This is a genomic window from Pseudoclavibacter sp. JAI123, from assembly GCF_013409665.1.
Lineage (GTDB): Bacteria > Actinomycetota > Actinomycetes > Actinomycetales > Microbacteriaceae > Pseudoclavibacter.
In genome coordinates, this window is record NZ_JACCCM010000001.1 from 1,481,307 (window position 1) to 1,537,914 (window position 56,608).

Genomic DNA, 56,608 nt, shown 5'->3' on the forward strand with positions numbered 1-56,608 from the left:
AGTGCGGCGATGGTGAGGGCGCGTCCGAGTCCGCGGTTCGCGCCGGTGATCAGCCAGGTCTGCGATGAGGTCATGCCCGCAAGGGTAGGAGACGATCCTCGCCGAGACGTGTGTGCAGCGGGGAGCCCGAGTCCCTACTCGCCGACGCTCCCGTCGATCGCCTGGCGCAGCAGGTCGGCGTGCCCGTTGTGCCGCGAGTACTCCTCGACCATGTGGATGAGGACCCACCGCAGTCGCGGGATGCGGCCGTCCGAGAAGCCGCTCGCCGCGGGGTGCTCGAGGCCGCCGAGCTGGAAGGCGCGCTCGGCGGCGGCTCGTGACCGCGACACGGCCGCCTCCCACGCTGCGAGGAGCTCGGTGGGCTCGCTGTCGCGGGCGGTGTCCCACTCCCAGTCGGGCGTGGCTTTCCAATCAATCGAGGCCCACGGTTCGCGCGGCTCTTCACCGAGGAGGACGACGCCGAACCAGTCGTCCTCGACGTACGTGAGGTGCTTGACGAGGCCCCCGAGGGTCATTGTGCTGGGTGACAGCGTCTTCGCAAGGTCACCCGCGCTGAGCCCTGACACCTTCCAGGCGAGCGTGGCCCGGTGGAAGTCGAGGAAGCCGTTCAACGTCGACCACTCATCCTCGCCGAGCGGCGGCTCCGGGCGATGCTGCTCGTCGAAGATCGTCGTCATGGTCCGATCCTACGGACCCACTCGTGCCAGCGCGGGATTGCGGCCGCTGCGATGCACCGAAGAACTGGTGCCCCTGGAGGGACTCGAACCCCCAACCGTTTGCTTAGGACGCAACTGCTCTTCCATTGAGCTACAGAGGCTGGCGCGACAATGCTACCGGTGCTCGCGGACTTCCGCGCGCACTGCGACCCGCTGCAGCCTGGGAGCGGCCGGAAGTTCATCATGATTTCGCAACGAACGGGTCCGTGGACCGCTCGAAGTGGAAGTGTTGGGTCATGAGCACCTCAGAACAGCGAAGGGCGAGCCTCGCGGGCCCCATCGGCCTCGGCATCGGGCTCATCATCATGGGCACCGCCTACCTCCTCGACCGTCTCGGCATCCTCCCCATCGAGTGGGGCATCCTCTGGCCGATCTTCCCCATGATCGTGGGTGTCGTCGCCCTGATCACGAGCATCCGCAACTGGTGGGGGTGGATCCTCATCGCCGTCGGCGCGTTCTTCTTACTCAACGAGCTCGTGCTCGGCGGGCTCGGCAACATCTGGGAGCTGTGGCCGGCTGCCGTCATCGTCGTCGGCATCGTGTTCATCGTGAACGCCATCCGGGGGCGGAACAGGTCGGAGACGGTCGGCGGGGATGGGGCAGCCGGTCAGGTGCCGCCGTACGGCATCGACCCCGAGTCGCGCGAAAACTAGGCCAAGCTCGGCGCAACCCACGCGCGCCTCCACCCTCCGACCGGCCGAGACACTTACAGTGTCACGCGTGTGGGGTCTGTTTCGTAAACGAGGTTCAGAGCCGGGCGACGCGAAGAGCGACGATCACGGCTCCGGCAAGGGTGCGCCCACAAACAATGAGACGGAGCCGATTCCCGACCTGAGTCCGGTGCGGGAACGCCTCGAGCGCGAGCGCGCCGAGCGTGGTGATGGCGACCGCGATGACCACGACGACGGCCAGTCCCTCGACCTCGGACGCGACCACGAAGACGGTGTGCGCGCACGGAACGCCGACGGTCCGAGTCTCACGCGCGGCCGCTCCTGGGTTGCGGATGCGGTAGCGCACGAACGCAAGACCCACCCAGTGCCATCGGCGGACGAGCAGGAGCTCACCGCGCTGGACCTCGAACGCGCCGAGCAGGCGCGGGCGCTCGAAGCGGCCGTCGACGCAGCCCAGGACGCCTGGCTGCACGAGCTGGCGCAACTCGGCGGACCATCTCCGCTCCTCGACTTCGCCGACGAGCCGGGCACGTACGTCGAACTCACCAGCGCGCACCCAGGCGGAATCGCGCCCTTTGCTGCGGGCAAGACCGTGCTGCTGTCGGCGCTCGTGCGCGAGAACTCGTCGTTCCGTGGCGCTCGGGACGCCGCCGACCTCATCGCGCAGAAGGGCACCGAGCTGCTCGCCGGCCGCGGCATGAGCACGATCCAGCTCGCCACGGGCTTCGCCGAGTGGACGCAGGACGGGAAGCACTTCCGCGCGCCCATCCTCACCCGCACGGTCGACCTGCGCCGTGCAGGTCGCGACTACGAGTTCACGCTGAAGGGCCCGAGTCGCGTGAACGCCTCACTCGTGCGCCACCTCGCGCAGCACTTCGGCGTGCGCCTCCCAGTGGCCGAGCTCCTCGAGCTCGCGAAGTCCAACGACGCCTTCCTGCCGCAGCAGGTCTTCGACCGCACGCGAGCGCTCGGCGCGTCCATCCCGCAGTTCACGGTCTCGGCCCGCGCCGTCATCTCGAGCTTCGGCGAGGTGGCAAGCGCCATGCTCCGCGACACCAACGAGCTCACCCACCCGGTGCTTCGAGCCCTCGCGGGTGACGAGGAAGCACGCCGCCAGGTCGCCGCGCCGCGGCCCGCCGAGCAGCGGCCAAGCCCAGACCGTCGCGACCCGGTCGGGGACCGGTTCCTGCTGGACGCGGACACCGAGCAGGAGCGCGTCGTCGACGCGATCGCGGCCGGCAACTCAGCCGTCATCAACACGATGCCTGGCACCGGCCTCACGCAGACCGTCATCAACGCGCTCGGTCTGCTCGTCGCCGACGGCAAGCGCGTCCTCGTCGTCACGCCACGCTCAGCGAGCATCCGCGCCATCAGGGCACGCCTCAAGAGCGTGGGACTCGAGGGCCTCGCCGTGACGCCACGAACCCTCCGCCGTGACGCGATCGCATCCATCTCGCGCAACGAGAAGGCTCGCAAGCCCGCGATGCACGAGCTCGACGACGCGCTCGTCCGTCTCCGCCACGTGCTCGCCGACTACCGCGACGCACTCGTGCACCCTGACCCCGCGCTCGGCGTCTCCGCGCTCGACGCCCTCGAGGAGCTCTCCCGCCTCGAGCTGCGAGAGCACCCGCCCATCACGACGGCGCGTCTCGACCGCGACGCCATCGAGGCCATCGCCACGGGCCGCGACGCGATCGCGCGTCAGCTCCGCGCCGCCGGCGAGCTCGGCCAGTTCAAGTACGGCCCGGACGACTCGCCCTGGTACGGCGTCTCGTTCGAGTCAACCGACGAAGCCAACCGCGCGCAAGAGGCCGCCGTCGAGCTCGACGCGGGAGTGCTGGTCGAGGTCATCGACAGGGCGCAGGAGCTCGTCGGCCGAACCCGGATGCGCCCCGCGGAGACGTACGGCGAACTGGGCATCTACCTCCGCCTGCTGCTCGACCTGCGCGAGACGCTCGACCGCTTCCGCCCGGCGGTCTTCGACCACTCGCTGACGGACGTCATCCACGCCACGAACCCCAAGCGGGAAGGCAGCGACCTGACGTCGGCGCGCCGCCGCCAGCTGCGGCAGCTCGCGAAGGACTACGTGCGGCCCGGCGTCGTCGTGGACGACCTCCACGAGTCGCTCAAACTCGCCCAGCGTCAGCGCATCCTCTGGCACCGCTACGTCACGGATGGCTCCACCCCGACCGTCCCCACCGGCATCTCGGACGTCAGGAAGTTCCACCGCGAGGTCGCCGAGAAGCTGCGCCTCCTCGACGAGCCGCTCGTCGACGCCGGCGCCGTCTCGCTGAGCGAGCTGCCGCTGGCCGACCTCCCGGCCCGCATCACGGAACTCGCGGCCGACAGCGAGGTGCTGCACAACATCGTCGAGCGCCTCACCATCATCGAGCGCCTCGAGAACCTCGGCCTCACCCCGCTGCTCGAGGACCTCTCCGAGCGTCACGTCGAGGCGGATGCGCTCGGCGACGAGCTCGAGCTCGCGTGGTGGCAGTCGGTGCTGGAGGACCTCCTCGACCGCGACAAGGCCCTTCTCAACGCCAACACCCGGGTCGTGACGCGACTCGAGAGCGACTTCAGGGTCGTCGACCAGGCGCACACCGATCACTCCGCGGCGCAGCTCGCCTGGCAGCTCGCCGAGGCATGGAAGGTCGCGATCGTCGACTACAGCGAGCAGGCGGATGCGCTGCGGCAGCTGCTGCGCCGCCCCGGCGTGCCCTCCACGAAGCTCGCCCTCGAAGCTGGCGACGTCTCGAAGAGCATCGCTCAGTTGTGGCTCACGACTCCGTACGATGTGCCGCTCGTCAGCGAGCGCATCCACTTCGACACCGTCGTCCTGGTGGATGCGGGAACGATGTCGATCGCCGAGAGCATCGGGGCGATCCGTCGCGGCGACCAGGTCGTCGCGTTCGGAGACCCGGTCACCCAGTACCCGACGCCGTTCACGGTCGCCGTGACCCGACCGTCGGCCGACAGCACGGACACGTGGGGTCTCCGGCACACCGACCAGGTCGGCGAGTCCGTGTACTCGCGGCTCGCCGAGTTCCTGCCAGAGCACGCGCTCACGCGCAGCTACCGAGCGGGCGGCGAAGACCTCGCTGAACTCGTCAACCGGCGCTTCTACAAGGGGCGGATCCGCTCCATGCCCTGGGCTGGCACGTTGCTCGGCCACTCGAGCCTCAGCTTCTCGTTCGTGGAGAACGGAACGGGGCTTCCCGACCCGATCACCGGCGGCGTCGAATCGACGGACGCCGAGGTGAGCCGCGTCGTCGAACTCGTCGTCGACCACGCCGTCCACCGCCCACGCGAGTCCCTCATGGTCGTCACCGCGTCTGCCCTGCACGCCCGTCGAGTCGAGCAGGCCGTCTACTCCGCGGCTTCCCGACGGAGCGACATCGCAGAGTTCTTCACCTCAGCCCGCGGCGAGCCGTTCACCGTCACGACGATCGAGCTGGCCACCGCCCAGTCGCGCGACCGCGTGATCTTCTCGATCGGCTTCGGCCGAACGCCGCACGGCCGCGTCCTCGCGAACTTCGGAGTGCTCGGCACCGAGCTGGGCGAGCGTGCGCTTGCCGTCGCCATGACGCGTGCCCGCCGGTCTCTCGTGGTCGTCTCCTGCATCCGGCCCGGCGAGCTCGACCCGTCGCGCATGTCGCGGGGCGTTCTCGGCCTGGCGCAGATCCTCGGTGAAGCCGACCCGGACGCGGCCAAGGCAGGCACGCCCGCTGGCAGCGCCGCACCGTCTGAGCCCACTGCCGGTGACCCCGCGACCGACGAGGAGGGTGACGGCGAGGCACGCGACGTCGAGGCGCCGCCCATGCTACTCGACCTCGCGAACCGACTCGAGTCCTTCGGCATGACCGTCGAGCTGTTCCACCGCGGACGCATCCCGCTGGCCGCCGCCTACCGCGGCCGGGCGATCGCGATCGACACGGACGGGCTCGACCTGCGCATCGCGGGCTCTGCGGATGCGACGCTGCGCGAGACGCTGCGCCTACGCCCAGAACTCCTCAAGCGCCTCGGCTGGTACTACCTCCGCGTGCACTCCTTCGAACTGTTCGCGCACCCGGAGGCCGTCGCGCGTCGCATCGGCAAGGCCCTCAAGGTGCCACTGCCCGCGGAGACGGCCGGGATCGCGGCCGGCTCGATGCAGGGGGAGCTGGGTGAGCTGACCTCCGGTCGGTCGACGACGGATGCGGGGGCCGCGGCAAGCGCGAGCCTCGCGTCGGTCACGCTGCCCGATGGCAACCAGCAGATCGCGATCGCTCGCCCGGGCGAGCCCGGCGGTTCGAGCTGAGCGTGACCCACTCGAACGACCAGAGCGAGCATGCATCGACGCGCATCGGGGGCAAGCCGCGACGCCGCGTGACGACGGCGCCGCCGCCCGGCAGCGACCCAGCGCCGCAGTCGGTGGACGGCAGGCGTGAGCCCGCCGTGCTCGCCGGCGAGGACTCTCCGAGCGCCTGGGGCGACACCGACGTGCGCTACGCCGACGACCGTGCTGAAAGCCCCAGGGGGCCCAACGACGCCCGGCTGCGCGCCGACAAGCCACCGCACTATGGCTGAGCGGGCCATCGAACCGAACGACCCCAACGTGCCGGGTTCGGATCCCGAGCATCCCACCACCGGACAGACCCCCGTCGTCTCGAGCGCGGACGGCCCCAGGCCTCCCATCCCCGCAGAGATCTGGGTGCTGCTCGTCGCCACGTTCTTCATCGCGATCGGCTTCGCGCTCATCGTGCCCGTGCTGCCGCAGTACGCCCTGAGCTTCGGAGTCGGCGCGACGCTGGTCTCGGTGGTCGTGAGCGCGTTCGCGTTCATGAGGCTCGTGTTCGCCCCCGGGGCAGGCGCCCTCATCAACAAGCTGGGGGAGCGGCGCATCTACGTCGCGGGACTCCTCATCGTGGCGGCGTCGACGGCCGCCGTGGCGTTCGCTCAGGACTACTGGCAGCTGCTCGTCTTCCGGGGGCTCGGTGGCGTCGGGTCCGTGATGTTCACGATCTCCGCCGCCGGCATGATCGCGCGCTACTCGCCGCCGCAGATCCGCGGGCGCATCTCGGCCCTCTGGGGCGGCATCTTCCTCGTCGGCAACATCGCCGGACCCGCGGTCGGCGGGGCGCTCGCGCAGTTCGGCATCGGCGTGCCGTTCCTCGTCTACTCGGGCACCCTCGTCATCGCCGCGGCCATCGTCGGGGTCATGATGGGGCGCGCGCACCGCGTCACTGCCAGGAAGGCCGCCGAGGAGGCCGGACTGCACGATGCCGGCGACGACCGAGCCCCCGGCATGAGGAAGCTCGAGCCGAAGTCCCTGCGCGAGGCGCTCCAGGACTCCGCCTATCGTGCCTCGCTCGTGTTCGGCTTCGCGAACGGATGGGCGAACTTCGGCGTGCGGACGGCGATCCTTCCCTTGTTCGTCGCGACAAGCATCAGCCAGGAGCCCTGGGTGATCGGGGTCGTCATCGCCGTCGGCGCGGTCGGCAACGTCGTCTCGCTGCAGTATGCGGGGCGGAAGACGGACCGTGTCGGGCGTCGCCCGTTCATCCTCATCGGCCTCGGCGTCTCGGCGGTGGCGATGTTCGCGACGGCGTTCGCCAGCGATATCGCCACGATGCTCGCGCTGAGCTTCGTGCTGGGACTGGGCTCCGGGCTCGCGGCCCCCGCGGAGCAGGCCGTGATCTCCGACATCATCGGCTACGGACGCAGCGGCGGCCAGGTGCTCTCCACGTACCAGATGACGCAGGACGGTGGGAGCATCCTCGGCCCGATCGTGGCCGGCGTCATCGCCGACCTCTTCGGGTTCACCTGGGCGATCATCGTCTCGTCTCTGATGCTCGCCATCGCGTGTCTCTCCTGGGTGTGGGGCCGCGAGACGTTCCGTTCGTCCTGATCGGCCCGTGGCCTGCCCTTGAGACGGCGCCGAGACGCAAGAACGCCGCCGGGGTGACCGGCGGCGTTCTCGCGCAGCCCTTGGGGCTGCGGCGCTGTAGCGAGTTCGACTAGGCGCGAGTCTCGGGGCCTTCGCCCTGGAGCTTCGCTGGCGACTCCTGCTGGGCCTTGAGGAGGTCGCGGATCTCCTCGAGGATGTCCTTCTCGGTCACGGCGGCCTCGACGGCGGGCTTCGGCTTGCCGTGGATGAGGCGGTAGCTCATGTCGTTGAGCTTGTTGATCGGCACGATGATCGCGAAGTACACGACCGCAGCGATCAGGACGAACTGGATGATCGCCGCGATGACCGCGCCGAAGCCGATCTGCGCCCCGGCGATGTTGACGGTCGCGGCCGCGATGTCGTCAGCCTGGAAGATGGTAGCGATGATCGGGTTGAAGATGCCATCGACGATGGCGGTGACGATGCCGGTGAACGCGGCACCGATGATGACGGCGACGGCAAGCTCGATGACGTTGCCACGCATGATGAATTCGCGGAATCCCTTCACGGGGTCCCCTTTCGTTCTGTACTCGCGTACGGAGAAGTTGTCAGTTCAGGAAGAAGCTGAAGTGCTGCTGCTGGAGGTGCTGGAGGCCGCGGCTGGAGCCGGGTCCTTCTTGGCAGGTGCGGGCTTCGACTCGGAGGTGGCCCCCGAAGAGGAAGCGGAGCCGGAGCCGGAGCCCTTCTTGGCGCTGGCCGCGGAGTCGGTCCGGTAGAAACCGGATCCCTTGAAGGAGACGCCGACGGCACCGAAGACCTTGCGCAGCTTGCCTCCGCACGCGTCGCAGACCGTGAGGCTCGAGTCGGCGAACCCCTGCTGGATGTCGAAGGCGTTGTCACATTCGGTGCAACGGTAGGAATAGGTAGGCATAATCTCGCTTTCGGGACCAGGACAGCATAAACGCGCCGGAGGGCCCGCGGGGTAATGCGTCAGAAACGTGTGATCCCGGACGGCGTGACGACGCCATCCACCCGCTCGTCGTGCATCTCGCGGGGGACAACGCCGACGAGTTCGTCGTCGAAGACCACGGCGAAGACGGGCGGCCTGTCGGCCATCGAGCCGAGCGTCCGGTCGTAGTAGCCGCGCCCCCAGCCCATCCGGTAGCCCTCCAGATCGATGGATGCGGCGGGCACGATGAGGAGGTCCGCGTCGCCGAGCGCTATGGGCCCGAGGAGCTCGCCGATGGCTTCGGGGAAGCCGAGCTCGTGCGGGTGCTCCGATTCGCCGTCGGAGACGACCCAGTCGAGGAGTCCGTCTTCACGTGTGACGGGGAGGAGCACGGTGATGCCAGCGTCGCTCGCCCAGTTGAGGAACGGCCTGGTGCTCGGCTCGAACTCGCCGGAGAGGTAGCAGGAGATGCGTGTCGCGCCGTGGGCGACGACGAGCTCCCGCAGGTGGTGCGCGAGGTGTTCGGCGTGCTCCGAGAGCAGCAGCTCTCCGTGACTGCGTCGTCGCTGTCGGATCTCCGCGCGGAGGGCGCGCTTCTCGGTCTTCGCGTCGGTCGCCATGGCAAGGAGCCTAGCGAAGGGCACGTGCGCGGCTCACGAGCGGCCGACGCGCGAACCCGCAACAGCCTCGGCGCGATGACGCGCGTGGGGCCCTGCGTTTCGCGACGACCTGCGAGGGCCATACGATACGGCCTATGTCCTCGCGCATCACAAAGGCCGTTATTCCTGCTGCGGGTCTCGGGACGAGGTTCCTGCCCGCGACGAAAGCCATACCGAAGGAGATGCTGCCGGTGGTCGACCGGCCAGCGATCCAGTACGTGGTCGAGGAAGCGGTCGAAGCCGGCCTGTCGGACGTGCTCATGATCACCGGACGCAACAAGACGACCCTCGAGAACCACTTCGACCGGGTCGCCGAGATCGAGGCGCTCCTCGAGGCGCGGGGCGAGACGGAGAAGCTCGCGAGGGTGCGGGCGGCGACGAATCTCGCCGACGTGCACTACCTGCGTCAGGGCGACCCGCTCGGCCTCGGGCACGCTGTGCTGCGCGCGCGTCAGCACGTCGGCGACGAGGCGTTCGCCGTGCTGCTCGGTGACGACATCATGGCGGGTGGCGGTTCGCTGCTCTCGCGCATGATCGAGGTGCACGAGGCGACGGGGGCGAGCGTCGTCGCCCTGCAGGAGGTCGACCCGGCCATGATCTCCTCCTACGGGGTCGTTGCCTACGACGCCGCCTCGAGCGTCGCGGAGGGTGTGCCGGGCGCCGGTCCGGACACGATCCAGATCACGGGTCTCGTCGAGAAGCCGTCTGTCGAGGACGCGCCCTCGAACTTCGCGGTCATCGGCCGCTACCTGCTGCGCCCCGAGGTCTTCGCCGTGCTCGAGCAGACGGAGCCGGGCGCCGGGGGAGAGATCCAGCTCACCGACGCCCTCCAGGTGCTGGCCGCGAACCGGGCGGAACTCGGCGGTGTCGTGGGCGTGGTCTACCGTGAGCGTCGCTTCGACACGGGGAACAAGCTCGACTACATCAAGGCGATCGTCGAGCTCGCCGTCGACGACCCCAAGCTGGGTCCGGCGCTCAGCCCGTGGCTGCGGCAGTTCGCGAAGTCGCTCGCAGAGTAGACTCCGCTTCCTATGAGCGCTTCCGTTCCCACGCTGACGCACGGCCCGGTGTCGCTGCGTCCCATCAGGGTCCGGGATGCGCGGGAACTCGAGTCAGTGCTGCTCGCGAACCGCGAGTGGCTGCAGCCGTGGGAGGCGACGAGCCCTGGTGGTGGCGGTCGCTGGGACGTGCGCGGCGGCATCCGATCTCTGCTGTCCCAGGCCTCGGCGCACACGGCCCTGCCGTTCGTGATCACGTACGAGGGTCGATTCGCCGGCCAGCTGACGGTGTCTGGCATCAGCTACGGTGCCCTGTCCTCGGCGACACTCGGCTACTGGGTCGCGCGTGACTTCGCGGGGAAGGGGCTCGCGACTATCGCGACGGCGATGGCCACCGACCACTGCCTGCAGGGGCTCGGTCTGCACCGCATGGAGATCTGCATCAGGCCCGAGAACGCGAAGTCGCTGCGGGTCGTCGAGAAGCTGGGCTTCCGGTACGAGGGCCTGCGTCGTCGGTACATCCACATCGACGGCGACTGGCGCGACCACTTCTGCTTCGCCGTCGTGCGCGAAGAGGTGCCGCAGGGGGTGCTGCGACGGTGGCGCGAGGGCGCCGCCGACGAGCGTGAGGCGCAGGTGCCCGAGGCTGATTGGGAGCGGACGTCGACCCCTCTTCGCTGAGGTTCCTCCTGCGCGTCGCGAGAAGTTCAGGATTGCCGAATCTGACACTCCGCAGCAATCGGCGGCCGCGGGTGCGTCCGCCCTTAATGTTGACGCCATGCAGTTCGGCAGCAGTCTCGTCCTCGCCCTGGCGGTGACGCTCTGGCTCGCCTATTTCGTGCCGACGTGGGTGCGCCGCCGCAACTACCTCGCCACCGAGCAGAACGCCATCCGCATGCAGCAGGCCCTGCACTCGCTCGCGACCACGAGCGATCTCGGTGGGGCTCGCGTGCGGGCCGACGGGCGTGGCGTGAGCGAGCAGGAGCGCCGCATCAAGCGTGCGAGGGCCGAGGCCGAGCGCGCGGAACGTGAACGCGATGAGGCGGCTCGTCGGGCCCTGCCTGCCGTGACCGTGCCCCGCTCTGCGGAAGACCGCCAGCGCGCCGCGCGTGCGACGCGACGCGGTCGTCTCGTCACCTCTCTTGTGACGCTCGTGGGCATCGTCGCGGTCGGAGTGGGCATCGCGCTCGGCGCGACCGCCGGGGTCTGGTGGGTGCTGGTCGCCGGCGTGGTGACGGTGCTCGCCGGCGTTGCGGGCCTGCAGCGGCTCGCCCGCATCGCGAACGCGCAGCGGCTCGCGGCTCGAGTGGCGGTTGGCGCCGAGCGCCGGCCGAAGGCCGAACGACGCGCGGACGCAACGATCGACTTCTCGGTGAGCGACGCGGCCCGCCCCGCAGCTCAGCCAGCCGCCGAGGTCCAGGTCACTGAGCCGCTCGACGGCTGGGTTCCCGTTCCAGTGCCGAAGCCCCTGTATCTCGAGCGTTCGTCTGCGGAGTCGCTGACTGCTCCTGAGGAGGAGTCGGGGACACCCGGGCGACCCGGCCCGGACGGTCCTGGCGGCGGGGTGGAAGTCGAGAAGGTCAACCATCTCGAGCTGCTTCGTGAGGCAGCGCGTCGGTCCGAGCAGAAGATCCGGGATGCGCACGCGCAGCCGGGGATCGCGACGTTCTCGACCCGTGCTTCCGCTGCGATGCAGGGAGTGCCCCTGGCGCAGACCGCAGCCACTCGTGCCGGGCTGGCCCAGTCGTCGCCGCAGCTGAGCGAGGCCGTGCTGAACCCCATCGTGGTGGCTCCGGTCGAGAAGCGGCCGAGCCGCTGGGCGAGCATGGGCATTCTGGACGAGGTCGAGCCCGGCATGGGCGATCTCGACGCCGCGCTTCGGCGTCGCCGCGTCGGCTAGTCGCCGCCAGGCGGTGCAGGCGATCCACTAGTGTGGTCGGATCATGGCAACACCAGTAGACGGCGACCCGTTCGCGAAGACCGACGACTCATCGATCGATGTGCCGAACGGGATCTTCGCGGCCGGCGATGAGACGCTCGACCGCACCGGCGCGACGAACGCTCGTCTTCTCCTCGGTGGTCCCTTCGCGCGCTTCCGTGCCGCTCCGGCTGCCGCCCGGGTGAGCTGGTTCGTGGCCGCCGTCGCACTTGTGGTCGTCGTGGTGGTGATCCCCGTCTCGATCGGCTCGTTCGCCTCGGTCCGCAAGGAGTCGCTCGCAGCGTCCACGGCTGCCCCTGCGCAGCCGGCCGTCGTCGTCCTGAGCCCGGAGACCCTCGCTGTGAGTGCGCAGGTCGACGCGATCGAGCCGGCGTACGTCATGTCGAACGGTCTTGTGACGGACGAGTCGAAGACCAAGATGGGCGACCTGCTCGCGACGGCTCGGGATCAGATCGACGCGAACGACGCCGCCGGCGCCACTTCGACGATGCAATCCGCCGTGCCGTACTTCGTCGCGGAGTACTCGCAGCGGGTTGCGACCGCAGCGGAGACCGAGGTCGAAGAGTACGACCAGTCTGAGTGGGAGACCGATGAGCGGCTGGCTGAGCTCATCGAGATCGTCCGCGCCAACGCGCAGGGTCAGGATCTGACGGCGCTGGTCGCCGCGGTCATCGAGATCCCGCAGGTGGTTGGCGACGCCCGAGCCGAGCACTTCGGCAACCGCCGCACCTACGTTCCGCCTGCTCCCACGACCGCTGCGCCTGCCCCCTCGGCGCCTGCGGCGACGCAGCCGCCAGCGACCGAGGCTCCGCAGATGACGCAGGCGCCTGCGCCGTCGCAGGCTCCGGAGCCGGAAGAGACGAAGCCCCCGGAGCCGAAGCCGGAGCCGCAGCCCAGCGGTGGCCCCAACTTCACATCGGCCCCCAACGGCGACTGACCCGGCCGCCCCTCAGTTCTCTGCCCGGCCGATCTTCCAGTACCCCGAGAAGGTGATCGAACTCGGCGGCAGGTCGCACTGGCGGACGAGGTGTCGGCGGATGACCTTCACCGTCGACGATTCGCCGGCCAGCCACGCGTAGAACGAACCGGAGATCTCCGTCGCGACGGCCCAGGCATCCACGGCCTGGGTGAGCCGCTCGCCGTACGGGTGCTGCCCTCTCACGAGCCACGTGACGACGACGTCCGCGTTGCCGGTGGGGAGGGGAACGCAATCGGCGGCCGAAGGGACTTCGAGGAACACGCTCGCCGCGGTCGTCGTCGGGAGGTGCTGCAGGATGTTGCGCACGGCCGGCAGCCCCGTCTCATCGGCAGCGAGCAGGAGGCGCCGCGCCCCGTGGGGTTGGAAGTCCATGCCGCCGGTCGAATCCTCGGCTCGGACGTCGGGGCCGACGACGATGAGCTCGTCCCCGGGCCTGGCGTTCGCCGCCCACGCGGTGGCGGGGCCGGCCGGCTGGTGGAGGACGAAGTCGATGTCGATCTCCCGGAGCGATGGGCGCGTCGCACTGGGTGTGTAGGTGCGGATGGGGTTCCGCTGCTCGTCTGGCAGCGTGCGCCACTTCGAGTACCAGTCGGTGAGCGCGGGTGCTGGAGAGTCCTTGATACCGAAGTCGCCGTAGCTGCCGTCGGCGTGCTGGAAGACGAGTTTGATGCGGTGATCGTTGCCGTGCGGTGCGAAGTGCTCGAGGCCGTCGGCACCGAGCGTGATCCGCACGTAGCTGGGGGAGACGCGAGCCACCCGCTTGACCTGGGTGACGAACGGCGGGAATGGCGTGTAGTCCTCGGTCATGCAGGCATTGACGTGGGAGACCGCTGCACGAGGGCGGAGTGGGCGAGGGGAACGACGAGCGGCGTGCGCGTCTCAGGGTCCGGCACGATTCGTGCTCGCACGCCGAAGACCTCGGCGACGAGCTCCTCGGTGACGACGCTTGCCGGGGGCCCTTCGGCGATGAGCTCGCCCGCGTTCAATGCGATGAGGTGTGTCGCGTAGCGTGCTGCCTGATTGAGGTCGTGCAGGACGGCGATGAGGGTCTTGCCTTGGCGGTGCAGCTCGGCGCAGAGTTCGAGGACGTCGATCTGGTGCGCGAGATCGAGGTAGGTGGTCGGCTCGTCGAGAAGTACGACGGGGGTGTCCTGTGCCAGCACCATGGCGATCCACACGCGCTGGCGTTGACCGCCGGACAGCTCGTCGACGCTGCGCTCTGCGAGGTCGGTGAGGCCGGTCCGCTCGAGGGCTTCCTCAACCGCGTCGTCGTCGTCGTGAGACCACCGCTGGAGGATGCCCTGGTGCGGGTGCCGGCCACGCGACACGAGGTCGGCGACGGTGATCGTGTCGGGGGCGATCGAGGACTGGGGGAGCAGCCCGATGCGCTTGGCGAGCTCCTTGGCCTTGAGGGTGCGGATGTCCGTGGAGTCGAGGAGCACGCTGCCGCCGGCCGCGGGAAGCAGACGGGCGAGCGAGCGCAAGAGGGTGGATTTGCCGCACGCGTTGGGTCCGACGATGACGGTGAAGGAGTTCGCCGGGATGGTGACGTCGAACCCATCGAGGACGGTCCGCTGGTCGTAGGCGACCGTGAGGGCGGCGGCGCGCAGCTCTCCGCTCACGCGAGGCTGCGCTTGCGAGCGTCGGCGATCGGCGGTGCACTCGCAGGGGTGAGCTCGGTGGTGTCTCGCATGTTGTGGACCTACTTCGTCTGGCGGGCACAGGCTAGGCTTGCCTTGCTCCCGAGTATCCCACGGTTCGGTGGTGTCCGGTGTTGAGAGTCCGGTCCTGCGCCTCCCGGGACGCTCCGCGGTTCAGGCGATGAGGGCGTGCGCGCGGTACTGGCCCGGGGTCATCGCGAGCACTCGCCTGAACGCGTCGATGAACGTGCTGGTCTGCGCGTATCCCAGTGATCGCGCGACGAGCGCAACGCTGTGCCCGTTCGAGAGCTGCTCGAGAGCCGACTGCACGCGGACCAGCTGGCGCCAGCTGTGGAACGAGACGCCCGTCTCGTTCTGGAAGATCCGGGCGAGCGTCTTGCTGCTCACTGCGAGCGATTCGGCCCATTCGTCGAGCGATCGGCGGTCGCCCGGGTCTGCGCTGAGCACGTCTGCGATGGGCAGGATGCGCTGGTCGCGGGGCATGCGGACGCGGAGGTCGTGCGACGTTGGGGCGAGGTTGTCGAAGAGGACCCGCTCGATGTTGCGGCGCTGCACCTGGGTGAGATCGGCGGCCTGGAGGCGGGCCAGCAGTTCCTGCAGCAACGGCGTGACCGTCACTCCGTAGGCGTCTCGGGGGCGGAGGAATGACTCTCGCTCCGAGAAGAACGTCGCTTGGAATTCGCAGTCCGAGGAGACGCGACTGGTGTGGACGATGCCGGCCGGGACCCAGACGGCGAAGTGAGGCGGCACCACCCAGACGCTCCGCTCTACGACGAGCTTCATGATCCCGTGCTGCACGGAGAGGAGCTGGCTCACGGGATGCGAATGCGGCTCCCATTGGACAGCGTGGCCCTGCTCTCGCCTCGGCAGGGTTCTCGCGGCGGGAAGCAGAGCGAGAGGCGGGGAGACGTCCGGCTCGATCACGGAGGTGTTCGAGTCACGTTGCCACGTAGGCGGGAGTCCGGAGGTGCGCATACCTCGAGATGGTACACACTGTAGGACCGTTCCAAACGATCCGTATGAGTAGTCAAGAAGCTCATAGGGATTCCTCCAATGTTGACGTCCGCAATCCAGGATCGTGGAACCTGATGCGGGATGTACGGTGACTTTGATTCGGCGACGGCTCGCGCGGGTCGCGTTGGCAGTCCGTGCTGCCCAGTGGTAATGTTTCCTCCCGTCAGGGCCTATGGCGCAGTTGGTAGCGCGCCTCGTTCGCATCGAGGAGGTCAGGAGTTCGAATCTCCTTAGGTCCACACCACTGAGGGCCCGATCACTCGATCGGGCCCTCTTTTCGTGCGCTACGCGTCGCTGGCTTTCAGCTGAGGTCGCGGTATCGCTTGGCTTCGGCGAGTGCCGCCACCAGCTGGGGTTTCGTCGCTCGGGCGCCGTAGCCCGGGGTGTCGCGCTGGATGCGCCATCCCTCGGCGAGCGGCGTCACCTCGACCGTGTCGAAGCCGAACTGGTCGTAGATTCCGCGGACCACGTCGAGGGCGTCCTGGCTGTCGCTGGCCGCGACCAGAGCGCGTCGTTCGGCGTCTTCCGCGGGGCGAGCGTCCCTGGTGATGTCGGCGGCGCCGATGTGATTGAACGCCTTGACGACCCGCGACTGGGGGAGGTGCTGCTGGAGCAGCTCGGATGTGGTGGTGGTCTCGTCGTCGAGTTCGGCGATGGCACCGTCGCGCTGCGGATAGTAGTTGTTGGTGTCGAGCACGATCTTGCCGGCGAGTGCCTCGACCGGCACGGCGCTGTATGCGTGGAGCGGGATGGTCACGACGGCCACCTCCGCGGCTTCGGCAACTTCTATGGCCGTCGCCGCGCGTGCCGTCGGCCCGAGTTCCGCGACGAGCGACGCGAGCGTCTCCGGCCCGCGGGAGTTGCTGATGACGACGTCGTACCCCGCCTCCACCGCCTTCCGAGCGACCTGGCTGCCGATATTGCCTGCACCGATGATTCCGAGAGTTGTCATGCTCGAACCAACCCCGGATGCGCGCGGAATCTTCCGATGTGACAGCGCGTGACGGCAGGTGACGTCGCTAGAATCTGGACGACACGAGGGAGCTGACATGGCAGGCCATCGCATCTACGGGACCGCGTTCGCGGACGTCTACCCGCACTACGTCACGAAGGCGGAGCGGAAGGGGCGCACGAAGGCCGAGGTCGATGAGATCATCCGCTGGCTCACCGGGTACTCCGAGGAGCAGCTCGACGGGACCATCGAGCGCCGCGTCGACTTCGAGGGCTTCTTCGGCGATGCGCCGCTCATGCAGCCGAACCGCGCCCTCATCAAGGGCGTCGTCTGCGGCATCCGAGTGGAGGAGATCGAGGAGCCTCTCATGCAGGAGATCCGCTACCTCGACAAGCTCGTCGACGAGCTCGCGAAGGGGAAATCGATGGAGAAGATCCTCCGGAGCTGACTCCGCCTCCCCGCGGGGACGTGCGCGTCGGCGCGCCGTGACGGTAGCGTGAATGCGTGAGCGCCCAGAGCATGCCAGGCAAGCCGGCCGCACCCCTCCGAGGTGGTGGGCCTGCCGGCGAGGGCGCTCGGCGCGCGGGACGCATCACGGGCCTCGACCTCGCGCGCTTCCTGGCGCTCATCGGCATGATGGCAACGCACGTGTGGGTCACCAACTCTGACGGATCCACGCCCGCCCTCGCCGCGTTCCTCGGAGGCAAGGCGGCCGCCCTCTTCGCGGTGCTCGCCGGGATCGGCGTCGTGCTCACCACGAGGAAGCAGCGGGACCGCCGCGCCTTCGGGGCGGCTGCCCTCAACGTCTTCGGGCGAGGCCTGGCCCTCATGGTGATCGGAATGACCCTCGGCCTCGTGCCCGGCCCGATCGCCGTGATCCTGGTCTACTACGGACTCGTGTTCTGGCTCGTCGCGCCGCTCCTCCGGCTCTCGAACGTGTCGCTGCTCATGGTCGCGACCGCCTGGGCCGGGCTGTGGCCGTTCCTGTCGATGCTCCTGCGCGCACCCCTCAACGTCGGCTCCGAGCTCGGCACACCCAGCTGGCTCGACCTCGCGCATCCGCTCGAGCTCCTCCGGGGGCTCTTCGTCACGGGCACCTACCCGGTGCTGACCTGGGTGGTCTACGCGATCGTCGGCATGGTGGTCGGGCGGATGCTCCTCGTCGCCCGCGAACGCGGCACGATCCTGCAGTTGAGCCTCGGACTCACGGCCGTGGGATCAGTGCTTGCGCTCCTGGGCGTCGGCATCAGCATGCTGCTCGCCGGGCCGTTCGGCGGTCTGAGCTCGATCAGCGCCTCGACGGGTGCCGGAGATCAGGCGTCCGAGCTCTTCTACTCCGCCGCCTTCGGCACCACCCCGACGGACAGCGGCTGGTTCCTGGCATCGCCCGCCCCTCACTCCGGGACGACGTTCGACCTGGCGATCACGGCGGGCACCTCACTCATCGCCATCGGCCTGTGCCTCGCCGTCTGCCTGCGACTCGGCGACGCGACACTCCGCGTCCTCGGACCGGCTCTCGGTGCGGGGGCGACACCGCTGACGATCTACACCCTGCACGTCATCGTGGCAGGGGTCACCTATACGGCGCTGGTCCACGGCGGTGTGCTCGCGGATGCCCCGGAGCTGTTCTGGCTTGTCTCGAGCGCCCTGATCTGGCTTATCCATGTCGCGTGCGCGCTCGCCGTCGGCGCCGTCTTCTTCTTCTGGTGGCGGCGTCGGGGCCCGCTCGAGGCGGCCGTGACCTGGACAGGGCAGCGATTCGCGTCCCTCATGGATGCGCGTCGCGAGTGAGCGCGCCGAAGGTGCGCAGGCGGAGACGGCGCCCGCCACCGGGACTCGGTGGGCGGGCGCCGTCTGCGTCAGGCTGCGCGCTACTTGCCGGCGAGCGCCGTCTCGATCTGCGGGGCGACCTGGTCGATGGCGTACTGCACGGCGAGCGTCGTGCCGAGTGAGTACGCCGAGGCGACGTCGCCGTCGATGACGACGGCACGCCCGTCCGCGACTGCGGGAATCTGCTGCCACTGCGCGTCATCGGTGATGGCCGACTTCTCGATGAAGATCGGGAACGCGACAATCAGGTCTGCGTCGAGCAGGTCGAGCTGCTCGTTGGAGACGGTCGAGGTGAAGCCAGACTCGGCGACAGGGAGCTCGGCGATCTTCGGGCTCTGCACGAAGCCGAGGTTCTCGAGGAACGCGACACGCTCGCTGCCGTCGATGTACGCGCCCCAGCCCTCGGACGTCTTCGTGGCCGCGGTCGCCGTCTTGCCAGCCCACTCCGGGTTGGCGTCTGCGACAGCAGCGAAGGCCGCGTCCACGTCCGCGAGCAGCTCGTCACCCTTCTCGGGGACGCCGAGCGCGCTCGAGATGAGCTGCATCTGCTGGTCGGTCGACGTCAGGTAGCTGTCGCCTCCCTCCGGCACACCCACCGTGGTGGTGATCGAGGAGAGACGGTCGTAGCGGTCCTGGTCTCCGGAGCTCTTCGTGTCGAGGATGAGATCGGGTTCGAGGGCCGCAATCGCCTCGTAGTCGGGCTCCATGGTCTCGATGATGACCGGGGCCGTGTCGTAGAGACCCTCAGCCCAGGGGCCGACACCTTCACCGCCGAACGCCAGCCAGTCCGACGCGCCGACAGGCTGGACGCCAAGCGCGAGCGCCGTCTCGGCATCACCCCATCCGAGGGCGACGATGCGGGTCGGTGCCTCATCGATCGTGACCTCGCCGAACTTGGTGTCGACGACCGCTGGGAACGTGCCACCGGCTGCCGGGGCGGACGTGTCTCCTGCATCGGTGTCGGCGGTCGCGGAGCATCCCGTCAGCAGGAGAGTGGCTGCGGAAGCGAGGGCGAGGCCCTTGGCGAGGTGTTTCATGGAGACCTTCTGTCTGAGTGAGCGGCAGTCGATGTAGGTTAGCCTAAACTCGGTTGTCGTGACGACAGAAGTGAAAGCCGGGCCACCTGGCGGCGTGGTCCGTTCCGCGGCAGGCTCGACCAAGCGCGTCTCAGCGGCGCGGCGAGGCTCCATGCTCCTGATCTCGACCCTCCTGCTCGCCCTCGCCTGCGCCCTCAGCATCGCGATCGGCTCCCGGGAAGTGCCGCTCGGGCAGGTCTGGGCCGCGGTCACCGGGGGAGACGTCGACCAGGCCACGCGCACGGCGATTCTCGACCTGCGTGTCACGCGCACCATCATCGGCCTGCTCGTCGGCGCCGGCCTGGCAGTCGCTGGTGCCATCATCCAATCCGTCACCCGGAACCCCCTCGCGGACCCCGGCATCCTCGGCGTCACCTCGGGGGCATCCTTCGCCGTCGCGCTCGCCGTGGCCGTGCTCGGCGTGACCAGCCCCAACGGATACGTGTGGTTCGCGTTCCTGGGCGCCGCGGCGACAACCGTGCTCGTCTACTTCCTGGGCAGCGGAAAAGGCGGGCCGAACCCGCTCAGGCTCACACTCGCCGGCATGGCGTTCGGGGCAGTGCTGAGCGGCATCATCGCCGCGATCCGCTTCTCCGACCCGCAGCGGTTCAACGCCCTGCTCGTGTGGGAGTCCGGCTCCTTTCAACTTCGAACGCTCGAGACCACGCTGCCGGTCGCGCCGTTCGTCGTCGCAGGAGTGGTGCTGGCGCTCTCGCTGGGCCGCTCGCTGAATGCGCTGGCGCTTGGCGACGACCTCGCCCACTCGCTCGGCTCCTCGGTCGCGCGCACCAGGGTGCTGTCCATCGTCGCCGTCACGCTGCTCGCGGGAGGCGCCACGGCGATCGCCGGCCCCATCGCGTTCGTCGGCCTCATGGTGCCGCACCTCGCACGGGCCATGGTGGGCCAGGATCAGCGCTGGATCCTCGGACTCAGCGTGCTCCTCGGTCCCTCTCTCATGCTCGTCGCAGACGTCCTCGGCCGGGTCGTGCTCCGGCCAGGCGAGCTCCCCGTCGGCATCGTCACGGCGTTCATCGGCGCCCCGGTGCTCATCGCACTGGCACGCCGGAAGAAGGTGAGCGGCCTGTGACCAGGCAGGACATCACGCCGCGGCGCGATCATCGACCTGGACCGTCGAGGCCCGCAGGTCCTGCGAGGGTGGCGCGCGAGCTCCGACTGCGGCGCACCGTCGTGGTGACGCTCATCCTCAGCGGCATCGCCGTCCTGCTTGCCGTCGTGGCGCTCGGGCTCGGCAAGTACCCGCTCACCCCCATCGAAGTGCTCGAGGCGGTCTTCGTCCCCGACGGCGGCTTCGCAACGACCGTCGTGCTCGAGTGGCGAGCGCCGCGAGTCGTCGCGGCACTCGTGTTCGGGGCGGCCCTCGCCGTCTCCGGCGCGCTCTTCCAGTCGCTGACGAGGAATCCGCTCGGCTCGCCAGACGTCATCGGGTTCTCGACCGGCGCGTACACGGGTGCCGTCATCGTCATCATCGCCGGCGCGGGCACCTTCGTCGGGACGGCACTCGGAGCACTCGCCGGCGGCCTGCTCACGGCCATCCTGGTCTACGCCCTCGCACGTCGGGGAGGTGTCAGCAGCTTCCGCCTCATCGTGGTCGGCATCGGCGTGACGGCCTTCCTGCACGCCCTCAACACCTGGATGCTCCTGCGCGCGCAGACGGAGGTCGCGATGACGGCGTCCATCTGGGGCGCCGGGTCGCTTGCGCTCGCCCAGTGGTCGCAGCTGGTGCCCGCCGCGGTCATCCTGATCCTCCTCGTGCCCGCCGTCGCGCTGCTCGCCGGCCCGCTGCGGCAGCTCGAACTGGGCGACGAGACCGCGAGGAGCCACGGCGTGCGGGTCGAGCCGACACGCTTCGCAGTGCTCATCGTCGGCGTCATGCTGACGGCAGTCGTGACCGCGGCGACGGGCCCCATCGCCTTCGTCGCGCTCTCGGCGCCGCAGCTCGCGCTGCGTCTCGAGCGCGGGCCGGGTGTGCCGATTCTGTCCTCCGCGGTCCTCGGGGGAGTGCTGCTGCTCGCGGCCGACCTCGTCGCGCAGCACGCGCTCGGCGGCGCTGTCCCGGTGGGAGTCGTGACGATCGTCATGGGCGGTGCCTACCTGGTCGTCCTGCTGGCGCTGCAGGCCCGGCGGTAGGGCGAGGCGCGCGTGCTGTGCTTGGATTGCATCATGCTCAGCAAGCACCACGACGACGCGGTCGGGGAGTGACCTCCCGGGCTGACCGGCGGGCGCGCATCGCCGTCGCCGCCATGTTCCTCACCAACGGGGCGCTCTTCGCGAACCTCCTCCCTCGGTATCCTGGGCTCAAAGCAGAGCTCGCGCTCAGCAACGTCGAGTTCGGGCTCGTCGTCGCCGCCTATCCGAGTGGCGCGCTCCTCGCAGGGCTCGCCGCGGCCGCGCTCATCCGCCGCTTCTGGTCGTCGCGCCTCGCGGTGGCCGGCACGGCGATCACCAGCGTCGCCTTGTTCGCGGCGAGCTTCGCGCCGAACGGGCTGCTGCTGGCAGCGGCGTTCGCGCTCGGCGGTGCGGCGGATGCGCTCACCGACGTCGCGCAGAACTCGCACGGACTGCGAGTTCAGCGCCGCTTCGGGCGCTCCATCATCAACGGATTCCATGCGATCTGGTCGATCGGCGCAGTGCTCGGCGGGCTCATGGGAGCGGCGGCCGTGGCGCTGCACGTTCCCCTTCCGCTGCACCTCGGCATCAGCGGCGTGCTCTTCACGATCGTGGCGGTTCTCGCGTACCGGTGGATGATCCCGGGCCCAGAGCACGACGACGTCGAGGTGTCGACTGCCGGAATCAGGGTCGTGCAAGCGGGCACGGCGTCTCGGGGTGGGTCGGCGAAGTACGTCGTGCTCCTCGCGCTTGTCCTCCTGACCGTCGCCGGCTCGGTGGTCGAGGACTCGGGCAGCACCTGGGCGGCCCTCTACCTCGCCGGCTCGCTCGATGCCCCTCAGGCGCTCGCCGCGTTCGGCTTCATCGCGCTCGTGGGCGCGCAGTTCGTCGGGCGGATGCTCGGGGACCGCCTCGTCGACCGGTTCGGGGAGCGCCGAGTCGCGCAGGCGGGTGGTCTCGTGACGGCGCTGGGCATGGGGGTCGCCTTGCTGTTCCCGAGCGTTGGCGGGACCATCGCAGGGTTCGCCGCTGCAGGCTTGGGTATCGCGACGCTCGTGCCTGCCGCGCTGCACACGGCTGATGAGCTGCCCGGGTTCAAGCCGGGCACGGCTATCACGCTCGTCTCCTGGCTCATGCGACTCGGGTTCCTCGCGGCACCGCCACTCGTGGGGCTGCTTGCCGATGCCACCTCGCTGCGGGTGGGTCTCATCGTGGTGCCGGTCGCGGGGATCGTCGCGTTCCTGTGCGCTGGTGTGCTCGCCGGGCGCCACCGCAGGCACGAATAAGCAGACAGGGGAGCTGGGATGCAGGAATCAATGGACCGCGTGTTCGAGATCGTGGCGGTCGTCGTCGAGGTCCTCGGTGCCGCCGCGATCATCATCGGCATCATCGTCGCGATCGTGCTCGCCGGCTTGGCGCTCCTGCGCGGGCAGGGAGGAACGGCCGCTCTTGCGACGCTGCGCACGTCGCTCGGGGCTGGCATCCTCCTGGGGCTCGAGGTGCTCGTCGCCGCCGACCTCGTGCGCACCATCACGTCGAAGCCCTCGCTGGAGGACGCGCTCATCCTCGGACTCATCGTGGTGATCCGGACGGTGCTGAGCATGTCGATCCAGATCGAGATCGAGGGGGTGCTGCCGTGGCGTCGGGCCCTCACCACGAGCGGCGCGCAGGTGCTCGCCGATCAGGTGCGAGCTGCGCGGCGCCCGCCCATCGGCGAGGACGGAGCGGCGGGAGTCCACGGCACCGACCCGCGGTGACGGCTGCGGCCCGCGCCCGTTCCAGGCGCGGGCCGCAGACTGCGGTGCGGGTCAGACGCCCAGGACGGCGCGCAGCATGTGCGCGACGCGCGCGCGGTTGCTCGGCGTGTCCTGCCAGGCGAGCACACGCCCGAGCGAGTCGACGACGTGGAAACCGGCATGGGCGATGCAGCGGGCTTCGGAGGCGGAGAACTGCGGCTTGACCGCGCGCAGCAGCCCAGCCCACTCCTCGATGTGGTCCCGCTGCAGGGCCAGCAGGCGCTCACGCTCTTCGTCGCTGAGGTTCGTCGACTCGGCGATGTAGACCTGCAGCAGCTTGTGGTGCGCGAGCTGTGCTTCGACGTACGCGTCGATCAGGCCATCCAACGCGGCATCGTTGGAATCGACGGCCGCGAACACGTCACGCGTCACCTGACCGAGGTACTCGGCGGCCCGGGAGCAGGCGGCTGCGAGGATCCCGCTCTTGCTCTCGAAGTGCCGGTACACCCCGGAGGCCGTGATGCCGACGGCACCGCCGATCTCCTCGATGCTGACGAGGTTGTATCCCCGCGCGAAGAACAGGTCGATCGAGTGCGCGACGATCTGCTCGCGCTTGGCGGTCGACGGGATCCCCGTGGCGGCAGGAGCGACGTACGCCTCCGTCTCGGGGAGGTCGGCGTCGAGGGCACGCTGCGAGGCAGTGCGCAAGTACTCGGAGGTCGCCGCGGAGATGCTCGTCCGGTGCATGGACACGCTCGCGAGCACAGCGAACGCCGCCCGGCTCTGCAGCGCGCGGTCCTCGCTGCTCAAGCCTGGACGCAGCTCCTTCAGCACGCTCGAAAAGCGTCCGTAGACCTTCGCGAGGCGCTGGTCCACCGAGGCGCGGTCGGCCGGTTCGAGGTAGCGAGACTCCCAGCGGATGATCTCGCCGGTCCCTCGGCACTTGATGAGACTGTCGAGCGTCGCGTGGATGAGCGCAGCAGCCCGCTCCTCGGCGGGGGCACCGGCGGCGACGGTGGTCTCGGTGACGTCATCCGTTGCGCCCTCGACGGCGTCGACGATACCGAAGGCCGTGTGCTTGAACAGGTCGTACTTGTTGGCGAAGTGGCGGTACAGGGCCGGGGCGGAGATGCCGACCGAGGCAGCCACGTCGCTCATGCTCACCTGGTGGTAGCCCCGAAGCGCGAACGCCTGCGTGGCGGCCGACTCGATGCGCTGCTTGCGGTCCTTGGGGCGGATTGTCGGAGTGTGAGGCCACGTGGGGGGAGTGGTCATGGAGGGGGTGTTGCTCCGTTCAAGATCTGGTGCTGGTAGTGAACGAGGTCTTCGGCGCTCGGGGGTTCGCCTCTCGCCTCAGAAGGATACCCGTCCTACCGGTGGTTCTTCTTCGAACACACCCGATCTGCGGAGCGCGAACGGTGTCGTCCGTGAACGACGAATGCCACCCTGTCGAGGACAGGGTGGCATTCGAGAGCTCGCGCGTTAGGGCTGCGAGCGCCTGGTGCGTGCAAGGAGCATTGCACCGGCCACCAGGAGCAAGGCCGCTGCAGCCGCTGCGAACGGTGCCAGAGTCTCGGCTCCGGTCGTCGCGAGGCTGCTCCCCGGAGCAGGCGTGATCGTCGGCGTCACAGGAGGATGCGAGGCACTCGTTGGCGTCGGCGTGAGGGCTGGTGTCGGTGTCGGTGTCTTCGTGGCGGTTGGTGTCGGCATTGGCGTCGGCGTGGTGGTTGGCGTCGGCGTGGCAGTCGGCGTCGGTGTCGGCGTGGCAGTCGGTGTCGGTGTCGGCGTCGTCGGAGGCGTTCCCGTGCCGTTTCCGCCGCCCTGCTGTTTGACCGTCGTGATGTGCTCGACGGTGCTGCCGTCGACGTTCGCGCTGTTGCCGAACTTCTGCCCGAGCACGAGAGGGCCCGTTGCGGTGGTCGTGTACATGAGGCGGTATCGAGCGTCAGACGTGATCGGACCCGCGAACGTGAAGGTGTAGCTCAGCAGGTCATCACTCACCGAGACGGAGTACTCGGACGGGTCGACGTCCGTGAGTTCGCCGTCCCCCGTGGCTGCGGCGAAGGAGAACGACCCGGGATCGATCTCGTGGGGCGCGAATCCTGCGCCAGCATTGAGCGCATCCGTGATCGTCAACGTCTCCTGGCCGGCGAACTGCGAACCGGGCACGTAGATGCGCCACGTCATGCTGCCACTGGCCGTGATCGGGAAGGAGTCCTTGACCAGCGACGTCACCGGCGGCTCACCGGCCGGGACGCCGATACCGCCGCCGGGGAGGGGGACAACCGTCACGACGCCGTCGACCACGAAGTCCAGTCCGTCCTTCTCCGTGACCTCGCTCGCCTCGGCCCAGAACCACAGGTCGCCGGCAACGTCCTGGAGCGCGTCGACGCGGTCGGTGAGGGTGCAGGTCACCACCGGGGCGTCATCGTCGCTGACGGTGCAGTTCGCGACGGTCGTGTCCGGGTCCTCCGGCGCGGAGATCGAGAACGTGCCGGCGCCCGCTATGCCGAATTCCGAGGGGAGCGTGATGCCGAACGTCTCACCCGCCGTCGCCCCAGTTGGGACTGACCATTCTGCGTCGATGCGGAGCCAATCCCACTTCTTCGCTTCCTCCGTCGATGAGCCGCTGTTGGTCGTGATCGTGATCGACGAGGGATCGATCGCGGTCGGATAGGTGAAGTCCGCTTCCGCGGCACCCGCCGTGGTGATGCCGCCGCCGATGGCGAGTGTGCTCGCGGCGAGCGTTGTCGCGAGAGCGAGGCTGGTTCTGCGGTGTTCCGCTCGGTTCGTCTGTGTTGCGCTCAATCTTCCCCCTGAAGTCGGTGTGGTGCGCGCGGCATGGCGCGCGGCCCGAACAGGGTAGGCAGGAGCCTCGTCGAGTGCCCGCATCTCAGGGGAGGGTGGTGCCGGATTTAGTCCGCTTCGATAGCTCACCAACCCGGAGCTGCGTCCGCATACAAACACAGCGAGTGCGACCCGAAGGTCGCACTCGCTGGGCGTGGTCAGCTCGTCGGAGGACGAGGACCGCTGAGAGCCTGTATTTAGAGCGGGCGGATGCTCTCGGCCTGGAGACCCTTGGGTCCCTGGGTCACATCGAACTCCACGCGCTGGTTCTCTTCAAGCGTGCGGAAACCCTGGACGTCGATTGCGGAGTGGTGCGCGAAGACGTCGGGCGTTCCGTCGTCCGGAGCGATGAAGCCGTAGCCCTTGTCTGCGTTGAACCACTTCACGATGCCAGTTGCCATGTTTTTCTTCCTTCATTGTTATGCAGCCCGTACTTCGGGCGATTGATCCGCGTACGGATCTGTGCTTATTAGGCACGGTCTATTTCGCGCAGGACTGCGCTGTCCGAATCTGGAGCGATTCGGGTTGCTGTTCACGACAGCGTGAACGAGCAAAGATCAGGGGTGGATAAGTACTTGGGTCGGTGCTGTCTGGGGGCAGTTCCGATTCGGATGGGGCGCGCGCTCGACCCGTATTCACTGCGGTGCTACTGGACGGCTTCCCGACACTCAGCGCGTAAGCCCAACGCTATCACGCTCTGCGCCCGCTATCGCGGGCGAATTCAGGCGAAAATCGTCACGCGGGGTCATAGGCCGGAAACCCACCGTCTGGTCAGCTCTGGGTGGCGTCGACATTGCCGAGTTTCCGGTACCCGCAGAAGGTGACCGGTGCTTTCGGAACGCGGTCCAGGTGGTGATGTTGGACATGCGGCGCTTCTCAGGGGTTAGGTTGACCTCAGTGATGAACCGGCATCCGACGAGCGTGAGTTGGAATGCTCGACCGAGCGCTCCCTCTGCCTCGGAACGGCCGGGCGGGCGCCACCGCGTCTACGCTGGAGCGTGAATGCGTACCATTGAGAGCCAGCGAAGGAGTGGATCGCATGACGGGTGATGAGGCAATCTCGCCCGTGCGCGCGCTCCGCGCCCTCCACGCGGCACGGCGGTCCGACCGTGCATCCGGGCTCGGAGGACGGCGCGTGGAGCTCGACGGGGGTCCCGTCGAAGTCCTCGAGTGGCTCTCCTCCCAAGGGCGCAAGCACGACAACCTCCTGGTCCTCGATGAGCGACGTTCGGTGACCGCGGGAGCCCTCGCCGAGCTGCTTCCGGACGCGCACGTGCTTGCGCCGTCTCTCGACGACCTCGGCTGGGCCCAGAGGTCAGAGGTTGCTCCGTCGACCAGCATCCCGGCTGTCGTTCAACTGCTCGACCACTTCTCCATCGAGCGCGCAGTGCTTGTCGGAGCTGCGGACGCCGCAGACCTCGCCGTCGCCGTCGCCGGAGCGCATCCAGATCGTGTGGGGGCGCTCGTGCTGGTCAACGGTGGTATCGGGCCGTCTGAGGAGCGCGCCGGCGTGACCGAGGGCACCGGGTCCGGTTCGCGCGACGCCCTGTCAGGGCTGCGGGTGCCCGTTGCCTTCCTGTTCGGTGGGCCCCTGGCCGAGTCCATGGGCTACACACCCGCATCGGTCCGAGCGACCACGTCCTGGCTGCGGCACGTCGACGCGCAGCATGTGGCTGCGGACGAGCATGAGCAGTTCGAGGAGCGGGCGCTCGCTCTCGTCGCCGACATCGTCGAGGCACAGCTCGCCGCGGTGCGTGCGCGGGCGGCGCATCCCGCGACCGGCTCCCACCGCGTGATCACGCCGGTCGACGACGCGAACTGATCGCCGCTCGCCCGCTGTCTGAGCGACTGCGCGCGGCGTCGTCGTATGCTGGACAGTTGCACATACGGGCGCGTCGAGCCCGGAGAAGTATTGGATGGTCTATGAGCGTCGCAGCTAGCGTCGAGCCACGCACGAACACGAACCCGGGCAGCTTCGTCGTCCGAGAAGCCCGAGTGGACGAATTCGAGGCCGTTGGGGCGCTGACGGTTCGCTCCTTCGACGCTGGCTCCCACGGCAGCGCACGGTGGCGCGAGTGGCGCCGACCTGCGGAGCGGGACGTCGTCGCGCGAAGCGAGGCCGGCACGGTGCTCGTGGCGGTCGCCGATGGCAGCGAATCGCAGGCCTCCATGGTGATCGGGACGACGACGGTCCTTCGCGCCGGAACGGACCCCGCACGTCTCGCACGCGGGGACGAGGCCGAGCTGCGTTTCACCGCGGTGGCTCCCGAAGCGCGAGGCGCGGGAGTTGCGGATGCCCTGGTCCACGCCGGCCTCGAGCTCGCCCGCCGGGGTGGCGCGAGGGCGGTCGTCCTCGACGTCGGTGCCGCGAACACGCAGGCCAGACGGCTGGCCGAGCGTGTCGGATTCGCCAGGGTGAAGGGCCGGGACACCGAGGACGAGACCGCCCGCGTGGAGCTGGCCTACCGCTACGACCTGACGCAGACCGAGGGCATCCGCATTCGCCTGGTCAGACACGGTGAGATCGAAGCCATCGGCAGGCTCACCGAGCGTGCCTACAGCAACGACTACGAGGTGACGCCGAGCTACGCGGAGGACCTGCGCGACGCCGCCAGCCGCGCGCGACGCGATGAGGTCTGGGTGGCCGAGGATATCGCTACCGGGCAGATCCTCGGCTCGGTGTGGACGCCGAGGCCTGGGGAGCGGATCTCCCAGCTCGCCCGGCCGGGAGAGCTGGACTTCCGTATGCTCGCGGTCGCTCCTGAAGCCCGAGGCCGAGGCATCGGTCAGGCGCTCGCCGGCCACGTCATCGCGCTCGGCCGTGACCGCGGGGCATCGCGCGTGGTCATGAACAGCGGGCCGGAGATGCTCGGCGCCCACCGCCTCTACGAACGCCTCGGATTCGTGCATCTCACCGACCGTGAGGGCCCGAAGGAAGTGGCCCCCGGCATCGTTGTGCACCTCTACGCCTTCGGCTACGACCTCAGCGCCTCACCGGCAGTGGAGATCTGACGCTTCTAGACTCGGTGCATCCAATCTCTCGTTCAGCGGTGAGGAGCAGACGATGCCCAGATACGAGCGCTTCGACGCAGGGGACCCCTGCTGGGTGGAACTCGCGACATCGGACCCGCGGGGGTCGGCGTCCTTCTATTCCGCGGTTCTCGGCTGGACGCTGGAGGACATGGGTCCGGAAAGCGGGCACTACCACCTGATCGAGGCCGGTCGCCTCCCCGACGGTGGCTCAGCAGTCGTCGGCGGGCTCGGTGCGGCCGAGTCCGGCCAGCGGGCCTCGTGGATCGTGTACTTCGTGGCACCGGATATCGAAGCGGCCCACGCACGCGCCCTCGGTGCGGGCGCGTCATCGCTCGTCGAGCCGAGCGATGTCATGGAGCAGGGGCGGATGGCGCTGCTCGCCGACCGGCAAGGCGCGACGTTCGGACTCTGGCAGCCCGGTGGCCGCCGAGGCTTCGACGCCTGGGGTGAGCCTGGTACCACCGCGTGGTTCGAGCTGCACACGACCGAGCTGGACGAGGCGACCGAGTTCTACGCGGCGGCCACGGGGTTCGACCCGCACCCCATGGCTGGGCCGCCCGAGTTCCGGTACACGCAGTTCGGGCCGAGGCCGGACGGTGAGGATGCACGCTTCGGTGCCTTCGAGGAATCGGCCTGGAGCGGGACCGGCACCAGGGGTGCAGCGCAGCGGCCAGACGCCGAGTGGGTCGTGTACTTCGTGACGCCCTCCGTCGATGAAGCCACGTCCAGAGCTCGCAGCCTCGGGGCAGACGTGCTCGGCGAGCCCGCGGACACCCCCTTCGGAAGGATGGCGAACCTCGTCGATCCGTTCGGCGCGGGCTTCTGCCTGGTCGAGGCGATGGAAGGGGCTGGAGAGTGAGGGCACCCATCGAGTACGGGCCGCATGACCTGACGGGTCGCCGCTACCTGATCACCGGGGCCTCGACGGGGCTCGGCTTCTTCACGGCGAGGAGCCTCGTCGGACGGGGCGCGGACGTGGTCATCACGGGCCGCAGCGCCACGCGCCTCGCCGCGGCTGCAGCCGGGACCGGACGTCCTGACCTCACCACCACGCTGCCGTTCGACATCGCCGAGCTGGGGGAGGTCGAAGTTGCCGCGCAGACGCTGCTCGATGGGCAGAGCGGCGGAGGCGGGTTCGACGGCGTCGTGCTCAACGCCGGTGTCGTTCATCCGCCCGCAGATCGCGAGACGACGAGCGACGGCATCGAGCGGGTCTTCGCGACCAACGTGCTCGGACACTTCGCCCTGCTGAGCCGCCTGACGGCGGGGGAAGCGCTCCGCGAGAGCGCGGCGGTCGTGTGGCTCGGCAGCATCGCGCCCGCCCTGACTCGCGCGCACCTGCAGGACGTGCAGCTGCGCGGCGGTTACACGTCGTGGAACGCGTATGCGCAGTCGAAGCTCGCGACGCAGGTGCTCTCCATCGAGGGCGATCGGCGGGCGCGCGGCGCCGGCGGGCACGTGCGGAGCCTCGTCGCGCATCCGGGATACTCGACGGGTGGGCTCACGCCGACCATAGCGGGCGTGCACGAACCCTCGGTGGGCAAGCGCGCCATCGACGGGCTGCTCGCCTTCGCTGCCCAGGGCAAGGATGATGGCGCCCTGTGCCAGCTCCGGGCCGTGACCGACCCGGAGCTCCGTGGCGGGGAGACCATCGTCCCGGCCCGTCTCACGCGAGGGCGCCCGGTGCTGGGCACCTCGCACTGGCGCAGCTACGACAGCGAGCTGGGCGAGCGCCTCTGGGACTACTGCGCGTCGCTCGCCGGCGCCGCGCCCGACTTCTCGGCGATCTCGGCGCGGACCTGATCCATGTCGACGTTCTCGAGCGCCTCGATGAGCTTCTCCACCCCGGCGAGGGGCATCGCACCGGGCTCGCGGTAGAGCAGCACACCGTCACGGAATGCCATCAGCGTCGGAATAGACGTGATCTGCAGGCCAGCGGACAGCTCCTGGTTGCTCTCGGTGTCGACCTTCGCGAACGTGATGTCGTCGTGGCGCTCCGACGCGGCGGAGTAGATGGGACCGAACTGACGGCACGGGCCGCACCATTCTGCCCAGAAGTCCACGAGCACGATGCCCGAGGAGTCGACCGTGTCCTTGAACGTCTCAGTGGTGATGTCGATGGTTGCCATGCGTCTCCTATCTCGGGGCGTACGGGGAGCACAACGCCCCCAGCAGTCACGCTATTCCGCAAGCTCTGAACGTGGCCTTCGCGAGGGGCGTAGCATCCACCCTCGTGGAAACTGTCTCCCGCCCCTGGCCCGCCCTCTGGGCCCTCGTCATCGGCTTCTTCATGATCCTGGTCGACTCCACGATCGTCTCCATCGCGAACCCCTCGATCCTGCGGGACCTGCAGACCGACATCACCGCGGTCATCTGGGTCACCAGCGCCTACCTGCTCAGCTACGCCGTGCCGCTCCTCATCACCGGCCGGCTCGGCGACCGCTTCGGGCCCAAGCGCATCTACCTCATCGGCCTCGTCGTGTTCACGCTCGCCTCCCTCTGGTGCGGCCTGTCGGGAGACATCGGAACCCTGATCGCCGCCCGCGCGGTCCAGGGCCTCGGCGCCGCGCTCATGACACCGCAGACCATGTCCGTCATCACCCGGATCTTCGCGCCAGACAAGCGCGGCGCCGCGATGGGCCTCTGGGGTGCGGTCGCCGGCGTCGCCACGCTGGTCGGGCCCATCCTCGGAGGGTTCCTGGTCGACGGCCTCGGCTGGGAGTGGATCTTCTTCGTGAACGTGCCGGTCGGCGTCGTGGCGTTCATCCTGGCCTGGCGCCTCGTGCCGAGCCTCGAGACGAAAGCGCATTCCTTCGACTGGCTCGGGGTCGTGCTGAGCGCCGTCGGCCTGTTCCTGCTCGTGTTCGGCATCCAGGAGGGCCAGACCTTCGACTGGGGGCAGATCGCCGGACCCATCTCGGTGTGGAGCCTCATCGTGGCCGGCGGTGTCGTGCTCGCCGGCTTCGTGGTCTGGCAGCGCTTCAATCGAAGGGAGCCCCTCCTGCCGCTCGGTCTCTTCCGGGACCGGAACTTCACGGTCGCCAACCTCGCTATCTCCGTGCTCGGGCTCGCGATCGTCTCCATGCCGCTGCCCATCGCCTTCTACTTCCAGACTGCGCGTGCCCTCGAGCCCACCCAGGCGGCGCTCATGCTCGTGCCCATGGCGGTCGTCTCCGGAGTCATGGCGCCCTTCGTCGGCCGGCTCACCGACCGAACCCAGCCGCGCTGGATCGCGTTTGCCGGCTTCCTCATCGTCGCCGTGTCGCTCGCCTGGCTGTCGCTGCTCATGACGGCGGATCGGCCGCTCTGGCAGCTGCTCATCCCGCCCGCATTCCTGGGTCTCGGACTCTCGGGCCTCTGGGCTCCGCTCGCGACGAGCGCGACGAGGAACCTCCCGCCGGCGCTCGCGGGGGCGGGTTCGGGGGTCTACAACATGACGCGCCAGGTCGGGTCCGTGCTCGGCTCGGCCGCGATCGCGGCGCTCATCAGCTCGCGCCTCGCGGCTGAACTGCCGGGGATGCCGGCGGAGGCTGCCGAGCAGAGCAGCGGCGAGCTGCCCGCCGCAGTCGCCGAGGGTTTCTCGACCGCGATGGGGCAGGCGCTGCTCCTGCCGATCGCTGCGTTCGTCGTTGGGGCGGTCATCGTGCTCTTCTTCGAGAAGCCCCGAGTCGAGGAGACCGCGCGGGCCGAGAGCCGCGCATAGGCGACCGAACCGAGACGAAGCCGGCCGCCGCGAGTGCGGCGACCGGCTTCGTCCGACGAGGTTCGTGCGGTTACGGGACGAACGGACCGAAGACCGGGGTCCACTCGTAGACATCGGTCTGGCGGATGACGCCGACCTGCGCGAACGGATCGGCGGGGATCAGCTCGCGCAGCGACGCTTCGTCGTCGCTCTCCCACAGGAGCAGCGCGCCGGCGTGGGGTGCTGCCCACGGGCCTGAGGCCTTCAGGATGCCCGCATCCTTCTGCTCGCCGAGCCAGGCTCGGTGCGCGGGGCGGTGCTCATCGCGGGTCGCGTCTGAATCGTCGTCGTAGTGATAGATCGTGGCGAAGATAGGCACGGAGGCTCCTAGGTGCGGTCGGTGGTGCTCGGGTCGGTCGTCTCGTCGTTCGGGCGCTGGAAGCCGATCTCTTCCCACTCGTTGACGGTGGGCGCCTCGAACTCGTCATCGTCGGCCGCTGCCTCGGCCGTCGCGATGAGGCGAGTGTCGTCGTCATCGGCGGTGAGCAGCGGTGCCGCCGTCTCGTGGGCGTCGAGGCTGGCTTCAGTGTCGAACGCCGAATCCGAGACGGACTCGGCGAGCAGCGCATCCTCGGCCAGGGTCGCCTCGTCGGTCTCGCCGATGTCGTCGCTGCTTCCCTCGAAGACGACCGGAGCGCTGCCGGGGCGCAGCTCGCTCCCGCCTTCGACGAGGCTCGTCTCAGTGCCGTTCTCGGGCATGCGACCGGGAACCTCGTAGTGCACGTAGAGAGCGTCCTCCTCGGCGGGGCTGAGGTTCTGGTCGACCTCGGTGCTCGGCGCGCTCGTCACGAGCGACTTCGCGTACGGGACGAGGATCCGCTTCTCGTCGAGCTCCGCGAGGTCGAGCGGGATGAAGTACTCCTTGGTGCCGAAGAGGCCCGTCTTGACGGTGACCCAGTTCGGGTCGCGAGTCTGGTCGTCGAGGTACACCTGGCCGACACGGCCGATGCGCTCGTCGCCGGGGCCGAAGACCGTCGCTTGGAAGATGCGGGTGAGCTTGGCCTCGTGCGCCTTCAGCTCTGCGGCGGCGTTGCTCTCCCCGCTGAGAGCGGGGCCGTCCGCCGTCAGGGAGTCGGAGCCCTCGTCGACCTGCTGCGGGGGCGCGATCGGGTCGTCCTCGAGTCCGCCAGCGACCTCGGCGTCGGTCAGGCCCCGCTCGGGGGCCCCGGTGGCGTCGATGCGCGTCGTGTCGTCGTCGCCCGGCTCGAAATCAGGGTCGAACTTGGTGTTCGTGTCGTCGGCAGCCATGCTGTGCTCCTCGGTCAACGTGGATGTGGCGGGTCGCTCGCGCCGGCCTGCGCGCGAGAGACCTGCACAAGACTAGCGATCGCGGCGGTGCGCTCGCCGAGTCGCGGCTAGGACGAGGCTCCGGGCGGCGCCGTCTCCCCGGATGCCGAGGGCCCCGTCGAGGCCTGTGGGCCCGCAGGTGCGTGGTTCGGGCCGCCCGGCGCTGCCGCTCGCCGGGCGGCCCTTTGCCCGGCACCCTTCACGCTGAGCCGCACGATGAGCCATGCCGCGGCGCCAAGGACGGTCAGGAGGACGAGGCCGGGCAACGCGAAGCCGAACGCGGTCCAGAAGGCCGCGAATCCGCGGAACAGGGCAGCCATGCCATCACGCAGTCCCGCCAGGAACCCGGCCGGCTCACCGCCGGGCGATGGTGCGTCGCTCGAGATCGAGATGGACACGGTCGAGTAGGCGATGCTCTCCTCGAGCACTTCGAGCTGTGCGCGCAGGCTCTGCAGCTCGCCGGTGCGCTCGGTGAGCGTCGTCTCGATCGCAAGGAGGTCGTCGACCTCCGTCGCTGAGGAGAGCATTCCCCGCAGGGAGGTGACCGAGGCCTCCAGCGTCGCCACCCGGGAGGACATGTCCGTCTTTTGCAGGGTCACGTCGACCGCCGAGGTCTCGACCGAGACGACATCGCCGACGTCGCGCAGCTCGGTGATGAACGCGTCGTAGTCGTCAGCGGGGACGCGGGCTGTCAGCTGCGCGGAGATGAAGTCCCCACCGGTCTCCGACCGAGCGTCGATGCGCCCGTCGCGTGCCTTGACGAGAGCCTCGACCTGCTCTCGAACGCCCGGCACGTCACCTGTGTGGATCCCCACGTACCCCGTCGTCACGACATCGCGATTCTCCTCGGTGGCGCCCGTCATGGGGGCCTGGCCGGCGTCTTCCTGCGCGACTCCTTGCGGAGCCCCGGCGGACTCGGCCGAGGAGGTGCCATTGCCTGCGCATCCGGCGAGCAGGAGGGCCGACAGGGTGAGGGCGGTCGCGGCTCCGAGCCGCCTCAATGTGGTGCGCATAGCTGTCATGCAAGCACCTGTAGGGGCCGGCCGCGCTCCGAGTTCCCCCAGAGAACGCGCGTCGAGGAGGGCGCCGCGTTCGATCTGCGCCGGGGGAGAGGCGCTCAGAAGAAGAGGTCGGGGTCCTTGCCGGTCCGTTCGCCGGACTCGAGTGCGGCGATCACGGCGAGGTCCTCGGCGTCGAGGGTGAAGTCGAAGACCTCGAGGTTCGAGGCGAGCCGCTCGCGGTGGACGGACTTGGGGATGACGACGTTGCCGAGGTCCAGCTGCCATCGCAGCACCACCTGAGCGACGGTCTTGCCGTGCTTCTCGGCGAGTGCGACGAGCGCGGGCTCCTGGAGCAGCGTGCCTCTGGCGAGCGGGGACCACGCTTCCGTCAGGATGCTGTGGGCGCTGTTGTAGGCGCGCGTCTCGGTCTGCGGCAGCCGGGGGTGCAGCTCGATCTGGTTGACGGCCGGGACGGTGCCGGTCTCCGCGGCCAGGCGGTCGAGGTGATGCCCCTTGAAGTTCGAGACGCCGATCGAGCGGGCACGGCCCTCGTCGCGCAGCCGTTCGAGGGCTCGCCACGTCTCGACGTATCGGTCCTGCGCGGGGGCTGGCCAGTGGATGAGGTAGAGGTCCACGTAGTCCAGCCCGAGCCGCTCGAGGCTCTCGTCGAACGAGGCGAGCGTCTCGTCGAAGCCGTGCCGGTCGTGCCAGACCTTCGTCGCGACGAACAGGCCATCGCGAGACGCGCCGCTCTCGCGGATGCCGCGCCCCACGCCCACCTCGTTGTCGTAGAACGCGGCGGTGTCGATGTGGCGGTAGCCGAGGTCGATGGCGTCGACGACGACTCGCGTCGCCTCCTCGTCAGGCACCTTGTAGACCCCGAGCCCCAGCTGCGGGATCTCGATGCCGTCGTTCATGGTCAGGCTGGGGGAGAGCGGCGAGGTCATGGAGGCCTTTCGTTCGGCGTGCGGCTGAGCGAGGGTCGATCAGGAGGGCGCGTTCAGGATGTTCATCGGCTCGGTGTCGGGGCGCGGAGCGATGTCGGTGCCGCGGAGGTCCGGGATGCTCCGACGCCAGACGAGCGCGACGGCCGCGCCGAGGAGCGCGAAGGCCGCGCTGACGAGGAAGCCGCCGAGAGAGCCGGCGAGGTCGTTGGCGATGCCGGCGAGCGCGGAGCCTGCGGCGGCGCCGATGAGCTGGCCGGTCGCCATCCATCCGTACGACTCTGCGCTCTCGCTGAACCTGACGCTCGAGGACACGGCCGAGAAGCTGCCGGAGAAGACCGGCGCGATGCCGAGGCCGCTCACGAAGAACGCCGCACCGAGCCAGATCGGGTTCGTCGAGATGAGTGCGAGACCGATGCCGAGGAACACGATGCCCATGCGGCGCGCTAAGGACGCTGGGGCCAGCGGGAGGTGTCCGAACGCGAGGCCTCCGACAAGGGAGCCCACGGCGAACACCGCCAGCAGTATCCCGGTCTCGGCTCGCTCGTGCCCGAACTCGGCGACGACGGCTGCCTCGATGGCGGAGCAGGCGCCGACGAGCAGCGCGCCGATGATCGACATGAGAACGACCACGGGATTGCGGAGCACCGCCCCGGCCCTCCTCCTCGACTTCGGGATGCGGACCTTCCCCACCTCGGGCGCTGCCACGAACCAGAGGCCGCCGAGGAGCAGGATGCCGGCCGCGACGAGGATGCCGGCGGCGGGGGAGATCGCGAACGCGACGGCCGTGGTGGCGACCGGGCCGATGACCCAGATGACCTCCTGGAGGGAGGCGTCGAGGGAGAAGAGCCGAGAGAGGAGGGCCGCGTTGACCACCTTGGGGTAGATGGTCCGTACGGCAGGGGAGACGGGAGGGATGGTGAGGCCGGCGAGGACGGCGATGATCGCGGCCTGCCAGAGCACCGGCGGCCAGAGGGCGAGGGCCGTGAGCGACACGGAGCACGCGACCATCGTCGCGATGAGAACGGGGCGCATGCCCCAGAACGTCATGAGGCGACCCGCCACCGGTCCGGAGACCGCCTGGCCGATGCTCAACGCGGCAAGGACGACACCGGCCGAGGTGAAGTTGGAGTACGTGTCCTCGATGTGCATGAGGATCGCGAGCGAGAGCATGCCGGCGGGGAACCTGGCGACGAGCTGCGAGAGCAGGAGTCGTGCCAGGCCAGGGGTTCTGAGTACAGTCGCGTAGTTCGTCACAGCGCCGACAATCGTACGCCTCAGACACAGAATGTCGGTGGTTGGGGACAGACTGTGCACAACCGCCGAAAACCGGTGGAGAAACGCCGGAAACAGGGGCATTTTCTGTGGAGGACTTGTGGAGAACTACACGGTTGTAACACCGCATCTAGTGGTGGTAGCCTCATCGAGCACAAGATGTAGTGGCCGCGGGAAACTGCGACACAACGGGGGTTCATCCACCTGGCACCGCGTGAGACTGCTCCGGCAGGGCCGCGGAAGACCGGGCGAGACGCGTTCACCGCACTGCACGAATAGCACTCCCAAGCACTTAGGAACCAGGAGAAAACCCATGGCAATCGCCGTCTACAGCAAGCCGTCATGCGTGCAGTGCACCGCCACCTACCGTGCCCTCGACAAGCAGGGCATCGAGTACGAGATCTTCGACGTATCGGCCGACGAGAAGGCACTCCAGACCGTCAAGGAGCTCGGCTACATGCAGGCTCCCGTCGTCATCGCCGGTGACGACCACTGGTCGGGCTTCCGTCCCGACAAGATCAGCCAGCTGGCTGCTCTCGCCACGGCCTAGCCGTCGCACCGCGCTGCTCTCGCCGCTGCTGAAGAAGGGACTGCACCCATGACCGGGCTCATCTACTTCTCGAGCGTCTCAGAGAACACGCGTCGCTTCGTCGAGAAGCTCGAGCGGCCAGCGAGCCGCATCCCGCTCTTCCCGAGCGAACCCCAGCTTGTCGCGGACGAGCCCTACGTGCTCATCCTCCCCACCTACGGTGGGGGAGATGGGCGCGGGGCCGTCCCCAAGCAGGTCATCAGGTTCCTCAACGAGCCGCGCAATCGCGAGCTCCTCCGCGGCGTCATCGCCGGCGGCAACACGAACTTCGGTAAGGGCTACGGCCTGGCAGCCGACATCATCTCCGCGAAGTGCGGCGTACCCACGCTCTACCGCTTCGAACTCTTCGGCACGCCAGACGACGTCGCCGCAGTCAACTCTGGATTGGACAGGTTTTGGCAGCAACAACCGCTCTCGACGACGCAAGTGTCATCACGATGAACGCACCAACGGCGGCGAACACGCTCGACTACCACTCGCTGAACGCGATGCTCAACCTGTACGACGAGAACGGCCAGATCCAGTTCGACAAGGACCGCGAAGCCGCTCACCAGTACTTCATCCAGCACGTCAACCAGAACACGGTCTTCTTCCACGACCTCGAAGAGCGCCTCGAGTACCTCGTCGAGAACGAGTACTACGAGCCCGAGACGCTCGCGATGTACTCCCACTCGTTCATCGAGCAGCTCCGCAACCGCCTCTACGCGAAGAAGTTCCGCTTCCCCACGTTCCTCGGCGCGTTCAAGTTCTACACCTCGTATGCCCTGAAGACGTTCGATGGCAAGCGCTACCTCGAGCGCTTCGAGGACCGCGTGCTCATGGTCGCGCTCGGCCTCGCGCAGGGTGAAGAGGCGCTCGCAACCTCGCTCGCCGACGAGATGATCGCCGGTCGCTTCCAGCCGGCAACCCCCACGTTCCTCAACACGGGCAAGAAGCAGCGCGGCGAGCTCGTCTCCTGCTTCCTCCTCCGCATCGAGGACAACATGGAGTCCATCGGCCGCTCCATCAACTCCGCGCTGCAGCTCTCCAAGCGCGGCGGTGGCGTCGCCTTCAACCTCTCCAACATCCGCGAGTCCGGCGCTCCGATCAAGCAGATCCAGAACCAGTCCTCTGGCATCATCCCGATCATGAAGCTGCTGGAGGACTCCTTCTCCTACGCGAACCAGCTCGGCGCGCGGCAGGGTGCCGGAGCCGTGTACCTCAACGTGCACCACCCGGACATCATGCGGTTCCTCGACACGAAGCGCGAGAACGCCGACGAGAAGATCCGCATCAAGACGCTCTCGCTCGGCGTCGTGGTTCCCGACATCACGTTCGAGCTCGCCAAGCGGGGTGAGGACATGTACCTCTTCTCCCCGTACGACGTCGAGCGCGTCTACGGCAAGCCGTTCGGCGACATCTCCGTCACGGAGAAGTACTACGAGATGGTCGACGACGCGCGCATCCAGAAGACGAAGATCAGCGCACGCACGCTGTTCCAGACGCTCGCCGAGATCCAGTTCGAGTCCGGCTACCCGTACATCATGTACGAGGACACGGTGAACCGTGCGAACCCCATCGAGGGCCGCATCAACATGTCGAACCTCTGCTCGGAGATCCTCCAGGTCAACTCGCCGACGACCTACACCGACGACCTCGGCTACGAGACCATCGGCAACGACATCTCCTGCAACCTGGGTTCGATGAACATCGCGGCGGCCATGGACTCCCGCGACCTGGCGACGGCCGTCGAGACGGCCATCCGCGGTCTCACCGCTGTGAGCGACATGAGCCACATAGCCTCGGTGCCGTCCATCGCGAGGGGCAACGACGAGTCGCACGCCATCGGCCTGGGCCAGATGAACCTGCACGGATTCCTGGGACGCGAGCGCATCTTCTACGGTTCGGAAGAGGCTCTCGACTTCACGAACATGTACTTCTACACGGTCGTGTTCCACGCGATCCGTGCCTCGAACCTCATCGCGACCGAGCGCGGCCGCTCCTTCGCCGGCTTCGAGCGCTCCACCTACGCGACGGGCGAGTTCTTCGACAAGTACGTCGACGTCGAGTGGGCTCCCAAGACGGAACGCGTCCGCGAGCTCTTCGAGGGCATGCACATCCCGACCCAGGCCGACTGGGCTGAGCTGCGCGAGCTCGTGCAGAAGCACGGCATGTACAACCGAAACCTCCAGGCTGTGCCGCCGACCGGGTCGATCAGCTACATCAACCACTCGACCTCGTCGATCCACCCGATCGCGTCGAAGATCGAGATCCGCAAGGAAGGCAAGCTCGGCCGCGTCTACTACCCGGCGCCGTACCTCTCGAACGACAACCTCGAGTACTTCGAGGATGCCTACGAGATCGGCTACGAGAAGATCATCGACACGTACGCGGAGGCGACGCAGCACGTCGACCAGGGCCTGTCGCTGACGCTGTTCTTCAAGGACACGGCGACGACCCGCGACATCAACCGCGCGCAGATCTACGCGTGGAAGAAGGGCATCAAGACGATCTACTACATCCGTCTTCGTCAGCTCGCGCTCGAGGGCACCGAGGTCGACGGCTGCGTCAGCTGCATGCTGTAACAGCACTCCTCGGCCAGGCCGGCCTCCGGGCGAATGCCCGACTATTCCCGCACGAACGCGACAGAAAAGAACTCACGCAGATGAACCCGCAGGTCGAGACGAGCCACCTCCTCCAAAAAGTCGAGGCGATCAACTGGAACCGCATCCCGGATGAGAAGGATGTCGAGGTCTGGAACCGACTCGTCAACAACTTCTGGCTTCCGGAGAAGGTGCCGCTGTCGAACGACGTGCAGTCGTGGAACACGCTCACGCCGGCCGAGCAGACGCTCACGATGCGCGTCTTCACGGGGCTCACGCTGCTCGACACGATCCAGGGAACCGTTGGCGCTGTCAGCCTCATCCCTGACTCGCTGACGCCGCACGAGGAGGCCGTCTACACGAACATCGCGTTCATGGAGTCGGTGCACGCCAAGAGCTACTCGTCGATCTTCTCGACGCTCTCGAGCACGCCGCAGATCGACGACGCGTTCCGCTGGTCCACGGAGAACGAGAATCTGCAGCGCAAGGCGCAGATCGTCATGAACTACTACCACGGCAACGACCCGCTCAAGCGGAAGATCGCGTCGACGCTGCTGGAGTCGTTCCTGTTCTACTCGGGCTTCTACCTGCCCATGTACTGGTCGAGCCACGCGAAGCTCACCAACACGGCCGACCTCATCCGCCTCATCATCCGTGACGAGGCAGTGCACGGCTACTACATCGGGTACAAGTTCCAGAAGGGCCTCGAGCTCGTCGACGAGGCCAAGCGCCAGGAGCTGAAGGACTACACCTTCGAGCTGCTCTTCGAGCTGTACGAGAACGAGGTGCAGTACACGCACGACCTCTACGACGAAGTCGGCCTGGCCGAGGACGTCAAGAAGTTCCTGCACTACAACGCCAACAAGGCGCTCATGAACCTCGGCTACGAGCCCATGTTCCCCTCCAGCGTCACCGACGTGAACCCGGCGATCCTGTCGGCGCTCTCGCCGAACGCCGACGAGAACCACGACTTCTTCTCCGGGTCCGGCTCCTCCTACGTCATCGGCAAGGCCGTCAACACCGAGGACGAGGACTGGGACTTCTAACCCCAGGCCCCCGCAGCGCCACCCGCGAGGCGGCACCGACCAGGAACCTGGCCGGTGCCGCCTCGCGGTGTCTCTCCCGACAACACGCCCTGACTTTCTTCCCGCAGCCCACACCCCGGGGCTCGTTGCGTCGAGCTCTGTGTGGCTTTGGGGAGTCCGACTTCTGGTCCGATCCAGGCCGCGCGCGCTACGCTCTGGGCAGCGGCACCCCGCCGCCGGAGGGCGAGCACGGTCCCCCCGAGCACGATCGAAGGAGATCCCATGGGACACGACAAGAACGAGGAACTTCGCGAGGAGCACGAGCACCAGGAGGAGCACCGCCAGGAGCGCCGCGACGAGACCTTCGAAGCGGGCGGCGGCGCCGTCGATGACGAGGGCTCGCAGGACCGCCGACGCCAGGACGGCGTCAGCGACCTCTCCTGACCGGCGAGTCCGGCGCGCCCCCGACCCTCGGCTCGGGGAGCGCCGGACCACCAGCACAACGAGATACCCGGCACCTCCAGGAACGCAGGAGAAGTCATGGTCGACAACGAGGTCACCACCACGCCTGACGACGGGCGCGACGAGACTCCGAACGAGCGCTACGACCGCAACTGGAACGAGCTCATGCAGGAGTTCCGCGTCCTGCAGACGGGCACGCAGATCATGGCCGGGTTCCTCCTGACACTGCCGTTCCAGCAGCGCTTCACCGAACTCGGGACGTTCGACCACGTGCTCTACCTGTGCCTCGTCATCTTCGCCGTCGTCGTCACCCTGCTGGCCCTGGCGCCGGTCATGCTGCACCGAGTGCTGTTCCAGGAGCGCGCGAAAGCCCAGCTCGTGCACGCGGGGAGCGTGATCCTCCTCGTCTGCCTCGTCGCAGCCACGCTCCTCTTCGTCGGCATCGTGCTCTTCGTCTTCGACTTCGTCGTCTCACCCACCGCCGGCCTATGGGCCGGCGGCGGGATCGCCGTGCTCGCCGTCTTGCTGTGGACCTTCGGCCCCAAGCTCCTCCGGGCCGCACGTGACCGCGCCGTTGATGACTATCCCAGCGGGAACGCGTCGAAGAGCTGAGCGGGGGCGTCCGGGGTGCGCGAGTCGACCACGTAGCTCGAGACCTTCGCACCCGCATCCGCTGACACGGTCAGGACGCTGAAGACACTCAGCTCGGGGTCGGCGATGTACGGGAGCGGCTGGTCTTCGGGTCCCAACCGGGGGCGGATGTTCGGCACGATGGGGGTGAGGCCGCCCGGGTCGCCCTGAGCGAGGGCGTCGTGGGCGTTCCAGAGGCGAGGCGGGCGGGCGCGGTGCCGTCCGCCGCCACCCTCGAACGCGCCGTGGGTGCTGCCCGCGTGCGAGGTCTCGAGGTAGTGCACGCCCGCTGGCGACGTGAACCTCGACCAGAGGTGGGAGTGCCCGCCGATCACGAGCTCGACGCGTGCCGCTTCCAGCAGCGGCGCGACGTCGCGAAGCAGGATGTTCTCGCTCGACGGGTAGTCGTAGCGCACCCCGGTCACCTGCCCAGTCGCATCCCGCTCCTCGAGGCGAACGGGATGCGCGAAGTGCGGCATCGCGTTCACGCCGATGCTGTGCGGGCTCTCGTGCATGACGACGATCCGCAACCTCGCCTCGGCGAACTCCGGACTCCGCAGTTCGCGTCGCAGCCAGTTGTACTGCGGGCTCCCTGCGCTCAGGTCGTCGATGATGTGCGAACCGTAGCGTTGGGCGAGCGGGTCGTCGAGCACGTCGCGCGACTCCTGGTACCTGCTCGAGGCGACACGGTCCTCGGGGTGCTCCTCCGCGCGCTCGGAACGCCAGACACGCGCCGCGCTGAGCGCGATGATGCGCACGCCGCCGAAGGTGATGGCGAAGAAGCGCGACCCTGACGGGGACGGGAACAGCATCTCGTAGTTCGAGAGGCTCAGGCCGTCCGGGCTGACGGCGAGCGGCAGCGCGCTCTCGAACGATTCCGCGAGCGTGGCCCCGGCCTCTCGCGTCCCTTGGACTTCATGGTTGCCGACAACCGAGAGCATCGGCGTGTTGGGCAGGATGCCTCGCATCGAGGGGAAGAACGCCGAGCCGCGGGCGTCATCGAACCACTCTGACGCGCGGTCGGGGACATTCACGAAGTCGCCCGCGTAGAGCACGGCGTCGAAGCGCCCGGTTGCGGCGATCGCCTGCTTCATCGTGGCGGGCACCGTCGCTCCGAGCTGATGGTCGCTGGTCAGCAGCAGCCTGAGCATGGGTGCACCGGCCGGGGGAGCGGCTGACAGGCGGGCGACGTCGGATGCGACCCCGGAGCTGGCAACTCGGTACGCGTACGCCCGCCCGGGTTCGAGGCCCGTCGCTCTCGCGGCGATCCGCCACACCTCGCGTGGCACGGTCACGCCGCTTGTCTCGCCGCTCTCCAAGGCGAGACGAAGGTCGACCAGCCGCGCCGGGAGCACGCTCTCTCGGTCTTCGGCCATCGCGGACAGGCGCGTGCTGGCGGCCTGCACCCAGACAGCGGCGGGAAGCTCGCCGCCGATCGACGCATCCAGCAGCTCGTCCGGGCTCAGCTGCTCGAGGCGGTCGGCAAGCTCCCACGGCGCGAAGACCAGGCGGCTCGCGCGCGGCCTCCGATCGGTCACCCAGGCGACCTCGACACCTGTCTCGTCCGGCAGCAGCAGGTACGGCTCGCACAGCAGTCCGATCTCGTCGCTCACACGCCCCATTCCGTCATCTGAGCCGCTCCGACTCTTGCGGGTCTTCCCACCAGTGGCAAGAGTATGCACATGGACACCCCTGTGACGCCTCCCGCCAGCGAGAACCCCCTGACGATCTTCAGCAGCGCCGATGAGCTCGCGCCGCTTCCGAGGCTAGAGCTGCCCGAGCACGGGACGAGGAGCGAGGTCGCGTACCAGCTCGTGCGTGACGACGCGATGCTCGACGGCAATGCCAGGCAGAACCTCGCCACGTTCGTGAGCACGTACATGGACGAGCACGCCGACCGCCTCTACTCGGAGACGTTCGACAAGAACATCGTCGACAAGGACGAGTACCGACGGACTGCCGAGATCGAGCAGCGGTGCTGGAAGATGATCGCGAACCTGTGGCACGTGCCCGACGTCGCGAAGGCGATCGGTACGAGCACGGTCGGCTCCTCGGAGGCCGCCATGCTCGCGGGCCTTGCCCTCAAGAAGCGCTGGGCCGCTGCGCGCAAGGCCAAGGGGCAGTCGGCGGATGCACCCAACATCGTGATGTCGAGCGCCGTGCAGGTGTGCTGGGAGAAGTTCTGCGTCTACTGGGACGTGGAGGCCCGCTTCGTGCCCATCGACGACGCGCATCCGACGCTGACGGGCGATCAGCTCGACGCCGTCGTCGACGAGAACACCATCGGCGTCGTCGCCATCATGGGCGTCACCTACACGGGCGCGTACGAGCCGGTGAAGGAGATCTCGGCGGCGCTCGACCGGATCCAGGCCGCGCGCGGACTGGACATCCCCGTTCACGTCGACGGCGCGTCCGGCGGCATGATCGCGCCGTTCCTCAACCGGGACCTCGAGTGGGACTTCCGCGTCGACCGGGTCGTGTCGATCAACACCTCTGGCCACAAGTACGGGCTCGTCTACCCGGGCCTCGGCTGGGTCGTCTGGCGAGACGTCGACCTCGTGCCGCCCGAGCTGATCTTCCGGGTCAGCTACCTGGGCGGCGACATCCCCACCCTCACCCTCAACTTCTCGCGCCCCGGCGCGCAGGTGCTGCTGCAGTACTACCAGTTCCTGCACCTGGGCTTCTCGGGGTACGAGCGCGTGCAGCGCGCCACGATGGATGTGGCGAAGTTCCTCGCGCAGGAGATCGACTCCATGGACGAGTTCGCCCTCTTCAACAAGCAGCTCGACATCCCCGTCTTCGCCTGGCAGCGCACCGACGCGGGCGGCGCGTGGACCCTCGCCGATGTCTCCGACCGGCTGCGCATGACGGGCTGGCTCGTGCCCTCGTATCCGCTGCCGGACAATCTCTCGGACAGACTCGTCCAGCGCATCGTGGTTCGCAACGGGCTCGGACGAGACCTCGCCGACGACCTCATGGGCGATCTCCGCGCCGCGGTCCGGGATCTCGGGTCGGGCGCAGCAGGGCGCTCCGGCCGCGGGGATGACAAGCGCGGGTTCACGCACTAGGCGGTTCCCGCAGTCCTCCCTGTCGGCCGCACGTGCGCGCCGAGCGGCACCGTCAAGGCGCCTCCCATGACATGGGAATCGGCGGTCCGCTGCGTCGGATGAACATCACAAGGCGAGCACAATCTGCGGATCGCGTCATCCAGCAGACTCTCAGGCCGGTAGCGTTGCGCACACAATTCGGCTGAGGCGATCTGCGTCAGCCGACAGACCGGCAGACGCGGGGGCAGCCGGGTTCCGACAGGTTCCAACGCTGCTCCAGGTTCTGCCCTGGCCGAGGAGCACGATGCGAACTTCGCTCACCTCACTCCTGCAACGAGTCGCAGACTCACGAAACCAAGTCCTGTCCGTCATCGCGGTCGCACTGCTGCTGCTGCTGACCGGCGGAGCCATCGCGGGAACCGCCCAGGCGGCCACGATCGGCAAGAGCTCGGTCGAGGGACAGACCTTCACGATCGCCACCGACACCACATGGGCGCCGTTCGAGTTCGAGATCGACGGCGAGCTCCGCGGCATCGACATGGACCTCATCAACGCCATCGCGGATGATCAGGGCTTCACGGTCGACATCAAGTCGCTCGGGTTCGATGGCGCACTGCAGGCAGTGCAGACCAATGCCGTCGACGGCATGATCGCCGGCATGTCGATCACCGATGAGCGGAAGGGCACGTTCGACTTCTCGAACCCCTACTTCGACTCGGGCATCCAGATGGCCGTCGCCAAGAACAACGGCGACGTCACCACGTACGAGGACCTCGCGGGCAAGACCGTCGCCGCCAAGAACGGCACTGAGGGCTTCACCTTCGCCGAGACCCTGGGCAAGGAGATCGGCTTCACCGTCACCGGCTTCCAGGATGCATCCGACGCGTTCAACGACGTCACGAGCGGCAACTCGGTCGCGGTGTTCGACGACTTCCCGATCCTCCAGTACGGCATCGAGACCGGCGAGATCAACCTCAAGACGGTCACCGAGCCGGAGCGCGCATCGTCGTACGGCTTCGCGGTCAACAAGGGCCAGAACGCGGAGCTCCGCGAGGCCTTCAACGAGGGCCTGAAGAACGTCGTCGAGAACGGCACGTACCAGGGCATCCTCGACGAGTACCTCGGCGACGGCGCGCCCGACGCGACCAAGATCTCCGGTGGCGTCGTCACGCTCGGCAACGAGGTCATCGAGGACGACGGTCCGGGCACACTGCCCAAGAACCCGCTCTTCGCGGTCGACACCCCGCAGGACAAGGGCTCGTTCGTCATCGCGACGGACAACACGTACGCGCCGTTCGAGTTCGAGCAGAACGGAGAGACGATCGGCATCGACATGGACCTGATGCGCGCGATCGCCGCGAACCAGGGCTTCACCGTCGACATCAAGCCGCTCGGCTTCGACGCCGCACTCCAGGCCGTCCAGTCGGGTCAGGCCGACGGCATCATCGCCGGCATGACCATCACGGATGAGCGCAAGGAGGTCTTCGACTTCTCGGAGCCGTACTTCACCTCCGGTGTGCAGATGGCCGTCGCTGATGGCGACACGAGCATCGCCGGCTACGAGGACCTGGCAGGCAAGAACGTCGCCGTCAAGACCGGAACCGTGGGCGCCACCACCGCCGAGGAGCTCTCGACCGAGTACGGCTTCACGATCCGCACGTTCTCCGACACCGCCGACATGATCGCGGAGGTCCAGACGGGCAACTCCGTCGCACTGTTCGAGGACTTCCCTGTGCTGCAGTACGGCATCCAGCAGGGCAACGGCCTCATGACCGTCGGAGACCCCATCGAGGGTGGCGAGTACGGCTTCGCGGTGCTCAAGGGGCAGAACGCGGACCTGCTCGAGATGTTCGATGCCGGGCTCGCCAACGCCGAAGACACGGGAGTGCTCGACACGATCAACGACCGCTACCTCGGCAGCGAGGAGGAATCGGGACAGCTCGGCTTCTTCGAGCTCGTCGTGGCCGCCTTCCCGTCGCTCATGGTCGGCCTCGGCTACACTCTGCTGGCCACCGCGCTGTCGCTCGTCTTCGCCATGATCCTCGGCCTCGCGTTCGGCTTCCTGAAGATCTCGAAAAACCTGCTGCTCCGCGGCATCGCGTCGACGTACGTGAACATCTTCCGAGGCACCCCGGTGCTGGTGCAGGCGTTCTTCTTCTACTTCGGTGTGCCAGCCGTGACGGGCATCTCGCTCGACGCGCTGACGGCCGGTGTGATCACGCTGAGCCTCAACGCCGGCGCGTACATCACGGAGACGGTGCGCTCGGGCATCCAGTCGGTCGACCCCGGCCAGATGGAGGCGGCTCGCTCGCTCGGCCTCACGCGCGGCAAGTCCATGCGTCGAGTCGTGCTGCCGCAGGCGTTCAAGATCATGACGCCGTCGCTCATCAACCAGTTCATCATCACGCTGAAGGACACCTCGCTGCTGTCCGTCCTCGGCTTCGCTGAGCTCACCTACCAGGGCCGCATCGTCATCGCCTCGACCTTCCGGTCGTTCGAGATCTGGCTCGTCGTCGGTGTGCTCTACTTCATCGTCATCTACCTGCTGACGGTCCTCTCCAACTACGTCGACAAGAGGTTCAACAAATGAGTGACGTGAACAACTCAGCGTCGGATGCGTCAGCCGTGGAGCAGACGCCATTCACCGGTCGCTTCGACGCGGTCAACTCGGGCGAGCCTCGCGTGCGCGTCGTCGAGATGCACAAGTCGTTCGGCCCCGTCGAGGTGCTGAAGGGCATCGACCTCGAGATCGCCAACGGCGAGGTCATCGCCATCATCGGTCCGTCCGGTTCGGGGAAGTCGACGCTGCTGCGCTGCCTCAACCGCCTCGAAGAGGTCACCAAGGGCCACGTCTTCATCGACGACGACGACATCACGGCGCCCAAGACGAACCTCGACAAGGTACGCCAGCGCATCGGAATGGTGTTCCAGCACTTCAACCTCTTCCCGCACATGACCGTGCTGGAGAATGTGACGCTGGCGCCCCGCGAGATCAAGGGCACGACCAAGGAAGCGGCCAACAAGCGTGGCGAGGAGCTGCTGCGCCGAGTTGGTCTCGACCACCTCATGGACCGCCGCCCCTCGCAGCTCTCCGGTGGACAGAAGCAGCGTGTGGCGATAGCCCGCGCGCTCGCCATGGACCCGGAGATCATGCTCTTCGACGAGGCGACCAGCGCCCTCGACCCAGAGATGGTCGGTGAGGTGCTGCAGGTCATCCGCGACCTTGCCAAGTCGGGCATGACAATGGCCCTTGTCACGCACGAGATGGGCTTCGCGCGCGAAGTCGCCGACCGTGTCGTGTTCATGGCCGAAGGCAAGATCGTCGAGATGGGAACGCCGGACGAGCTGTTCGGCAACCCGAAGGAGTCGCGCACGCAGGACTTCCTCGGGAAGGTGCTCTAGCCCTTCCTCGTTCCCGGCACCGAAGAACGCGGCACCCCCTGTCCAGTGGACAGGGGGTGCCGCGTTTCCACTAGCCTGTCGAGGTGACGCTCAACGATGCACCCACAGCAGCCCAGTTCGCGAAGGACACCACCCCCGGATCCGAATGGTGGCGCTCGGCCGTCATCTACCAGGTCTACCCGCGTTCGTTCGCGGACGGCACCGGTGACGGCATCGGCGATCTCGCCGGCGTGACCGCGCACATCCCGGACCTCGCCGACCTCGGCATCGACGCCATCTGGCTCTCCCCGTTCTACCCGTCGCCCCTCAACGACGCCGGCTACGACGTCGCCGACTACTGCGATGTCGACCCCGTCTTCGGCACGCTCGACGAGTTCGACCGGATGCTCGAGGCCGCTCACGAGCGGGGCATCCGCATCATCGTCGACATCGTCCCGAACCACTCCTCCTCGGAGCACGCCTGGTTCAAGGCGGCCGTGGCCGCTGGCCCCGGCAGCCCCGAGCGCGCCCGCTACCTGTTCCGTGAGGGCAAGGGCGAGCATGGTGAGCTGCCGCCGAACAACTGGCAGTCGCTGTTCGGCGGGCCCGCCTGGACGCGCCTCACGGAAGCCGACGGGACTCCCGGCCAGTGGTACCTGCACCTGTTCGACTCGACGCAGCCCGATTTCGACTGGTCGAACCCGGTGGTGCACCAGGACTTCGAGAACATTCTCCGATTCTGGCTGGACCGCGGCGTCGACGGCTTCCGCATCGACGTCGCCCACGGCCTCGCGAAGGAAGACGGACTGCCAGACTACATCCCCGTCGAGAGCAACCTGCCCATCGTCGGCGACCCCCGCACCCCGTACCTCGGCCAGGAGGCCGTGCACGACATCTTCCGCGCCTGGCACCTCGTGGCCGCCGAGTACGACGGCGACCGCGTGCTGTGCGGTGAGGCCTGGCTGCCGAGCGTCGAGGAGATGGCCGAATGGGTCCGCCCGGGCCAACTGCACCAGACCTTCAATTTCGCGTACCTGCGCGCCCCGTGGGATGCGGACGGACAGAAGGAGGTCGTGACGCGCTCGCTCGCCGCGTTCGCCGCATCCGGTGCCCCCAGCACGTGGGTGCTGTCGAACCACGACACGGTGCGCCACGCGACCCGCCTCGCGCTGACCGAGCCGAACGCGCACGGCGCGGGCGTCGGCCCGAAGACACCAGGCCAGCCGGACCCCATCGTGGGCGAGCGTCGTGCCCGCGCCGCGACCGCGCTCATGCTCGGCCTCCCGGGCTCGAGCTACCTGTACCAGGGCGAGGAGCTCGGCCTGCCCGACGTCATCGACCTCGCCGACGACGCACGGCAGGATCCGATCTTCATCCGCTCCGAAGGCGAGCTGTACGGTCGCGACGGGTGCCGCGTGCCCATCCCGTGGGAGACCGAGGGCGACAGCTACGGCTTCAGCGCGACGGGGGAGTCATGGCTTCCGCAGCCTGAGCTGTGGGCGAAGCTCGCCCGCAGCGAGCAGGTGCACGACCCCGCCTCGACGCTCAACCTCTACCGTTCGCTGCTCGCGCTCCGACGCGAGCACGACCTCGGGCTGGGGGATGCGCGCTTCGAATGGGTCGACGGCTTCGGCGACGAGGTGCTCGCCTACCGGAACGGCGACGTCACCGTCATCACCAACTTCGGCACCGAGCCGGTTGCGCTGCCGGAAGGTCTTCGTGTGCTCGCCCGCAGCGAGGTCACGCACGTCGAGGATGCGGCTCAGCTGCTGACCGACACCACGGTCTGGCTCGGTGCCGCCGAGTAGCGCCACCGGATCGGGCGCGCCTGGCGCGCCTGCACGCAGCTGCGTGCAGGCGGCGACTCATCACCGAGCTCGCGTGCACGGATACAGCTCACTCGGATCGTACGCCTCTTCGCTGACCCGAGACACAGCCATCTGCGGCTGCGCGGGAGGACACTCGAAGCGACGGCCGGATCCCACCGGCCCAGCTTCGGAAGGAATCAGCAGATGGCATTTCAGGACAAAGTCGCGATCGTGACCGGCGGCGGTTCCGGGATCGGCGAGGCGATCGCCAAGGACCTCGCAGCGAACGGCGTCAAGGTCGTCGTCTCCGACATCAACCTCGATGGCGCGAAGCGCGTCGTCGGCGAGATCGAGGCAGCTGGCGGCACGGCGTCGCCGTTCGAAGCGAACACGGCCATCGCCGAGGACAGCGTCCGCACCGTCGAGCACGCCGTCGCGACCTACGGCAAGCTCAACTACGCCGTGAACAACGCCGGCATCGGCGGCAAGGCTGCTCCGGCGGCCGAGGTCGAGGTCGACGACTGGGACCGCGTCATCAACATCAACCTCAACGGCGTGCTCTACGGCCTGCGCGCGCAGATCCCCGCGATCCTCGACGCAGGTGCCGACGAGGGCGCGATCGTCAACATGGCGTCGATCCATGGCACCGTGGCTGCGATCGGCAGCGGCGCGTACACCGCGGCGAAGCACGGCGTCGTCGGCCTCACCAAGAACGCGGCGGCAGAGTACGGTCCGCAGGGGCTGCGCATCAACGCGGTCGGGCCCGCGTACATCCGCACCCCGCTGCTCGAGCAGCACCTGGACGCGGCCGGTTTCGCGGCGCTCGAGGCGAAGCATCCGCTTGGCCGCCTCGGCCAACCCCAGGAGGTTGCAAACCTCGCGACGTTCCTGCTCTCCGACAAGGCGAGCTTCATGACGGGCTCCTACGTGCTCGTCGACGGCGGCTACACGGCGGTCTAACGGTCAGGCGGTCGTCGCTGCCTGAGAGGCCACGCTCTCGGTCGCTCGAGGGGTTGGGTTCTCAGGCAGCGATCTGCGTTGCGGGGCGCTACTTCTCGGCGAGGGCCTGGCGGATGCGCTTGAGCGAGACGGTCTCGGCCGTGCCGAGCTGCTGCGCGAAGAGGCTCACGCGGAACTCCTCGAGCATCCACCTGGCCTGCACGACGGACGCGGGCGCAGTGCGCGCGACGGGGAACGTGCCCCCGGCCTCCGTGTACAGCGCCGTGGCCTGCTCGACCTGCATGAGCCCAGCGCGCTCGATGCTCGAGTGGCTGAGCACCCGCTCGAGGCGGTACGTGAGCGCGCGCAGGTAGCGGGGCAGGTGCGCGAGGCGCGCGACGCCCGTCTTCGACACGAACCCCGGGTACACAAGCGCCTGGAGCTGCGACCTGGCGTCGGCGAGCGATGGCAGCACCGAGATGTGGTTGGCCGACTTGAGCGCCTTGTTGGCTTCGCGGAAGCGGTCGAGCACCTCGGAGACGAGCTTCGTCTGCGCGAACATGCGGTCGACGAGCGTCGCGTTGAAGGCTTCGCGCAGCTCGTCGAAGGCCGCACGCGTGCGCACGGGCCCGCCGTGCTCCACGGAGTACGCGGCAACCGCATCCTGGGCGAGCGCGGCGACGATGTCGTTGAAGAGCGCCGGCGTCGAGTGGTACGGGCTCGTCGCGAGGGCGAGCTTCTCCTTCGCCGTCAGGTGCTCCTGCACGTAGCTCGCGGGGGAGGGCACCGATGCGGCGAGGAGCGCGGCGACGCCGACCGGATGCTCGCGCGCCTGGTCCTCTGGGGTCGTCACGAGGCGCAGGTCGATGCTGCCCTTGACGACGGCCAGCGACGGGTAGGCGCGGATGACGCCGTGCTTGCGCTTGATGTCGATGAGCTCTGGGATCTCGTCGAGCGGCCACTCGGTGAGCCCGTGCTGGTCGTAGCGGAGCTCCGCCGTCGACGCGCTCTGCGCGGGCACCGAGCCGGCCTCGCGCACGCCGTTCCCTGGTCGAGCCGGTGCGGCGACCTGTTGCGTGGCGCGCAGCACCGACGCCTCCGACGCCTTCTTGAGCTTGTCCTGCAGCGTCTTGAGGTCTTCGCCCGTGCCGAGTTCGCGGCCGCGGTCGTCGAGCACCCGGAAGCGCACGCGCAGGTGCGACGGCACACGGCTCCAGTCGAACTCGGAGACGTCGAAGCGGATGCCCGCCTGCCGCTGCATGATCTGCCGGAGCGTGTCGTCGAAGTCGCCAGGAACCTCCTGGCCGAGGTCGGGCCTCGCCTCGCCGAGCTCGCCGAGCAGCTTGTCGGCCCAGTCGGCGGAGGGCACGAAGTTTCGACGGGTCGCCTTCGGCAGCGACTTGAGCAGCGCGATGACGAGCTCGCGGCGCATGCCGGGCACCTGCCAGTCGAAGCCGCGGTCGTCGAGTCGGGACAGGAGGGGCAGCGGGATGTTGACGGTCACGCCGTCATCTGGTGCGCCCGGGTCGAAGCGGTACCTGAGGCGCAGCCGCTGGTCACCCTGCTTCCACTCGGTCGGGAACCCGGCACCTTGTTCGTCGGGGTCGGCGTGCTCCTCGCCGAGCACATCCGCCCGCGTCATGCTGAGCAGCTGCGGGGTCTGCTTCTGCGCGCCCTGCCACCACTTCTCGAATGTGGACTGCGAGACGACGTCACGGGGGAGCCGTTCGTCGTAGAACTCGAAGACGGCGTCCTCGTCGTGGGTGTACGCGCCGCGCGACCTCGTGCGCTCCTCGAGGTCGGCGAGGCTCTTGCGCAGCGCCCGGTTCTTCGAGTCGAAGCTGTGGCGGCCGTTCCAGTCGCCCTCGACGAGGGCGTGGCGGATGAACAGGTCGCGGGACCAGGCCGGGTCGATCTTCGAGAACTGCACCGTGCGTCCGCGGACGATGGGCACGCCGTAGAGGGTCACGCGTTCGATCGCGACGGCGGAGCCCTGCTTCTTCTCCCAGTGCGGGTCGGAGTGGTTCCGCTTCGCGAGATCCCCCGCGAGCACCTCGGCCCAGGCCGGATCGATCTTGGCGACGGTGCGCGCGAAGAGGCGGCTCGTCTCGACGAGCTCGGCGGCCATGACGACGTCCGGCTGCTTCTTCGCCTTCGCGAGGCCCGAGCCGGGGAAGATCTGGAAGCGCGTGCCGCGGGCTCCCGCGTAGTCGCGCTTCAGCTCGTCGCGGATGCCGATGTGGCTGAGGAGGCCGGCGAGCATGGAGCGGTGGATGGCATCGGCGAGGGCACCTGGCTCCTGCACCTGGCCGGCGGCGGGCCGCTGCACCTTGAGCCCGATGGGGCCGGCGAGCTGACGCAGCTGCCGGAAGACGTCCTGCCATTCGCGGAATCGGACGAAGTTGATGAACTCGTCGCGGCACTTGCGCCGGAACGCGCTCGAGCCGAGCTCGTGGCTCTGCTCCTCGAGATAGTTCCAGAGGTTCACGAGCGTGAGGAAGTCGCTGGACGGATCGCGGAAGCGGGCGTGCAGCTCGTCGGCCTTCTGCCGGTGGTCGAGCGGCCGCTCGCGGATGTCCTGCACCGTCATGCCGGCCACGATGATGAGCACCTCACGGCTCACGTCGTGCTGCTTCGACTCGATGACCATGCGCCCGAAGCGGGGGTCGATGGGCAGGCGGGCGAGGCTGCGGCCGATCTTCGTGAGCCGCAGCTGGCTGCTCTTCCCCTGGCTGGCCTTGCCGGGCTCGACGGCGCCGAGCTCGCTGAGCAGGTCGGTGCCGTCCTTGATGCCGCGCGCGTCCGGCGGCTGCAGGAACGGGAACTCGGAGAGAGCGCCGAGGCCGAGCTCGAGCATCTGCAGGAGCACGCTCGCGAGGTTCGTGCGGAGGATCTCGGGCTCGGTGAACTCGGGGCGGCGGTCGAAGTCCGCCTCGGAGTAGAGGCGGATCGCGACGCCCGCCGAGGTGCGGCCCGCGCGGCCGGAGCGCTGCTTGGCGGAGGCCTGCGAGATGGCCTCGATGGGGAGGCGCTGCACCTTGGCACGCGTCGAGTAGCGGGAGATGCGCGCGGTGCCCGTGTCGATGACGGCCACGATGCCCGGCACCGTGAGGCTCGTCTCGGCGACGTTCGTCGCGAGCACCACACGCCGCCGCACGCCCGGTGGGCGCTTCGACTCGAACACGCGGTGCTGCTCGGCGGAGGAGAGGCGCCCGAAGAGCGGGAGCACCTCGGTGGACTCGGGGCGGCGGTCGCGCGCGACGTGCGCGCGGATCGCGTCCTGCGCATCCCGGATCTCCTGCTCGCCCGAGAGGAACACGAGGACGTCACCCGGCAGGTCGCGGTCGAGCTCGTCGAGCGCATCCACGATGCCCTCGAACATGTCGCGCTCCGGAGTCTGCGGGGCCGCGTCCTCGTCCTCTTCACCGGGGAGCGGCGCGTCCGCGACGAGCGGCCGGTAGCGCACGTCGACGGGGAAGGTGCGGCCCGAGACCTCGATCATGGGGGCGTCGTTGAAGTGCTTCGAGAACGACTCCGGGTCGATCGTCGCCGACGTGATGATGACCTTCAGGTCGGGGCGCTTCGGCAGGAGCGTCTTCAGATAGCCGAGGAGGAAGTCGATGTTGAGGCTGCGCTCGTGCGCCTCGTCGATGATGATCGTGTCGTACTTGCGCAGCAGGCGATCGCGGTGGATCTCGTTGAGGAGGATGCCGTCGGTCATGAGCTTGACGCGCGTCTCGGCCGACACCTCGTCGGTGAAGCGGACCTGGTAGCCGACGAGCCCGCCGATGTCGCCGCCGAGCTCATCGGCGATGCGCTCGGCGATCGTGCGCGCCGCGATGCGTCGCGGCTGCGTGTGCCCGATCATGGTGCGCCCGAGCTCGAGGCAGATCTTCGGCAGCTGCGTCGTCTTGCCCGAGCCGGTCTCGCCCGCGACGATGACCACCTGGTTGGCGGCGATGGCGTCGCGGATCTCGTCCCGCATCTGGCTGACGGGCAGCTCCGGCGGGTAGGAGATCTCGAGGGGCGTCGTAGTCATGAGCAGTTCAGTCTATTGCCAGGTGGCTTGCGAATGTGCCCCGCACCGGCCACTCAGCGGTCGCGATCCGCGCTCGTTCGCTTCCAGCGTCGCTCGCCAACTCGCTTTAGTTGCACACGCTTGGTAAAACTGTGGAATGACCGCATTGCAGATCCCAAACGTATCCCTCAACGACGGCACCAGCATCCCCCAGCTCGGCTTCGGCGTCTTCAAGGTCGACCCGGCGGAGACCGAGCGCATCGTCTCCGACGCCCTCGAGGTCGGGTACCGCCACATCGACACCGCGAAGATCTACGGCAACGAGGAGGGCGTGGGCCGCGCCATCGCGAAGTCGGGCATTCCGCGCGAAGAGCTCTACATCACCACGAAGCTCTGGAACGACGAGCAGGGACGCGACACGCCCCGCGCCGCGATCGACGCGAGCCTCGAGCGCCTCGGCCTCGAGAAGGCCGACCTCTACCTCATCCACTGGCCGACGCCGAAGCAGAAGAAGTACGTCGAGAGCTGGGAGGCGCTCGTCGAGCTGCAGCAGGCCGGCCTCACCACGTCGATCGGCGTGTGCAACTTCTTCGAGTCGCACCTGCGCGACATCATCTCCGCAACGGGCGTGAAGCCGGTCGTCAACCAGATCGAGCAGCACCCGGCGCTGCAGCAGCCCGAACTCGACGCCTACCTGCGTGCCGAGGACATCAAGACCGAGGCGTGGGGGCCGCTTGGCCAGGCCAAGTACCCGCTCTTCGAGCTCGAGCCCGTCGCGGCGGCCGCGGATGCACACGGCAAGACACCCGCGCAGGTTGTCATCCG

53 protein-coding genes and 2 tRNA genes (2 of these 55 only partly in view) are annotated in these 56,608 nt (G+C 68.4%); 32 read left to right on the forward strand and 23 right to left on the reverse strand.

The annotated features are described in order from the left end of the window. The 3 genes from HDC34_RS06990 to HDC34_RS07000 form a co-directional block, all read right to left on the reverse strand. Positions 1-74, reverse strand: partial view of an SDR family NAD(P)-dependent oxidoreductase gene (locus HDC34_RS06990; protein ID WP_179556351.1) — the 5' end (the start) only. The gene continues 760 nt to the left of window position 1, outside the view; 74 of the gene's 834 nt are visible here — the first part of the coding sequence; its start codon is at positions 72-74; the stop codon falls past the left edge of the window. Between the two features lie 60 nt (positions 75-134). After that, a complete protein-coding gene (locus HDC34_RS06995; RefSeq protein WP_179556352.1) occupies positions 135-677 on the reverse strand; it encodes a DinB family protein in 543 nt (180 codons plus the stop codon). A gap of 65 nt (positions 678-742) precedes the next feature. Further along, a tRNA-Arg gene (locus HDC34_RS07000) sits at positions 743-817 on the reverse strand. Between the two features lie 135 nt (positions 818-952). On the opposite strand from HDC34_RS07000, the gene HDC34_RS07005 reads away from it, so the two are divergent. Beyond that, on the forward strand, positions 953-1,369 hold the full coding sequence (locus tag HDC34_RS07005; RefSeq protein WP_179556353.1) for a LiaI-LiaF-like domain-containing protein: 417 nt from the start codon (positions 953-955) through the stop codon (positions 1,367-1,369). 94 nt (positions 1,370-1,463) lie between these two features. Here HDC34_RS07005 and HDC34_RS07010 read toward each other — a convergent pair whose 3' ends face one another. Then, positions 1,464-1,748, reverse strand: a complete 285-nt coding sequence (locus HDC34_RS07010; RefSeq protein WP_179556354.1) for a hypothetical protein — start codon at positions 1,746-1,748, stop codon at positions 1,464-1,466. Between the two features lie 3 nt (positions 1,749-1,751). On the opposite strand from HDC34_RS07010, the gene HDC34_RS07015 reads away from it, so the two are divergent. The 3 genes from HDC34_RS07015 to HDC34_RS07025 are packed head-to-tail and all read left to right on the forward strand — an operon-like array spanning position 1,752 to position 7,274. Next, the gene (locus HDC34_RS07015) at positions 1,752-5,684 is read left to right on the forward strand and encodes an AAA family ATPase (protein WP_179556355.1); all 3,933 of its coding nucleotides are present in this window, start codon (positions 1,752-1,754) and stop codon (positions 5,682-5,684) included. 2 nt (positions 5,685-5,686) lie between these two features. Further along, a complete protein-coding gene (locus HDC34_RS07020; protein ID WP_257023091.1) occupies positions 5,687-5,953 on the forward strand; it encodes a hypothetical protein in 267 nt (88 codons plus the stop codon). Beyond that, on the forward strand, positions 5,946-7,274 hold the full coding sequence (locus tag HDC34_RS07025) for an MFS transporter (RefSeq protein WP_179556356.1): 1,329 nt from the start codon (positions 5,946-5,948) through the stop codon (positions 7,272-7,274). Before HDC34_RS07020 ends, HDC34_RS07025 begins: the two co-directional genes overlap by 8 nt. Positions 7,275-7,383: 109 nt before the next feature. Here the strand turns inward: HDC34_RS07025 and mscL are convergent, their stop codons facing one another. Genes mscL through HDC34_RS07040 form a run of 3 tightly spaced genes read right to left on the reverse strand, consistent with a single transcriptional unit; the run spans position 7,384 to position 8,822 of the window. After that, entirely contained in the window at positions 7,384-7,821 is a 438-nt protein-coding gene (gene mscL / locus HDC34_RS07030) for a large conductance mechanosensitive channel protein MscL (protein ID WP_104253781.1), read from the reverse strand. 45 nt (positions 7,822-7,866) lie between these two features. Continuing rightward, positions 7,867-8,184 (reverse strand): FmdB family zinc ribbon protein, encoded by a 318-nt coding sequence (locus HDC34_RS07035; RefSeq protein WP_104312437.1) that lies wholly within the window; start codon positions 8,182-8,184, stop codon positions 7,867-7,869. A 59-nt stretch (positions 8,185-8,243) separates the two neighbouring features. Continuing rightward, positions 8,244-8,822 (reverse strand): 5-formyltetrahydrofolate cyclo-ligase, encoded by a 579-nt coding sequence (locus tag HDC34_RS07040; protein ID WP_179556357.1) that lies wholly within the window; start codon positions 8,820-8,822, stop codon positions 8,244-8,246. A 134-nt stretch (positions 8,823-8,956) separates the two neighbouring features. Between HDC34_RS07040 and HDC34_RS07045 the strand changes: the two genes are divergently transcribed. The 4 genes from HDC34_RS07045 to HDC34_RS07060 all read left to right on the forward strand — a co-directional run bounded on the left by HDC34_RS07045 (position 8,957) and on the right by HDC34_RS07060 (position 12,735). After that, positions 8,957-9,880, forward strand: coding sequence for a UTP--glucose-1-phosphate uridylyltransferase (locus tag HDC34_RS07045; protein WP_179556358.1), 924 nt, complete (start codon positions 8,957-8,959; stop codon positions 9,878-9,880). Between the two features lie 12 nt (positions 9,881-9,892). Then, positions 9,893-10,540 carry a GNAT family N-acetyltransferase gene (locus tag HDC34_RS07050; protein WP_179556359.1) on the forward strand — a complete coding sequence of 216 codons (648 nt, stop codon included), beginning with the start codon at positions 9,893-9,895 and terminating at the stop codon, positions 10,538-10,540. Positions 10,541-10,637: 97 nt separating this feature from the next. Then, positions 10,638-11,759, forward strand: coding sequence for a hypothetical protein (locus HDC34_RS07055; protein WP_179556360.1), 1,122 nt, complete (start codon positions 10,638-10,640; stop codon positions 11,757-11,759). Between the two features lie 43 nt (positions 11,760-11,802). Next, a complete protein-coding gene (locus HDC34_RS07060; protein WP_104312432.1) occupies positions 11,803-12,735 on the forward strand; it encodes a hypothetical protein in 933 nt (310 codons plus the stop codon). A 12-nt stretch (positions 12,736-12,747) separates the two neighbouring features. Here HDC34_RS07060 and HDC34_RS07065 read toward each other — a convergent pair whose 3' ends face one another. From HDC34_RS07065 to HDC34_RS18180, 3 genes are all read right to left on the reverse strand, one after another. Beyond that, on the reverse strand, positions 12,748-13,584 hold the full coding sequence (locus HDC34_RS07065) for a siderophore-interacting protein (protein WP_179556361.1): 837 nt from the start codon (positions 13,582-13,584) through the stop codon (positions 12,748-12,750). Next, complete coding sequence (locus tag HDC34_RS07070; RefSeq protein ID WP_179556362.1) at positions 13,581-14,399, reverse strand: ABC transporter ATP-binding protein; 819 nt, start codon at positions 14,397-14,399, stop codon at positions 13,581-13,583. Before HDC34_RS07070 ends, HDC34_RS07065 begins: the two co-directional genes overlap by 4 nt. A 192-nt stretch (positions 14,400-14,591) precedes the next feature. Further along, positions 14,592-15,254, reverse strand: coding sequence for an AraC family transcriptional regulator (locus tag HDC34_RS18180; RefSeq protein ID WP_179556363.1), 663 nt, complete (start codon positions 15,252-15,254; stop codon positions 14,592-14,594). Between the two features lie 364 nt (positions 15,255-15,618). Between HDC34_RS18180 and HDC34_RS07080 the strand changes: the two genes are divergently transcribed. Continuing rightward, positions 15,619-15,691: transfer RNA gene (locus tag HDC34_RS07080), tRNA-Ala, on the forward strand. Between the two features lie 62 nt (positions 15,692-15,753). Here HDC34_RS07080 and HDC34_RS07085 read toward each other — a convergent pair. After that, positions 15,754-16,434, reverse strand: a complete 681-nt coding sequence (locus HDC34_RS07085) for an NADPH-dependent F420 reductase (protein WP_374757239.1) — start codon at positions 16,432-16,434, stop codon at positions 15,754-15,756. Positions 16,435-16,501: 67 nt separating this feature from the next. Here HDC34_RS07085 and HDC34_RS07090 point away from each other — a divergent pair, with 67 nt between their 5' ends. Together HDC34_RS07090 and HDC34_RS07095 are read left to right on the forward strand one after the other, a co-directional pair. Beyond that, a complete protein-coding gene (locus HDC34_RS07090) occupies positions 16,502-16,852 on the forward strand; it encodes a DUF2200 domain-containing protein (RefSeq protein WP_104312427.1) in 351 nt (116 codons plus the stop codon). A 56-nt stretch (positions 16,853-16,908) separates the two neighbouring features. Then, complete coding sequence (locus HDC34_RS07095) at positions 16,909-18,195, forward strand: heparan-alpha-glucosaminide N-acetyltransferase domain-containing protein (RefSeq protein ID WP_179556365.1); 1,287 nt, start codon at positions 16,909-16,911, stop codon at positions 18,193-18,195. A gap of 80 nt (positions 18,196-18,275) precedes the next feature. Here the strand turns inward: HDC34_RS07095 and HDC34_RS07100 are convergent, their stop codons facing one another. Further along, a complete protein-coding gene (locus HDC34_RS07100) occupies positions 18,276-19,271 on the reverse strand; it encodes an ABC transporter substrate-binding protein (protein ID WP_179556366.1) in 996 nt (331 codons plus the stop codon). A gap of 58 nt (positions 19,272-19,329) precedes the next feature. Here HDC34_RS07100 and HDC34_RS07105 point away from each other — a divergent pair, with 58 nt between their 5' ends. From HDC34_RS07105 to HDC34_RS07120, 4 genes are all read left to right on the forward strand, one after another. Beyond that, positions 19,330-20,397 carry an iron chelate uptake ABC transporter family permease subunit gene (locus HDC34_RS07105; protein WP_308807282.1) on the forward strand — a complete coding sequence of 356 codons (1,068 nt, stop codon included), beginning with the start codon at positions 19,330-19,332 and terminating at the stop codon, positions 20,395-20,397. A 68-nt stretch (positions 20,398-20,465) separates the two neighbouring features. Next, entirely contained in the window at positions 20,466-21,458 is a 993-nt protein-coding gene (locus HDC34_RS07110; RefSeq protein WP_308807283.1) for an iron chelate uptake ABC transporter family permease subunit, read from the forward strand. A gap of 68 nt (positions 21,459-21,526) precedes the next feature. Beyond that, positions 21,527-22,723 carry an MFS transporter gene (locus HDC34_RS07115; protein ID WP_258068233.1) on the forward strand — a complete coding sequence of 399 codons (1,197 nt, stop codon included), beginning with the start codon at positions 21,527-21,529 and terminating at the stop codon, positions 22,721-22,723. Positions 22,724-22,741: 18 nt separating this feature from the next. After that, complete coding sequence (locus HDC34_RS07120; protein ID WP_179556367.1) at positions 22,742-23,194, forward strand: DUF1622 domain-containing protein; 453 nt, start codon at positions 22,742-22,744, stop codon at positions 23,192-23,194. Between the two features lie 51 nt (positions 23,195-23,245). Here HDC34_RS07120 and HDC34_RS07125 read toward each other — a convergent pair whose 3' ends face one another. From HDC34_RS07125 to HDC34_RS07135, 3 genes are all read right to left on the reverse strand, one after another. Next, complete coding sequence (locus HDC34_RS07125) at positions 23,246-24,448, reverse strand: TetR/AcrR family transcriptional regulator (RefSeq protein WP_179556368.1); 1,203 nt, start codon at positions 24,446-24,448, stop codon at positions 23,246-23,248. A gap of 207 nt (positions 24,449-24,655) precedes the next feature. Continuing rightward, positions 24,656-25,981 (reverse strand): Ig-like domain-containing protein, encoded by a 1,326-nt coding sequence (locus HDC34_RS07130; RefSeq protein ID WP_179556369.1) that lies wholly within the window; start codon positions 25,979-25,981, stop codon positions 24,656-24,658. 236 nt (positions 25,982-26,217) lie between these two features. Then, positions 26,218-26,421: a cold-shock protein gene (locus tag HDC34_RS07135; RefSeq protein WP_068478769.1), complete on the reverse strand. Its 204-nt coding sequence runs from the start codon at positions 26,419-26,421 to the stop codon at positions 26,218-26,220. A gap of 638 nt (positions 26,422-27,059) precedes the next feature. On the opposite strand from HDC34_RS07135, the gene HDC34_RS07140 reads away from it, so the two are divergent. The 4 genes from HDC34_RS07140 (at position 27,060) to HDC34_RS07155 (ending at position 30,856) form a co-directional block, all read left to right on the forward strand. Then, positions 27,060-27,842 carry an alpha/beta hydrolase gene (locus tag HDC34_RS07140; protein ID WP_179556370.1) on the forward strand — a complete coding sequence of 261 codons (783 nt, stop codon included), beginning with the start codon at positions 27,060-27,062 and terminating at the stop codon, positions 27,840-27,842. Between the two features lie 101 nt (positions 27,843-27,943). Beyond that, positions 27,944-29,032, forward strand: coding sequence for a GNAT family N-acetyltransferase (locus HDC34_RS07145; protein ID WP_179556371.1), 1,089 nt, complete (start codon positions 27,944-27,946; stop codon positions 29,030-29,032). A gap of 52 nt (positions 29,033-29,084) precedes the next feature. Next, positions 29,085-29,912: a VOC family protein gene (locus tag HDC34_RS07150; protein WP_179556372.1), complete on the forward strand. Its 828-nt coding sequence runs from the start codon at positions 29,085-29,087 to the stop codon at positions 29,910-29,912. Next, positions 29,909-30,856, forward strand: coding sequence for an SDR family NAD(P)-dependent oxidoreductase (locus HDC34_RS07155; RefSeq protein WP_179556373.1), 948 nt, complete (start codon positions 29,909-29,911; stop codon positions 30,854-30,856). Before HDC34_RS07150 ends, HDC34_RS07155 begins: the two co-directional genes overlap by 4 nt. Here the strand turns inward: HDC34_RS07155 and HDC34_RS07160 are convergent. Then, positions 30,796-31,182 (reverse strand): co-chaperone YbbN, encoded by a 387-nt coding sequence (locus HDC34_RS07160; RefSeq protein WP_179556374.1) that lies wholly within the window; start codon positions 31,180-31,182, stop codon positions 30,796-30,798. The genes HDC34_RS07155 and HDC34_RS07160 overlap by 61 nt on opposite strands. 104 nt (positions 31,183-31,286) lie before the next feature. Between HDC34_RS07160 and HDC34_RS07165 the strand changes: the two genes are divergently transcribed. Then, positions 31,287-32,756 (forward strand): DHA2 family efflux MFS transporter permease subunit, encoded by a 1,470-nt coding sequence (locus HDC34_RS07165; RefSeq protein WP_179556375.1) that lies wholly within the window; start codon positions 31,287-31,289, stop codon positions 32,754-32,756. A gap of 70 nt (positions 32,757-32,826) precedes the next feature. Here HDC34_RS07165 and HDC34_RS07170 read toward each other — a convergent pair whose 3' ends face one another. The 5 genes from HDC34_RS07170 to HDC34_RS07190 form a co-directional block, all read right to left on the reverse strand. Then, positions 32,827-33,114 (reverse strand): YciI family protein, encoded by a 288-nt coding sequence (locus tag HDC34_RS07170; protein WP_104312416.1) that lies wholly within the window; start codon positions 33,112-33,114, stop codon positions 32,827-32,829. Between the two features lie 8 nt (positions 33,115-33,122). Beyond that, positions 33,123-34,043 (reverse strand): PRC-barrel domain-containing protein, encoded by a 921-nt coding sequence (locus HDC34_RS07175; protein WP_179556376.1) that lies wholly within the window; start codon positions 34,041-34,043, stop codon positions 33,123-33,125. A 107-nt stretch (positions 34,044-34,150) separates the two neighbouring features. Next, entirely contained in the window at positions 34,151-35,095 is a 945-nt protein-coding gene (locus tag HDC34_RS07180; RefSeq protein ID WP_179556377.1) for a DUF4349 domain-containing protein, read from the reverse strand. Positions 35,096-35,199: 104 nt separating this feature from the next. Next, positions 35,200-36,030, reverse strand: a complete 831-nt coding sequence (locus HDC34_RS07185; protein ID WP_179556378.1) for an aldo/keto reductase — start codon at positions 36,028-36,030, stop codon at positions 35,200-35,202. A 39-nt stretch (positions 36,031-36,069) separates the two neighbouring features. Next, positions 36,070-37,284, reverse strand: coding sequence for an MFS transporter (locus tag HDC34_RS07190; protein ID WP_104312412.1), 1,215 nt, complete (start codon positions 37,282-37,284; stop codon positions 36,070-36,072). A 331-nt stretch (positions 37,285-37,615) separates the two neighbouring features. Here HDC34_RS07190 and nrdH point away from each other — a divergent pair, with 331 nt between their 5' ends. The 6 genes from nrdH to HDC34_RS07220 all read left to right on the forward strand — a co-directional run bounded on the left by nrdH (position 37,616) and on the right by HDC34_RS07220 (position 42,572). Next, a complete protein-coding gene (gene nrdH, locus HDC34_RS07195; RefSeq protein WP_068478736.1) occupies positions 37,616-37,852 on the forward strand; it encodes a glutaredoxin-like protein NrdH in 237 nt (78 codons plus the stop codon). A gap of 48 nt (positions 37,853-37,900) precedes the next feature. Then, positions 37,901-38,332, forward strand: a complete 432-nt coding sequence (nrdI, locus tag HDC34_RS07200) for a class Ib ribonucleoside-diphosphate reductase assembly flavoprotein NrdI (RefSeq protein ID WP_104312411.1) — start codon at positions 37,901-37,903, stop codon at positions 38,330-38,332. After that, the gene (gene nrdE, locus HDC34_RS07205; protein ID WP_179556379.1) at positions 38,329-40,455 is read left to right on the forward strand and encodes a class 1b ribonucleoside-diphosphate reductase subunit alpha; all 2,127 of its coding nucleotides are present in this window, start codon (positions 38,329-38,331) and stop codon (positions 40,453-40,455) included. Before nrdI ends, nrdE begins: the two co-directional genes overlap by 4 nt. Before the next feature lie 80 nt (positions 40,456-40,535). Beyond that, positions 40,536-41,519 (forward strand): class 1b ribonucleoside-diphosphate reductase subunit beta, encoded by a 984-nt coding sequence (gene nrdF / locus HDC34_RS07210; protein WP_104312409.1) that lies wholly within the window; start codon positions 40,536-40,538, stop codon positions 41,517-41,519. A 261-nt stretch (positions 41,520-41,780) separates the two neighbouring features. After that, positions 41,781-41,942, forward strand: a complete 162-nt coding sequence (locus HDC34_RS07215; protein WP_179556380.1) for a hypothetical protein — start codon at positions 41,781-41,783, stop codon at positions 41,940-41,942. A gap of 96 nt (positions 41,943-42,038) precedes the next feature. Continuing rightward, positions 42,039-42,572, forward strand: coding sequence for a DUF6328 family protein (locus HDC34_RS07220; protein ID WP_179556381.1), 534 nt, complete (start codon positions 42,039-42,041; stop codon positions 42,570-42,572). Here HDC34_RS07220 and HDC34_RS07225 read toward each other — a convergent pair. Then, entirely contained in the window at positions 42,542-44,203 is a 1,662-nt protein-coding gene (locus tag HDC34_RS07225) for a metallophosphoesterase (RefSeq protein ID WP_179556382.1), read from the reverse strand. The two genes, HDC34_RS07220 and HDC34_RS07225, sit on opposite strands and share 31 nt — an antisense overlap. A gap of 69 nt (positions 44,204-44,272) precedes the next feature. On the opposite strand from HDC34_RS07225, the gene HDC34_RS07230 reads away from it, so the two are divergent. From HDC34_RS07230 to HDC34_RS07250, 5 genes are all read left to right on the forward strand, one after another. Further along, positions 44,273-45,658, forward strand: coding sequence for a glutamate decarboxylase (locus tag HDC34_RS07230; RefSeq protein ID WP_218854916.1), 1,386 nt, complete (start codon positions 44,273-44,275; stop codon positions 45,656-45,658). Between the two features lie 283 nt (positions 45,659-45,941). Next, the gene (locus tag HDC34_RS07235; RefSeq protein ID WP_179556384.1) at positions 45,942-48,227 is read left to right on the forward strand and encodes an ABC transporter substrate-binding protein/permease; all 2,286 of its coding nucleotides are present in this window, start codon (positions 45,942-45,944) and stop codon (positions 48,225-48,227) included. A 107-nt stretch (positions 48,228-48,334) separates the two neighbouring features. Beyond that, the gene (locus HDC34_RS07240) at positions 48,335-49,039 is read left to right on the forward strand and encodes an amino acid ABC transporter ATP-binding protein (RefSeq protein ID WP_179557121.1); all 705 of its coding nucleotides are present in this window, start codon (positions 48,335-48,337) and stop codon (positions 49,037-49,039) included. Between the two features lie 83 nt (positions 49,040-49,122). Beyond that, on the forward strand, positions 49,123-50,826 hold the full coding sequence (locus HDC34_RS07245; RefSeq protein ID WP_179556385.1) for a glycoside hydrolase family 13 protein: 1,704 nt from the start codon (positions 49,123-49,125) through the stop codon (positions 50,824-50,826). Between the two features lie 204 nt (positions 50,827-51,030). Beyond that, on the forward strand, positions 51,031-51,786 hold the full coding sequence (locus HDC34_RS07250; RefSeq protein WP_179556386.1) for an SDR family NAD(P)-dependent oxidoreductase: 756 nt from the start codon (positions 51,031-51,033) through the stop codon (positions 51,784-51,786). 88 nt (positions 51,787-51,874) lie between these two features. Here the strand turns inward: HDC34_RS07250 and hrpA are convergent, their stop codons facing one another. Then, positions 51,875-55,804: an ATP-dependent RNA helicase HrpA gene (gene hrpA, locus HDC34_RS07255; protein ID WP_179556387.1), complete on the reverse strand. Its 3,930-nt coding sequence runs from the start codon at positions 55,802-55,804 to the stop codon at positions 51,875-51,877. Positions 55,805-55,949: 145 nt separating this feature from the next. On the opposite strand from hrpA, the gene HDC34_RS07260 reads away from it, so the two are divergent. Beyond that, positions 55,950-56,608, forward strand: the 5' portion of a protein-coding gene (locus tag HDC34_RS07260) for an aldo/keto reductase (RefSeq protein WP_218855112.1). 175 nt of this gene lie beyond the right edge of the window; the window shows 659 of its 834 coding nt (coding positions 1-659); it begins with the start codon at positions 55,950-55,952; the stop codon falls past the right edge of the window.

Coding starts and splice junctions, on each gene's coding strand:
- HDC34_RS07055 (WP_179556360.1), top strand. CDS start 10,638: ATGCAGTTCGGCAGCAGTCTCGTCCTCGCCCTGGCGGTGACGCTCTGG.
- HDC34_RS07090 (WP_104312427.1), top strand. CDS start 16,502: ATGGCAGGCCATCGCATCTACGGGACCGCGTTCGCGGACGTCTACCCG.
- HDC34_RS07100 (WP_179556366.1), bottom strand. CDS start 19,271: ATGAAACACCTCGCCAAGGGCCTCGCCCTCGCTTCCGCAGCCACTCTC.
- HDC34_RS07035 (WP_104312437.1), bottom strand. CDS start 8,184: ATGCCTACCTATTCCTACCGTTGCACCGAATGTGACAACGCCTTCGAC.
- HDC34_RS07175 (WP_179556376.1), bottom strand. CDS start 34,043: ATGGCTGCCGACGACACGAACACCAAGTTCGACCCTGATTTCGAGCCG.
- HDC34_RS07230 (WP_218854916.1), top strand. CDS start 44,273: ATGGACACCCCTGTGACGCCTCCCGCCAGCGAGAACCCCCTGACGATC.
- HDC34_RS07185 (WP_179556378.1), bottom strand. CDS start 36,030: ATGACCTCGCCGCTCTCCCCCAGCCTGACCATGAACGACGGCATCGAG.
- HDC34_RS07125 (WP_179556368.1), bottom strand. CDS start 24,448: ATGACCACTCCCCCCACGTGGCCTCACACTCCGACAATCCGCCCCAAG.
- HDC34_RS07220 (WP_179556381.1), top strand. CDS start 42,039: ATGGTCGACAACGAGGTCACCACCACGCCTGACGACGGGCGCGACGAG.
- HDC34_RS07065 (WP_179556361.1), bottom strand. CDS start 13,584: ATGACCGAGGACTACACGCCATTCCCGCCGTTCGTCACCCAGGTCAAG.
- HDC34_RS07140 (WP_179556370.1), top strand. CDS start 27,060: ATGACGGGTGATGAGGCAATCTCGCCCGTGCGCGCGCTCCGCGCCCTC.
- nrdF (WP_104312409.1), top strand. CDS start 40,536: ATGAACCCGCAGGTCGAGACGAGCCACCTCCTCCAAAAAGTCGAGGCG.
- HDC34_RS07050 (WP_179556359.1), top strand. CDS start 9,893: ATGAGCGCTTCCGTTCCCACGCTGACGCACGGCCCGGTGTCGCTGCGT.
- nrdE (WP_179556379.1), top strand. CDS start 38,329: ATGAACGCACCAACGGCGGCGAACACGCTCGACTACCACTCGCTGAAC.
- HDC34_RS07005 (WP_179556353.1), top strand. CDS start 953: ATGAGCACCTCAGAACAGCGAAGGGCGAGCCTCGCGGGCCCCATCGGC.
- HDC34_RS07240 (WP_179557121.1), top strand. CDS start 48,335: ATGCACAAGTCGTTCGGCCCCGTCGAGGTGCTGAAGGGCATCGACCTC.
- HDC34_RS07025 (WP_179556356.1), top strand. CDS start 5,946: ATGGCTGAGCGGGCCATCGAACCGAACGACCCCAACGTGCCGGGTTCG.
- HDC34_RS07180 (WP_179556377.1), bottom strand. CDS start 35,095: ATGCGCACCACATTGAGGCGGCTCGGAGCCGCGACCGCCCTCACCCTG.
- nrdH (WP_068478736.1), top strand. CDS start 37,616: ATGGCAATCGCCGTCTACAGCAAGCCGTCATGCGTGCAGTGCACCGCC.
- HDC34_RS07135 (WP_068478769.1), bottom strand. CDS start 26,421: ATGGCAACTGGCATCGTGAAGTGGTTCAACGCAGACAAGGGCTACGGC.
- HDC34_RS07145 (WP_179556371.1), top strand. CDS start 27,944: ATGAGCGTCGCAGCTAGCGTCGAGCCACGCACGAACACGAACCCGGGC.
- HDC34_RS07120 (WP_179556367.1), top strand. CDS start 22,742: ATGCAGGAATCAATGGACCGCGTGTTCGAGATCGTGGCGGTCGTCGTC.
- nrdI (WP_104312411.1), top strand. CDS start 37,901: ATGACCGGGCTCATCTACTTCTCGAGCGTCTCAGAGAACACGCGTCGC.
- hrpA (WP_179556387.1), bottom strand. CDS start 55,804: ATGACTACGACGCCCCTCGAGATCTCCTACCCGCCGGAGCTGCCCGTC.
- HDC34_RS07215 (WP_179556380.1), top strand. CDS start 41,781: ATGGGACACGACAAGAACGAGGAACTTCGCGAGGAGCACGAGCACCAG.
- HDC34_RS07250 (WP_179556386.1), top strand. CDS start 51,031: ATGGCATTTCAGGACAAAGTCGCGATCGTGACCGGCGGCGGTTCCGGG.
- HDC34_RS07045 (WP_179556358.1), top strand. CDS start 8,957: ATGTCCTCGCGCATCACAAAGGCCGTTATTCCTGCTGCGGGTCTCGGG.
- HDC34_RS07235 (WP_179556384.1), top strand. CDS start 45,942: ATGCGAACTTCGCTCACCTCACTCCTGCAACGAGTCGCAGACTCACGA.
- HDC34_RS07150 (WP_179556372.1), top strand. CDS start 29,085: ATGCCCAGATACGAGCGCTTCGACGCAGGGGACCCCTGCTGGGTGGAA.
- HDC34_RS07160 (WP_179556374.1), bottom strand. CDS start 31,182: ATGGCAACCATCGACATCACCACTGAGACGTTCAAGGACACGGTCGAC.
- HDC34_RS06995 (WP_179556352.1), bottom strand. CDS start 677: ATGACGACGATCTTCGACGAGCAGCATCGCCCGGAGCCGCCGCTCGGC.
- HDC34_RS07060 (WP_104312432.1), top strand. CDS start 11,803: ATGGCAACACCAGTAGACGGCGACCCGTTCGCGAAGACCGACGACTCA.
- HDC34_RS07040 (WP_179556357.1), bottom strand. CDS start 8,822: ATGGCGACCGACGCGAAGACCGAGAAGCGCGCCCTCCGCGCGGAGATC.